This window comes from Paraburkholderia sp. GAS448 (assembly GCF_050435685.1).
Classification (GTDB): domain Bacteria; phylum Pseudomonadota; class Gammaproteobacteria; order Burkholderiales; family Burkholderiaceae; genus Paraburkholderia.
The window spans coordinates 173,015-222,243 of record NZ_JBNDKT010000014.1; the positions used below are offsets into that span (position 1 = coordinate 173,015).

The 49,229-nt window shown below is 59.3% G+C and carries 40 protein-coding genes and 4 pseudogenes (1 of these 44 cut by a window edge); 10 read left to right on the forward strand and 34 right to left on the reverse strand.

The genetic code is table 11. From position 1 onward, the window contains the following. The 5 genes and pseudogenes from P3T23_RS24910 to P3T23_RS24930 all read right to left on the reverse strand — a co-directional run. Positions 1–405 carry the 5' portion of a DUF421 domain-containing protein gene (locus P3T23_RS24910; protein WP_429318777.1) on the reverse strand. It extends 102 nt beyond the left edge of the window, so only the first 405 of its 507 coding nucleotides appear in the window; the start codon lies at positions 403–405; its stop codon lies beyond the left edge, outside the window. Between the two features lie 109 nt (positions 406–514). Next, a pseudogene (locus tag P3T23_RS24915) lies at positions 515–973 on the reverse strand (divalent metal cation transporter); the annotation flags it as partial. Beyond that, positions 933–1,160 carry a hypothetical protein gene (locus P3T23_RS24920; protein WP_429318778.1) on the reverse strand — a complete coding sequence of 76 codons (228 nt, stop codon included), beginning with the start codon at positions 1,158–1,160 and terminating at the stop codon, positions 933–935. The gene P3T23_RS24920 and the pseudogene P3T23_RS24915, both read right to left, overlap by 41 nt. Before the next feature lie 110 nt (positions 1,161–1,270). After that, positions 1,271–1,564 carry a hypothetical protein gene (locus tag P3T23_RS24925; RefSeq protein WP_429318779.1) on the reverse strand — a complete coding sequence of 98 codons (294 nt, stop codon included), beginning with the start codon at positions 1,562–1,564 and terminating at the stop codon, positions 1,271–1,273. Between the two features lie 66 nt (positions 1,565–1,630). Beyond that, positions 1,631–1,840: a hypothetical protein gene (locus tag P3T23_RS24930; RefSeq protein WP_429318780.1), complete on the reverse strand. Its 210-nt coding sequence runs from the start codon at positions 1,838–1,840 to the stop codon at positions 1,631–1,633. A gap of 62 nt (positions 1,841–1,902) precedes the next feature. Here P3T23_RS24930 and P3T23_RS24935 point away from each other — a divergent pair. Further along, positions 1,903–2,498: pseudogene (locus tag P3T23_RS24935) on the forward strand (IS6 family transposase). Positions 2,499–2,584: 86 nt separating this feature from the next. Here P3T23_RS24935 and P3T23_RS24940 read toward each other — a convergent pair. The 4 genes and pseudogenes from P3T23_RS24940 to P3T23_RS24955 all read right to left on the reverse strand — a co-directional run. Then, positions 2,585–2,758: pseudogene (locus P3T23_RS24940) on the reverse strand (CsbD family protein); the annotation flags it as partial. A 120-nt stretch (positions 2,759–2,878) separates the two neighbouring features. Next, positions 2,879–3,034 (reverse strand): DUF3309 family protein, encoded by a 156-nt coding sequence (locus P3T23_RS24945; protein WP_429318781.1) that lies wholly within the window; start codon positions 3,032–3,034, stop codon positions 2,879–2,881. An 805-nt stretch (positions 3,035–3,839) separates the two neighbouring features. Beyond that, a complete protein-coding gene (locus tag P3T23_RS24950; protein ID WP_429318782.1) occupies positions 3,840–4,178 on the reverse strand; it encodes a BON domain-containing protein in 339 nt (112 codons plus the stop codon). A 1,308-nt stretch (positions 4,179–5,486) separates the two neighbouring features. Then, the gene (locus tag P3T23_RS24955; RefSeq protein ID WP_429318783.1) at positions 5,487–6,926 is read right to left on the reverse strand and encodes a hypothetical protein; all 1,440 of its coding nucleotides are present in this window, start codon (positions 6,924–6,926) and stop codon (positions 5,487–5,489) included. A gap of 99 nt (positions 6,927–7,025) precedes the next feature. Here P3T23_RS24955 and P3T23_RS24960 point away from each other — a divergent pair, with 99 nt between their 5' ends. Further along, a complete protein-coding gene (locus P3T23_RS24960; RefSeq protein WP_429318784.1) occupies positions 7,026–7,181 on the forward strand; it encodes a hypothetical protein in 156 nt (51 codons plus the stop codon). Further along, a complete protein-coding gene (locus P3T23_RS24965) occupies positions 7,178–7,390 on the forward strand; it encodes a DNA-binding protein (RefSeq protein WP_429318785.1) in 213 nt (70 codons plus the stop codon). The genes P3T23_RS24960 and P3T23_RS24965 overlap by 4 nt, the downstream gene beginning before the upstream one ends. Positions 7,391–7,854: 464 nt before the next feature. On the opposite strand, the gene P3T23_RS24970 is transcribed toward P3T23_RS24965, so the two are convergent. Further along, positions 7,855–9,195: an aspartate aminotransferase family protein gene (locus P3T23_RS24970; protein WP_429318786.1), complete on the reverse strand. Its 1,341-nt coding sequence runs from the start codon at positions 9,193–9,195 to the stop codon at positions 7,855–7,857. 246 nt (positions 9,196–9,441) lie between these two features. On the opposite strand from P3T23_RS24970, the gene P3T23_RS24975 reads away from it, so the two are divergent. Then, on the forward strand, positions 9,442–11,007 hold the full coding sequence (locus tag P3T23_RS24975; protein ID WP_429318787.1) for a PLP-dependent aminotransferase family protein: 1,566 nt from the start codon (positions 9,442–9,444) through the stop codon (positions 11,005–11,007). Between the two features lie 513 nt (positions 11,008–11,520). Here the strand turns inward: P3T23_RS24975 and P3T23_RS24980 are convergent. From P3T23_RS24980 to P3T23_RS25010, 7 genes are all read right to left on the reverse strand, one after another. Beyond that, on the reverse strand, positions 11,521–12,552 hold the full coding sequence (locus P3T23_RS24980; protein WP_429318788.1) for a tyrosine-type recombinase/integrase: 1,032 nt from the start codon (positions 12,550–12,552) through the stop codon (positions 11,521–11,523). Between the two features lie 898 nt (positions 12,553–13,450). Further along, on the reverse strand, positions 13,451–14,173 hold the full coding sequence (locus tag P3T23_RS24985; RefSeq protein ID WP_429318789.1) for an SDR family oxidoreductase: 723 nt from the start codon (positions 14,171–14,173) through the stop codon (positions 13,451–13,453). 143 nt (positions 14,174–14,316) lie between these two features. Further along, entirely contained in the window at positions 14,317–14,790 is a 474-nt protein-coding gene (locus P3T23_RS24990; protein ID WP_429318790.1) for a DUF417 family protein, read from the reverse strand. Between the two features lie 183 nt (positions 14,791–14,973). Next, on the reverse strand, positions 14,974–15,354 hold the full coding sequence (gene gcvH / locus P3T23_RS24995; RefSeq protein WP_429318791.1) for a glycine cleavage system protein GcvH: 381 nt from the start codon (positions 15,352–15,354) through the stop codon (positions 14,974–14,976). Positions 15,355–15,396: 42 nt separating this feature from the next. Further along, on the reverse strand, positions 15,397–15,918 hold the full coding sequence (locus tag P3T23_RS25000) for a DUF3331 domain-containing protein (protein ID WP_429318792.1): 522 nt from the start codon (positions 15,916–15,918) through the stop codon (positions 15,397–15,399). Positions 15,919–15,973: 55 nt separating this feature from the next. Then, positions 15,974–17,374, reverse strand: coding sequence for a mercuric reductase (locus P3T23_RS25005; protein WP_429318793.1), 1,401 nt, complete (start codon positions 17,372–17,374; stop codon positions 15,974–15,976). Positions 17,375–17,465: 91 nt separating this feature from the next. After that, positions 17,466–18,005: a carboxymuconolactone decarboxylase family protein gene (locus tag P3T23_RS25010; RefSeq protein ID WP_429318794.1), complete on the reverse strand. Its 540-nt coding sequence runs from the start codon at positions 18,003–18,005 to the stop codon at positions 17,466–17,468. On the opposite strand from P3T23_RS25010, the gene P3T23_RS25015 reads away from it, so the two are divergent. Together P3T23_RS25015 and P3T23_RS25020 are read left to right on the forward strand one after the other, a co-directional pair. Then, positions 17,995–18,477: a hypothetical protein gene (locus tag P3T23_RS25015; protein WP_429318795.1), complete on the forward strand. Its 483-nt coding sequence runs from the start codon at positions 17,995–17,997 to the stop codon at positions 18,475–18,477. The two genes, P3T23_RS25010 and P3T23_RS25015, sit on opposite strands and share 11 nt — an antisense overlap. Positions 18,478–18,981: 504 nt before the next feature. Next, complete coding sequence (locus P3T23_RS25020; RefSeq protein ID WP_429318796.1) at positions 18,982–19,650, forward strand: response regulator transcription factor; 669 nt, start codon at positions 18,982–18,984, stop codon at positions 19,648–19,650. A gap of 108 nt (positions 19,651–19,758) precedes the next feature. Here P3T23_RS25020 and P3T23_RS25025 read toward each other — a convergent pair whose 3' ends face one another. From P3T23_RS25025 to P3T23_RS25050, 6 genes and pseudogenes are all read right to left on the reverse strand, one after another. Beyond that, the gene (locus P3T23_RS25025; protein WP_429318797.1) at positions 19,759–20,112 is read right to left on the reverse strand and encodes a response regulator transcription factor; all 354 of its coding nucleotides are present in this window, start codon (positions 20,110–20,112) and stop codon (positions 19,759–19,761) included. A gap of 343 nt (positions 20,113–20,455) precedes the next feature. Then, positions 20,456–26,008: a trifunctional serine/threonine-protein kinase/ATP-binding protein/sensor histidine kinase gene (locus P3T23_RS25030; RefSeq protein ID WP_429318798.1), complete on the reverse strand. Its 5,553-nt coding sequence runs from the start codon at positions 26,006–26,008 to the stop codon at positions 20,456–20,458. A 532-nt stretch (positions 26,009–26,540) separates the two neighbouring features. Continuing rightward, positions 26,541–27,200, reverse strand: a pseudogene (locus P3T23_RS25035) (IS110 family transposase); the annotation flags it as partial. Between the two features lie 1,628 nt (positions 27,201–28,828). Beyond that, positions 28,829–29,635 carry a sulfite exporter TauE/SafE family protein gene (locus P3T23_RS25040; RefSeq protein WP_429318799.1) on the reverse strand — a complete coding sequence of 269 codons (807 nt, stop codon included), beginning with the start codon at positions 29,633–29,635 and terminating at the stop codon, positions 28,829–28,831. A 33-nt stretch (positions 29,636–29,668) separates the two neighbouring features. Beyond that, positions 29,669–31,336, reverse strand: coding sequence for a TIGR01244 family sulfur transferase (locus P3T23_RS25045; protein ID WP_429318800.1), 1,668 nt, complete (start codon positions 31,334–31,336; stop codon positions 29,669–29,671). Positions 31,337–31,375: 39 nt separating this feature from the next. Beyond that, positions 31,376–32,263 (reverse strand): MBL fold metallo-hydrolase, encoded by an 888-nt coding sequence (locus P3T23_RS25050; RefSeq protein ID WP_429318801.1) that lies wholly within the window; start codon positions 32,261–32,263, stop codon positions 31,376–31,378. A gap of 291 nt (positions 32,264–32,554) precedes the next feature. Here P3T23_RS25050 and P3T23_RS25055 point away from each other — a divergent pair, with 291 nt between their 5' ends. After that, complete coding sequence (locus P3T23_RS25055; protein WP_429318824.1) at positions 32,555–33,895, forward strand: sigma-54 interaction domain-containing protein; 1,341 nt, start codon at positions 32,555–32,557, stop codon at positions 33,893–33,895. Positions 33,896–34,609: 714 nt separating this feature from the next. Here the strand turns inward: P3T23_RS25055 and P3T23_RS25060 are convergent. The 4 genes from P3T23_RS25060 to P3T23_RS25075 all read right to left on the reverse strand — a co-directional run bounded on the left by P3T23_RS25060 (position 34,610) and on the right by P3T23_RS25075 (position 37,657). Beyond that, positions 34,610–35,992 carry an MATE family efflux transporter gene (locus P3T23_RS25060; protein ID WP_429318802.1) on the reverse strand — a complete coding sequence of 461 codons (1,383 nt, stop codon included), beginning with the start codon at positions 35,990–35,992 and terminating at the stop codon, positions 34,610–34,612. A gap of 77 nt (positions 35,993–36,069) precedes the next feature. Further along, positions 36,070–36,426, reverse strand: a complete 357-nt coding sequence (locus tag P3T23_RS25065) for a YciI family protein (protein WP_429318803.1) — start codon at positions 36,424–36,426, stop codon at positions 36,070–36,072. A 25-nt stretch (positions 36,427–36,451) separates the two neighbouring features. Then, the gene (locus tag P3T23_RS25070; RefSeq protein ID WP_429318825.1) at positions 36,452–37,396 is read right to left on the reverse strand and encodes an NmrA family NAD(P)-binding protein; all 945 of its coding nucleotides are present in this window, start codon (positions 37,394–37,396) and stop codon (positions 36,452–36,454) included. A 12-nt stretch (positions 37,397–37,408) separates the two neighbouring features. Then, the gene (locus P3T23_RS25075) at positions 37,409–37,657 is read right to left on the reverse strand and encodes a hypothetical protein (RefSeq protein ID WP_429318804.1); all 249 of its coding nucleotides are present in this window, start codon (positions 37,655–37,657) and stop codon (positions 37,409–37,411) included. A gap of 106 nt (positions 37,658–37,763) precedes the next feature. Here P3T23_RS25075 and P3T23_RS25080 point away from each other — a divergent pair, with 106 nt between their 5' ends. Further along, complete coding sequence (locus P3T23_RS25080; protein WP_429318805.1) at positions 37,764–38,327, forward strand: PadR family transcriptional regulator; 564 nt, start codon at positions 37,764–37,766, stop codon at positions 38,325–38,327. A gap of 319 nt (positions 38,328–38,646) precedes the next feature. On the opposite strand, the gene P3T23_RS25085 is transcribed toward P3T23_RS25080, so the two are convergent. From P3T23_RS25085 to P3T23_RS25115, 7 genes are all read right to left on the reverse strand, one after another. Next, positions 38,647–39,123 carry a hypothetical protein gene (locus P3T23_RS25085; protein ID WP_429318806.1) on the reverse strand — a complete coding sequence of 159 codons (477 nt, stop codon included), beginning with the start codon at positions 39,121–39,123 and terminating at the stop codon, positions 38,647–38,649. A 283-nt stretch (positions 39,124–39,406) separates the two neighbouring features. Further along, positions 39,407–39,907, reverse strand: coding sequence for a nuclear transport factor 2 family protein (locus tag P3T23_RS25090; RefSeq protein ID WP_429318807.1), 501 nt, complete (start codon positions 39,905–39,907; stop codon positions 39,407–39,409). Between the two features lie 434 nt (positions 39,908–40,341). Continuing rightward, complete coding sequence (locus tag P3T23_RS25095) at positions 40,342–41,235, reverse strand: alpha/beta hydrolase (RefSeq protein ID WP_429318826.1); 894 nt, start codon at positions 41,233–41,235, stop codon at positions 40,342–40,344. 26 nt (positions 41,236–41,261) lie between these two features. Then, positions 41,262–42,443 (reverse strand): alpha/beta fold hydrolase, encoded by a 1,182-nt coding sequence (locus P3T23_RS25100; RefSeq protein ID WP_429318808.1) that lies wholly within the window; start codon positions 42,441–42,443, stop codon positions 41,262–41,264. A 180-nt stretch (positions 42,444–42,623) separates the two neighbouring features. Then, positions 42,624–43,730: an NADH:flavin oxidoreductase/NADH oxidase gene (locus P3T23_RS25105; RefSeq protein ID WP_429318809.1), complete on the reverse strand. Its 1,107-nt coding sequence runs from the start codon at positions 43,728–43,730 to the stop codon at positions 42,624–42,626. 201 nt (positions 43,731–43,931) lie between these two features. Beyond that, complete coding sequence (locus P3T23_RS25110; protein ID WP_429318810.1) at positions 43,932–44,930, reverse strand: quinone oxidoreductase family protein; 999 nt, start codon at positions 44,928–44,930, stop codon at positions 43,932–43,934. Between the two features lie 14 nt (positions 44,931–44,944). Beyond that, positions 44,945–45,808, reverse strand: a complete 864-nt coding sequence (locus P3T23_RS25115) for an MBL fold metallo-hydrolase (protein ID WP_429318811.1) — start codon at positions 45,806–45,808, stop codon at positions 44,945–44,947. A gap of 193 nt (positions 45,809–46,001) precedes the next feature. On the opposite strand from P3T23_RS25115, the gene P3T23_RS25120 reads away from it, so the two are divergent. Beyond that, positions 46,002–46,682: a TetR/AcrR family transcriptional regulator gene (locus tag P3T23_RS25120; RefSeq protein ID WP_429318812.1), complete on the forward strand. Its 681-nt coding sequence runs from the start codon at positions 46,002–46,004 to the stop codon at positions 46,680–46,682. Positions 46,683–47,419: 737 nt separating this feature from the next. Beyond that, positions 47,420–48,985, forward strand: a complete 1,566-nt coding sequence (locus tag P3T23_RS25125; RefSeq protein ID WP_429318813.1) for a hypothetical protein — start codon at positions 47,420–47,422, stop codon at positions 48,983–48,985. The last annotated feature ends 244 nt before the right edge of the window (positions 48,986–49,229 follow it).

The window sequence follows — 49,229 nt, forward strand, 5'->3', positions numbered from 1 at the left end:
GCGCCGAGCTGATTCGAGGACATCGGTGCGCGTGATCAGGGCGGCGGACATCTGCTGTTCGTCAAAACGACCATCACGATAGATCTCTCGTTCCGCGCCCACCACCAGGCGCTCGAGGGACTCGGAACGGACACACGCCCAGGCCAACGCACGGTGAAGCACGACGATCGTCAGCGACGCGATCGTCGTCGCAACGGCCGGTGATGCTCCGACAATGACGCGGCTGAGCGTTGCGCCGAGGAGAATGGTGACCACGTAGTCGAATGGCGAGCGCTGGCCGAAAGAGCGCCGTCCCGATATGCGGATGAACACCAGACAGCAAACAAAGACGACGATCGCCCGTAGGGTCATCTGTAACGCGGTCAGATCCTTCCCTTCTCCAAACACTGCCACGATGGTGTTCATGTTTCGCTCCGCGTCGGGTTGAAGCTGGCCGGTTGGCCGGATCGTAATGAAACCGGCCGTCTCAGGAATCCTCGTCAGGGAGCACGTCGGCCCTTTCGGGACAATCGCTTCAACCGGACAGGAGCATCGCCAGGGCAGCCAGCCCCATCACGGCTGTGGCGACCCATCCTGCCCAGCGCAGGAGGCCGACCACGGCAAATTCGCCCATGACCTTCCGGCTACCCGCCATCAGCATCACAAGCGCCATGATCGGAACAGAGGTCAGGCCGTTCACGACAGCGCTCCAGTACAACGCCTTGATGGGATCGAAATGCGCGAAAGTCAGCGCGACTCCGCCAAGCAGCGCGACGGCAATGACAGCGTAGAACGGTTTCGCCAGACCCACTCGCAGCGCCAGGCTGTTGCGCCACTTCATTGTGCCAGCGGTCGCGTAGGCGGCTGAACCGGCCAGAACAGGCAGCGCGAGTAGTCCGGTACCGATAATGCCCAGACTGAACAACGCAAAGGCTAGCTCGCCAGCGATAGGCTTAAGCGCGCTCGCTGCGTCCGCCGAGGTTTTCACGTCGACGGTAGGTGAGCAGCAGCGTCCATAGCAGACTGAAGCCAAACTGTGCGCCGGCCTGGGAGTATGTCCCGATGCCGCTGGGGTCATCATCAGCTGCGCCCGTGATAAGGCCGGGCCCCAGCCGCCTGATCCACGACGGCTCGCCCTCTTCCTCGACGGCAAGCTCGGATTCGATATGTTTTTCGGTCATCGCCGCTCCCAGTCACTGCCTCTTGCATCATTGCCCGGCACGAGCGGGCGCAGCAATCTGCGCACCCGACGTCGACCTCAGCGCTCACCACGGTCGGTTCGCCGATCCTGTCAGTGTCCGCCGCAGGGCACAGGACGCCGAATACGCCGCTGTCCGGTATGCAGGAAGCGGGCATCACTTGTCGCCTTCCTTGGAATCCCGGAGCCTAACTTGCGTGCCTCATGCAAAACGATCGCGACATCATGCATCGGCCTCGGTTCCCGAATGGCCCGCATTGTCACTTTCCGGCGCGTACGCAACCAGTGCACAGGTCCGCAATGCTCGCGCAGCAGGTCGAGCAACGTGGTCCAGGGTTCGATTTCGAACGCGTGCCTTGCACGGTTGATCTCGAAGATCACCGTCATCCGCTGCGCGTCCGGTTAAGCGACGTCCAACGGGACCGGGTGGTCTCGCGTGTTCAGCGTGCTCATTTAGCGTTCCTTGATTCGTCGCGGGTTCACCGAATCCCGAATTGCCGCGCGTCGCGCGCCTATCGCGGACGCGTCCGGGTCAGCCTGCCGGCTGCGGTACCTTGAACCGACAATCAGCGCTACGATCGCAAGCAGGGTGCTGACCACAGCGAACACCGTGTTCGCCCCGGCGTGGCCCAGATAACGGGACAGCGCGGCAATGCCGATCACCGGTAACGAGTTGCCAAAATAGCAGGCAGGGCTATCACGGTCACCGCTTCCCTCCCGTCGTCATCAGCTGCGCGGCTTGCTGGTATTTCCGGTTCAGCCTGAGCCTGCGCGACATCGAGGAGTTGTTGCTCGAGCGTAGTGTCGTGGTCACGTACGAAACGATCCGTTGCCGGTGCAACAAGTTCGGCGCTGGATTCGCCCATTGCGCGAAAGCAGCGCGGCGCAAGCCGGACAGCACACGGCATCTGGACGAAATTTCGTGATGCTGCGCAGAGAGCAGTATCTGTTGTGGCGAGCGGTCGACGAGCACGGTGCCAAACTCGCCAGACGGGCGATGACGTCGTGTTCGACATACGCCGTTTCTTGAATGCGCGGCGAGCGATACCCGAGACTACAAGGGCGGCGGTGTGGGCCGGACGACCCTTCGATAACGGAGGAGATCGTTCGGCCGGCCTGCTCGTGTGTGTCGAACCGGCTGCGGGAGAGCAACAACTTCCCGCTCAAAAACCTTGACGGACTGCCTCAGGGCGTGATCCGGCAGCACTTCACGTTACCCAGACATCAAATGAACGCGGCACGCCATCGTGTCGTACTCAAAGAACGCTTCGCCACATGGCATGGTTGGACAGTTACTGGCGTAGTCGACAAAACAATCTGATAAGGAAAACTACTCTTCTACTACACAGGTAACCTATACCCGATAACTTGACAGAGCCGTTTCTCAGTGCAAAGCCGAGCATTCCAGGGCCGCTTCCTGAATTGCTCTTTCGCATCGCCGTATAAGGCTTGTGTCTTACCAACGACCTGTTCGACTTTGCCCTTCACCCTGGTTGTTTCATTTCCCGTCACCTTGCCGGCAACTTCCTTCAGCTTTCCTTTTGCTTCCTCGATGCGGCCCTTCACTTGGTCTTTGTTCATCACATTATTCCTCGAAAAGATGGATGACTGAGATGCGGACGCTGGCCGGACGTTCTTTTCCAGATCAAACGCCCGGCCACGACTGTCTCGCGCAGGAGCCAACCCAATCGGGTTTCGCGCTTATATCTGCCCCAGAAGCAGCAACACAAGCACGACGACTAACAGCGTGCCTAGCACGCCGCTGGGCATATAGCCCCACGAACGGCTGTGCGGCCAGGCCGGTATCGCACCGATCAACACGAGCACCAGTACGACGATCAACAGGGTTCCCAACATAGAACTTCTCCTTTGCGACTCCGTGTGTTGACGAACTTCGTCGCTGTTTCGCTAAGTGCGACGCACTCAGGATTCGGATTTCCAAGCACGATAACCGCACCGCACAATCAATTGAATCATCGGTCTGGTAGCAGCAGCCGTTGCCCACCGAATCGCGGAAAGCAGCATAAGTATTGAGCCTTATACCCGAAACCGAAGGCTTTCCGGACTCTGACTTACATAAAATCCAATTTCTGAGCGCGCACCCTGCTGGCCAAAAACACGACGGTCCGATACGTCCGGTACGCGCGCCTACCCCGGATTTTCCGGATCCGCGGGTTGCTTTGCGGCGGGTGAACGGTATCGTCGATCTGACGCCCACCACGCATCGTTTCGCATGGTGCACGCGCAAGACCTTCGTGCAGGGCGCCGCATGACACCGATTGTTCGGCATGCGAAACTGCATCACGATGCCTGACGTGGCGACAGCACGAACAGCAACAATTTCGTGCTTCCGATCCTCAATAGTTGTGCTCCTTTGTCGATTTTTCATGCCCGTTCTTTATCAGATAATGGCGCGTTCAGTCGTACGTTCCATCCGGACAGCACCGTCGGCAACAGCACCGGCGCAAGCTCCATGCCACTGGTGCGAGGGGTCGTAAAGTGCCGCATGCGCGCGAGTGCCGGCACAACGATGCATCGATCGGGCACACGCCCGCTGCAACAATTGCTCGAATCGGCAAGATTGGCAGATCACCCCGGGCCCACCGTTCATCATTTCTGATACAGCCTTGCACGCAGGGGTTGATGCCGGCGCGACGCGGGTTTATTCCGCCGCCACCTTCAGAAGATTCTTGATGCTCCTGACGCCGGACACGTTCTGCACGACTTCTTCGGCAGCCGATTTGTCGTCGGCGGACGGCACCGAGCCGGTCAGCCACACGATGTCCTTGCGTGTCTTCACATGGATATGGGTCGACTTCACGTTCTGCGCGCCAAGCAGTTCGGTCTTCACCTTGGTAGTGATCGTGCCGTCATCGATGTGTTGTCCGGTAGTTTGGGAGCCGGCCGGCGGCGCCGATGCACTTGTCTGCGCGGTGGCGTTCAGCGCGAATGTGACACATGCGATGCTGCCGGCGGCCTTGAGGAACTGGATGAATTTCATGGATTCTCCTTGCGGTTATTTATGAGCATTGCGGTCCTGTTGCCTGTGCGGTCGATCACGATTCCCGCAGCTGATCACACGCGTAGGATCGTCACCACTACAGTTTCGTTGTGGGCATCGGCCGCACGTCTTCGCATTCCCTGAAAAAATTGGGTATCCGTTCATATGTCGTTATCAGGCAAGTGACATGCCGGATAGGCTGCTCCGGGGTATGCCGGGGTGGAAGATCGCTCAGCGCGTTGCATAGTGGGGATTGCATTCAGGCGAGGCGGTGCGATGCCGGTCGTGCCATGCGCAGCAAAGGCATCCGCAATTTGCAGGACCCGTGTAAAAATTGCGTGAGCTATCAGGGCGATATGCACAAGCGAAAAATCAAAGCGTAGAAAGATCAGTGTCTTGCAGGAAGTGGTACAGCCGTTGCTGTATCAACGCGACAACAATTTGTCCGGCTGTCCGCTGCACCGCTCTACCATGGACTGAGTGGTCGCCAATAGTGGAGACCAACGGGTTAAGCAGCGATTTGATTTTTGAAGAACTGCTGCGTGAAGGCGGCAGGAGACAGGTAGCCAACGGTCGGCCAGGCGCTCACATCGATCGCCTGCAACTCGGGCTTCCAGTGGTTCATGGTCCTTCCTCGGTCCCCACAAATGACGTCAACAGAGACAACGGTTGGGTGCGAAGCTCCGGTGCCCTGACCCGCCCGCTGTACAACAAGCCAAACAACATCCCCACTGTGGTCGTGCCGTCCAATGACCGAGGACCGCAACATCTGGGCTGGGCCAAATCATGGTCGGCACGTCGGCAGCTACATGGCGATCGCCTGGACGGGCGGTGCGGCGCCCTAGAGTCCAGACGAGTCCCGTTGCGCAAAATCTTACGACTAGCCGAGGCGGCCATTCCGTGTCTAACCTGGTGCGATCGAGATGAAAAACGGCACGGCACCTCGCCTGCGCGAGAAGAACACCGAAAGTGGTGGCACCATGAACTGGAGCAGGTCAGGTCTCCCTTTGGAGCCAGCCGCCGTCGACGACGCCGCGGCTGCGCTGCCCAGGGCCTCTCAGATTTTTGCCCTCGAAGTGTGCCTGCGAAGCGATAACAAATCCTTAACTCTAACTTCTCGGACAATTGGACTGTTGATGCCCATCGAATTCTGACCCACAGTGGGTCAATCTGTGTGGACATCAACACTGCGTATCGCTGCGGCGAGACTTATCCAACTCAGCGATGCCTTCGATCCCCGGCAGGAAAACGTTGCCCCATGTCCCTCTTTGATCCAACGATCGAGCGTACCCGCCAGGTGTCCTTCGTCTATTGCCCAGCTCCTATCGGAATGGCTGGATACCGCTTGCGGGTTGTGATCTGATCGTTACTCCCGCCGACTCGTGAAGGATAGCCATGTCCTACTCCTTGAAGAATCGCATTACCGCCAGGCGGATCTTTCTCGCCGTGCTGCTGGAACGCGAGGCGCAGATTGTCGAACAGCTTGTTCGTGGCAATGCTGCCCTGCTCTTGCCGGGCCTGCACTGCGACGCCCGACACGGCATTCGTTGCGCGGCCAAGCAATTCGTCCGTCACGCCGCCTACCTGCTGCATCATCTGGATCGAGCGCGAAGCCAGTTCGAGGTGAGCCGGCGCGAGGTCGCGGTCTACGTTCAACTCGATCTGTTTGCCCTGCACCTTCTCAATGACTGCATCCGGCCGCGCGATCTCCTGCCGGAACTTCTCGATGTCGCGTACCGCGCCCTCGTCCATGACGACCTTGTTGGTCGACAGGATATAGAGCGACTTCGACAGGCGCTTGTTCACGTCGTCCTGCATGCCGCGCATGTAGCGGATGACACCGTACGGCATTCCGTCGCGCGCACGGCGATAGCCCCAAATCGGGGTGAACGGGTAGCGTTGATGGCGGTACGGGCTCGGCGCGAAACACATCATGTCCTTGGTGGTCATGATCGCGCAGTACATGCGCATCGTCGGCGCGGTCGCGAGCACCGCGCGGCCAGTCTGCACTTCGAGCAAGTGGCGCTCGTCTTCCGGATCGAAGATTTCGCCGCGGAAGTCGGAGCGTGTGCCGCGCAGCTTCTTCACGCGCTCGGGCATGCGGAACCATGCTTCGATCAGGCGCACGCGCTTGCGGGCGTACGTCATGGCGTTGCGGATATTGCCGTTCATCGCGCGCTCGTACTCGTTCGAGTCCATAGCGTCGTCGCCGTCGATGTCGTCTGCGCCCCACGTTTCGTAGTTGTTGAGCGCGGCGGATTCGAGTTGCGCCTTGCGTTCGTGGAACAGGGCCACGGCAACGTCGAGGTCGACCCACTTCACGCGGAAAATGTAGCGGCAATCGGCCATGTCGAGCCGGCGGTAGGTCGAGTCCCAAATGATATTGCGCCAGCTTTCGCTGTTGGCCGTGATCGGCTCGCCGTCGTTCTCGTCCTGCACTTGAGTTTCGAGCCACGACAGGCCGGCCTTCACGGTCTCCTCGAACGCTTGCGAGCGCTCGAACGGCAACAGGTTCACGTCAGACAGGTACTTCAGCAGTGCCGTCTTGCGCTCGGCGGCCTTCCCGCCATCCTTGCGACGCGGCAACACCTTGAAGTCGGCGCGGCCGCGCTTCTCGCTACCAATGATCCAGTTGATCGATTGCGCAATGACGTTGTAGACCGTGGCGGCCTGGCCCCGCTCGCGAAGCTCCTCGATTTCCTCTTGCGTCCACTGGATGCTGTCGTAGTAGTCCTCGTCTACGGCCATTTCGGCGCGGTTGTGTTCCTGCCGCGCCAGCTCTTGCCGGTAGTAGGACAGAACCCTCTGCGCCGTTCCGCCGCTACCTCGGCACTCTTGGAGCCTGAAGTGAAGCCGCGCACTTGGTACGTCTATCGCGGCGACAGGCTTGTCGCCGTCGTCGAAGCAATCACCGAGTCCGGCGCACTCGCTTACGGCGCAGAGCGCGCCGGATGCCAGGCGCACGAGGTCACGGCACAAACTACGTTTAGGGAAAGAAAATGAGCGATATTGAACAGGTCTCGAGGCGCGCGGTACAGCTCTACGCAGAGAGTCGCCCGCGCCCGTCGCAAGTCACGATGACGCAGGCCGGCGAAATGCTCGGCCTGACGCGCCAGACGATAAGCAAGATGGTGAAGGCCGGGCAGATGAAGCTCAACCGCTGCGGCCTGATTTCGATTGAACAGGTTGATCGGATGCTTGGACCCGTCTAGAGGTGAATAAGTCGCGACCTGATCTGACAGTCTCAGTCAGACCAGGTGGCAAGCGGCTTAACCAATCTGGAGGCGAAGGGCGGCAATCGACCCGTTATAGGTAGTCCGTCCCGCCGTGACCTGAGCGACGGCTTCCAAGGTAGAACGGTCAATTTCCCCAACGAGTCGAACGGCAAGTTATCGGCCACGTTGCCGTTCACTGACCTGCCTTGAAGTGTGCTTCCGACCCTGTGCCCAGACGTTTGCCACCCGGTAGTCAAGGACATTCGTTTTCGATAGATTTTTGGATCTTTATTCGAGTTTCGATGCATGGCGATGCAGCCGCACTTTCCGCAATGGAGTCCCGTGAGGTCGCGTTGGCGACTGAAGCCCTCAGCCTCCGCCAGCGCGCCTCGGGCTCGACGACAAGATTGCGTTGGAGTCGGCCGTGGGTGACTCCAACAGCAGGTTTATCGCGCCCGGATCTAAATTCTTGCAAGGTCTTGAAAACTCCGATCCAACGCCTCATAAACGGGCTCGACGTCGTCCATGCTCAAGCACAGTGGGGGCACCATGCGAAGGACATTCCGATAGGTCCCAGATTTGGACATCACCAACCCATGCTCGCGCGTTCGCTCGAACACGTACGCCGTCTCTTGCGGTGCAGGCTCCCGGGTGTCGCGATTTTTCACCATTTCGATCGCAAGCATGAAACCGCGTCCACGAACGTCGCCGATGATTTGGTACTTCTCCTGCAGGGAGAGTAATCGCAACTTGAGTGCTTTACCGACACGATGAGCATTGGCCAACAAGTTTTCTTCTTCGATCACCCTCAGTACCGCTCGACCTGCCGCGCAGGCTATCGGGTTCGCTCCGTAGGTATGAAAGATGAATTTGTTACTCATGGCTTCAGCAATCTCTTTCTTCGCCACAACCGCGCCAAGGGGGATTCCGTTACCGATGCCTTTGCCCATAACGACGATGTCAGGCACGACGCCTTCGGCCTCAAAGCCCCACATCGCGTCCCCTGTTTTACAGAAACCACTTTGTACTTCATCCACAATCGCGACACCGCCGGCCGCGCGCGTACGCTCGAATGCGCCCTGCATGTAGCCAGGCGGCATTTCCACGATGCCGCCATATCCCTGAACCGTCTCGATCAACATTCCGGCCAGCGCACCGCTCGTCATGGTTGAAATCGTTCGATCGAGATCGTCGAGATAGGGCTGGGTTCCCACACCGAAAATACCTCTATATTGGTTCGGGTCCGCGGTGAATGCAACGTTGGGCAACTGCCCAACATTGTGGCGGAAGCTCTTGATGCCCGTCACGCCCTGTGCCCCATACGTGGCACCGTGATAGGAATTGCGCAGCGCGACGATGTCATGATGCCCCGTGTAGGAACGGGACATCATCAGTGCCAAGTCAATGGCTTCCGCTCCTGAATTGGTGAAATGCACCACCCACTCGTGCCCGGCAGGCATTGTCCCCACAAGCTCTTCAGCGAAATGCGCCGGAACAGGATGGTAGAACATCGTTGTGCAATGGGTGAGCATTTCCACCTGCTCGCGCACTGCGGCGAGCACTGCTGGATGAGCATGTCCAACACTGATGCACAAATTCATGCCCAACAAGTCGGTAAGCCGATTATTTTGCTCATCCCATACGTATTGCCCGGATCCGCGTTTGATGATGAGCGGATTTTCGTACGGAACGAAGGCTCGTTGCGACGCGGAATAAAACCGGTCGCGTCGACGAATAATGGCATCTCGATCCCATTCGACGTTCAAGCGTGGGACAGTTCGCGGCAATTTGGTGTCGGTCATGATTTTCTCCATCGAGAGTTGGTTTACCTTTTAGATGCAAGGTCAACTCTGAACCTGCAATAGTCAACCAGACAGTTCCACGCAGCGGGTTTCATGGTGCCAAGCGGAGCAAGCGATGGTATTTCGGCACCACGGGTGCATCGCGTGAAACACAAGCATGGTGCCAGATGGCTTTTGTGATGGAGCCACGGGATCCTAAGCCTTGAAAATGCGTTCTAATGGCGATAATACCGACCCGAGGCACCCATGACACGTCCCAGATTCGAAAGTGCGATGTGGAAGCGTTTGTTCGACATGCGCCGGAACTCCTCGGCGACACTCCAGGCGCAATTGCGTGAAGTCATCGTCCACGCGGTGCTCGGCCGAACCATTCCGGCGGGCGGATGGTTGCCTTCGTCTCGCGCGCTGGCGGAAATTTTGCATGTAAGCCGCAACACGGTCACGATTGCCTACGAGGCTCTTGTCGACAACGGCGTGCTCGTCAGCACTCCGCGCCTCGGCTATCGAGTTAGTCCAAAGTTGCTGCATGAGGCGCACGATGCGCCTGCGGCGCCGCCCAGACGCTTCGGGCGACCTCCGGATTGGGCTACCCGCCTTGTCGACGCGCCATCGTGTCTTCCGTCAGTCAGCAAGCCGCTCAATTGGCAAGACTACGCGTTCCCGTTCGTTTACGGTCAGTTCGATGCAAGCCTGTTTCCTGTCACGGCTTGGAGGGAGGTCAACCAGCTGGCGCAGCGCACAATGTCCGTGCGGGAATGGGCCGGAGATCGCGTGGACACGGACGATGCAATGCTCGTTGAACAGATCCAGCAGCGCCTCTTGCCGCGACGTGGAATTTGGGTATCGCCGGACCAGATCCTTGTGACAGTGGGTGCGCAGCATGCGGCTTACCTGATTGCGTCGTTACTCCTGGGGCCGTCGTGCGTGGTTGGCGCAGAGGAGCCGGGCTATCCGGATATTCGAAACATATGTTCCCGCTTCGGCGCACGCATCGAGATGCTCCCTTTAGACAAATTTGGATTGACGTCGATCGACAGCGCTGTAGGCTGCGACTACGTTTACGTCTCGCCGAGCCACCAGAACCCCACTGGCGCCACGATGCCACTGGCGCGGCGCGAGGCCTTGCTCGAGGCCGCTGCTGAACAGGATTTCGTGATCATCGAGGACGACTACGACAGCGAACTGGTCTATGAAGGCGCCGCCACGCCCGCCATCAAGGCGCTCGACCGGGACGACCGGGTGATCTACATCGGCAGCCTATCGAAAACCATCGCACCCGGACTGCGGATGGGTTACATGGTCGGGCCGACCGAGTTCATCAAGGAAGCTCGAGCCATGCGGCGACTGATGATGCGACACCCGCCTACCAACAACCAACGCGCGCTAGCGCTCTTCCTTTCGCTCGGTCATCACGAAGCGTTGATACGTAAGCTCATACTGGTCTACCGTGCACGCGCGCAGGTGCTCGTCGATTCATTGCGGGATCATCTTCCGAACATGTCGTTCGTACCACCGCGCGGCGGCTCGTCGCTGTGGTTGAATGCGCCTCCTGAAGTCGATATGTCACGGATCGCAATGCGCGCCCGTACGCGAGGCATTCTGTTCGATGCCGGCGAGACTTTCTTCAGCAGGACGCCGCCGCCAAAGAGTTATTTTCGTCTCGGGTATTCGTCGATGCCTACGGTTCGGATCGCCGAAGGCATACGGGTCCTGTCGCAGGTTATCGGCGCGGGGGACCGCGGCTTCGGTGAACCTTGCCGCGACCCTGCCGCGGTCAGCCCTGCATATCGTGAGGTCGGCTGGAAAAATTAGAATGACAACGTCCCACAGACTTCGGGAACGGAAGCATCGCAACTGGGATCCGCTAAAGCCCTCTGCAGGGAGGAATTCCCTGAACAACCGCAGCGAGAGTATCCGCTGCGCTTGACGGAGCGGCTGCTGGGCATTTCCATCAGCGGCTATGGCCAGTGACGAAGACGGGCGCCGTCCTCGAGAGCGAAGTAAGAGCGATTCATTGAAGTCGGCGTGTTCACCGCGCACCAACCCAGCGCGAAAGCGTCGGTCCCAAGTACTTGCGCGCTGTTGTTGGAAGCGTTAAAAACGCGGAAAATTGTGGGAGCGGAGTTTCGCGGACGCCTTTCGACATCGAACTTCAAAGTACGGTCATGACGCGACGAAAAGGATTCGTTCGGGGGGAAGGTCCGTTATCTCAGTGGAGCCGACGCTTGAATGTCCGCCTGAGCGCGCGGTCGAACGTCTGAAGCTGGCCCGAACTGAGACTCGCGACCTAGCACCGTCTGTCAGATCAAGTCCAAATTTCCACGTTTAAAGGCGCGCCGCGATGTCTTCGGCCGACTCGCGGTAATACGTGTTGCTTAGTAGTGAAACGTCCTTGTGCCCGCTGATCTTCGCCAGCGTGAGCACGTCAACCTTGTGGGCGAGGCGCGTCAACGCCTCGGCCCGCGAATCGTGAAAGTGCAAATCCTCAATCATCAGCCGGTCCCGCGTCTTGCGGAATAGCGCGTCGAGCGATGCCGACGAGACCGTAAAGCACAGCTCGCGATCAGCGACAGGCGCCAGCAGGCGCACGGCATGACGCGTCAGCGGGATACGGCGAGGGAGTTTCGTCTTGTATTGCATCTTGTGATTGACGGTCGCGACGCGCTTCTGCAAGTCGAGCGTGGCCGCGCCGAGCTGCAATATCTCGCCCGCGCGCATTGCCGAGCGGAGCGCGAACAGAAACGCGAGCGCAACCTCCTGTGATTTCGTCTCGGGCACCTGCCCACTCACATAGCCGAGTCCGCGAACGATCCGCCGAACGTCGCGCCACGGATGGACACGGCGCGTCCGCGGCGCATTGTTATCCGGCCGCCCTACGTCCGTGAGCGGGCTTTTCTCGACCCACTTCCATTCGCGCCGCGCGATGGAAAACATGTTGCTGTATAGACCCAGCTCGCGCAGCACAGACCCGCCCGTAATCTCGCGCACCTTCTTACCGTTCGGGGCAATGAAGCCCTTCATGCGCCGGTCGCGCCACTCTGCCCACATGGTCGTGTCGGCCGCCTCCAACGTGCGCGAGGCGTATTCAGGGAAGTTGCGTATGAATGCAGTGATCCGGTTTTCCTCCCACTTCGATCCGCCCTTCTTCCCGGAAAAGTCTTCAACGTATTTCAGGAGCGCTTCGCCCAGCGTGTGCTTTTCTGCCTCGGGCTTGCCGGCGGATTCGCGCAGCTCAGTCTCGCGCGCCGCTCCCCATGCCTTCGCCTCGCGCATGGTGCGCAGTACCTTCGAGTCGCGCGCGCCCGCGACGTACACCTGAACCCGGAAGCCGCCCTTGTGCGGAGTGATCGATGCCATCGTGGGGAACCCCGTGCGTAATGTTTGGGGAGTTAATTATACTTTTTATCCCTTTCAACAGTGAAAGGCGCACGGTGATATTGCTATGCAATGCACGTAAGATGTTCTTTTAACGCGTTTTTACTTTTTGCGAATTCTTACGTTTTGAAGGGTGGTGCTGAGGCCGGACTCGAATACCGCCACCCTATCCTTCACTAGCAAGCATCCGCACTTCTACGCGGAAAAACATACCACCAGAAATACCACCAAGCGCGACGTGCTACCTTCCGTCAGTCCCGGCGCCGACGGCATTTACCTGCGATCTCTTGCTCAGCGCAATCCCCACTCAATTGACAACCACCCGCCGCAAACCCAATGCTCGGCCTGACTCGGATCCCATAGCGCCCTCCGATACCGTCAACGATACCGGCATTCCCGCCCAGCACTCAACGGCCTTAGGTGGGCCGCATCGGAAAATCAGCGCCGCGTGCTTGAGAAAAATCGTCCAAGCGATGCATCTCGAGATGACTTCGGAAGTTGATACCGTCAGCGATACCGTCAGGTCACAACTGCGTAACTGAGACGGCCGGCGGCTGATCGGCCTTTCCTGCCGTTCGACAGTCAACCGTGATGCGTCCGCTGGACGCCTTTTAACGGTCGTTCACCACACGCCGGTGCGGATGTCAGCTTGCGTCTGAGGCGAACGCGCACTAGGGACCCTTTACAGACATACAGTTTCCGATTCCGTGGTGACTGTTTACCAGCAAACAGTCATTGAACTCAGGAAGATGAAGGTTGCTTCATCGGCGCATAGCCGCCGCGAATACGGCCATGCGTGGTGTCGGCAGTTTCGCTTCGTTCAAGTGCGAGAACGAAACGAAGAAGTTGCCTCTCGTCTCGATCGACCAAAGGGTTTGCGTCAAATCGCCGCCTTGCCGATCGAAGCGCCACCATCGACAAACAGTGTCTGACCAGTGATAAATCCTGCCGGCTCGGACAGAAAAAACTCGATGCTCGCGGCCAACTCGTCCGGCTTCCCGAAACGCTTCATCGGCACGAGCGATAGAAAGCGCTTTTCTGCGTCGCTACCGATCGGGGTGTTCTCCCGAAACATCTCCGTTTCGGTCGGACCGGGCGCCACCGAGTTGACGGTAATGCCCGAGTCGGCGAGCTCCAGCGCCCACGTCCGCGTAAAGCTGATCATGGCGCTCTTTGCTGCCGCATACGTGCTCCGCTGCGCGACGCCCAGTACGACAAGACTCGACAGATTGACAATCCGGCCCCAGCCTTTCTCCTTCATGCTCGGCAACAATGCCTGAGCGGTTTGCACCGCTGGAACGAGATTGGTGCTGAACGTGCGGTCGAGATCGTCCAGTTCAATTTCACCGAGTCGCGCAAGCTTGACGAACCCCAGGTTATTAACAACGCCGTCGAATGAGTAAAGCGAAGTCAGCTCGCGCAGACCTTTGTCGGTCGCGGCGCGGTCAGCAAGATCGATGCTGACCAGCGTGCCCGGGAAGGTGGGATCGTCGGTGCGCCGTGCAACGCCAATGACTTGATGGCCTGCGCGAGCAAGCCGTTCGGACAGCGCGCGGCCGATGCCTTTGCTCGCACCGGTAATCAGGAAAGTTCGTTGGGTCATGATGGTCCTTCGAAAGGACAGGTTAAAAAATGCAAGACTTGCTGCGGGCCTGAATCAGGACAGTTTCGCGGCGGATCCTTCGGCAAACCCGATGCGCGGGACCAGACCAGTTCCGCGTTCCGGGGCTGCGAATTGCGAGCCCCTCATGAAGCCGCGGAACGCGGCGACAGAGAGGCGAGCAGCAGCGTCAAGCATGCGGCCAACAGGGCGACGTCCTTCATCAGAAACTGCTCCAGCAACGTCGAGATGATCGGGAAACCGGTCGGGCTGATCATCGTGATACCCGGCGTACTGAAGACAAACGAGGTCGTCATCAGAAACGTGCCACTTGCCAGCGCCGCACCCAAGGCGGACAACGCCGGAACCATCGCCCCGATGATCAGCGCGGCCGCTGTGATCAATTCGATCGTTCCCACTATCCGCGCTTCGCCTCTCACGCCGAACACGCCTAGCCAGCTCATGAACGGGCTGTGAGAAATCAGCGGTTCGATTGCCTCAGCCGCGTAAGGCGTGAACTTCTGGATGCCAAACCAGATAAATATGGTTACCATCGACCACCGCAATAGCGCCAGATAGGCGCCGCCGTTTTTCTCTGCAACAAGGAATTGAAGTCTCATGATCTTTCACCCTCTGTCTGGAAATGTCGCAACCACGCTTCCTACCTCTGGGTAGGTGGAAAGCGACGTCGTGACGGCGTGGTCGACCGACGCGAACGGTCTCGTTTCAACTTGCATGTCGATCCGGCTACGGAGGCTATCTCACGCGATGCGCGGACGGTTGACGGCTGAGCGTCGGCAGACTTACTGATCGATCGCCTTCCCATATTCTGCTGGCGTGAGCAGGTGATCGCCGTTTGCTCCGCTTGCCGGCTTGACACGAAACAGCCAGTGCTCATATGGGGCACTGTTGATGGCGTCGGGCTCGCCGGTCACTCTCGTGTTTGCCTCGACGATCTCGCCCGCCAGCGGCGTGTGGATGTCGGAGGCGGCCTTGACGGATTCGATCACGGCGACGGCTTCGCCCGCGCTCACGATCCTCCCGACTTCCGGCAATTCGATTGAAACCACGTCGCCCAGCGCTTCCTGCGCGTGTTCCGTAATGCCGACGGTCCATATGCCGTCAGCCTCGGCGCGAGACCACTCGTGCGACGCGGTGTATTTCAACCCGTCAGGGATATTCATTTCACGCTCCTTTGATTGGATTACGGACGTCATGAACGTCGGTTATCGGGCAGCAAACTGTGGGAGGTCGATGTTCGCGGCAAGAATCATCGCGGCAGCGTTCGCCGGCAGGACGTACCGGACATAGGGCTGGAAGATCTCGTCACCACGGCGTATTTCCGCCCCGCTCAGCGCGCACACACCAGCGCGTCTGGAAGTCGCCTGACGCCAGACCTGATAGCCGTAGCAGCAGCTTGTCGAATCGCGCCACGAGATGACAGCGCAGGCCGGGGTCGAGTGTTCGATGACTTCTATGTGAACATTTGACGGATTGCCGCCTTTCTTCGCGTCATTTGCCGCCGGGCGACAGTTGCGACGTTCGCGTGTCGCCGTAGCCGGAGGTTCGGCCTCGCCATCGTGCGCCCCCAGCGACCTCGTGATATGTCGCCAGCGCAGTTCATGATTCGTAGTACCGGAGGTTTGGTCTGCAAGTGGAAACGGATGGGAGCTTGCACCCAATATGGAAGACGACGCCTCCGCAGCGCTCCCATCAGCCGGCGAAGACACGCGGGCGGAATTTCTCATCGAGCTCTCCAGGAATGGAACTTCGTTGCTTGACAGACGGTGCGCCCTGCTCCTTTCATTCAATCGAGCGCGGCGGCACGCCCGACAAGAGCGGGCCCAGGCCTTCCGCGACCGTCAGATGGGAGATCACGGCGTCACGAAGCTTCGGGTAAGGCAGTGCCGCCAGCATCGCCGTTTGCGCAACCGCCATGACCTCTCCCGCCTCGGAGCCGATCATCGTGAAGCCGACGATGCGATCATCGGCCGCGCTGACAACGACCTTCATGAACCCCATCGTTTCGTCGGTGGCTTCGGTTCGCAACACATTGTTCATCGGTAGCATTGCCGTGCGCACTGCGATGCCCTTTTCCCGCGCTTCGCGTTCGTTCAGTCCCACATGGGCAAGCGGGGGATCGGTAAACAACGTGTACGGAATCAGACGGTCAAGCGTGCTGCGCTGTCCTCCCATCAGGTTGTCGCGGACGATCCTGAAGTCGTCGACAGACACGTGCGTAAAGTGCGGACTGCCGGCCGCTTCGCCGATGGCCCAGATACCATCCGCCGTCGTCTGTAACCGATCGTTGACCCGAATGTAGCCACGGTCATCCACTTCCACCCCCGTCAATTCCAGTCCGATCTCAGCCGTATTTGGAACGCGACCGGCCGCCACGAGCACGTCGCTGCCTTCTATCCTGCGCTCGCCAGCTGCCGTCCGAACGGTGACGGCGACCGCCTCTCCGGATCGTCCCTCGACCTGGATCGTCTCGGCACCCAATGCGATCTCGATCCCTTCGCTAGCGAGGATCCGCTGCATTTCCTCCGCGACGTCCGGATCCTCCCGCCCGATGAGCTGCGACTTGTACTCGACAATCGTGACGCGGCTGCCGAAGCGCCGGAAAGCCTGTGCCATTTCGAGACCGATGTACCCGCCGCCCAGCACGATCAGATGTGCCGGCGCGTAGTCCAGCTCCAGCGCGCCGATGTGAGTCAGCGGACGGGCGTCCGCCAGCCCTGGAACAGCAGGAATCGCCGGATGCGAACCGACGTTGATGACGACCCGATCGCCGCTTAGCGTGCGCTTGCCGCCGTCGTTCAATTGCACTTCGATCGTCTTTGGCGAGACGAACCGCCCGCTCCCCATGATCAACTCGGCGCCGCTCGTCTTGTAAGCCTGATGATGAAAGACAGCCTCGCGTTCGATCATGTCGCGCTTGCGTTGACGAACCGCCGCCATATCGATTTTCACGGCGCCGGTCACTGCACCGAATCGCTCTGCATGCCGCGCCAGATGCGCAACTCTTGCGCTCCAGATCTCGTTCTTGCTCGGCAGGCAAGCGACCGCGGGACACGATCCGCCTACCCACTGGCGCTCGACGACGGCAACCTGCCTGCCCGACCGCGCAAGATGCCAGGCAAGCAGTTTGCCTCCCTGTCCGCTGCCGAGGATCAGCATTTCGTAGTGTTCTTCTCGTGACATCACAGACTCCATTTCACATGTCCATTGTGAAGCGATGTGGAGCAGGCCAGCCGGCGTCGCTGAACCCGCCCGTGCAATCCGGCCAGCGCGATCAGCCAGCCAGCTTCGGTGCTGCCGGGAAGTCCACCGGCACCCGCGTGGTGCCGTGCAGATAGTTGGTCACCGTCTTGTCGCCGATGACCACGATCGCATCGATCAGGTTCGCCTTCGTCCATCCTGCGGCGAAGAACGCTTCCACGAATTCCGGGTCCGCGTGCCCGCGGTTGGATGCGATGTTCTTTGCAAGCCTGGCCAGCGCGTCGAGTTTCGGGTCGAAACTCGCCTTGCCGCTGCGGATTTCGAGAACCTGTTCTTCGCTGAAGCCGCTCATCTTGCCGATGACGGTATGTGCGGCGAGACAGTATTCGCAACTGTTGACCTCGCTGACAACCAGGTTGACGACTTCGCGCGCCTTGCCGGTGATGCTGCTCTTGGCGTTCTGGAACGCGAGGTAGTTGCCCAGCGCGTTTTCCGAGTGCGCGAACGTCGCGTACAGGTTGGGTACGGAGCCGAGACTGCGCTTGAGGTTGTCGAAGATCGCCTGATTGGCAGGCGACACATCATCGCGAGTTGGTACATTGATGGTTGACATGCTGGTTCTCCATAATCGAAAAATTTGCGTGAAGCGCTGCATGGGCTGGCGCGACGTCACCCGGCTGGCGGGCCGCGAACGGCATCGTCAATGTGCGCCAGGGAATCTGACAGTCAGTTGGTTGTTCACTGACTTGACGCTCGGTGCTGCAGCCGCGACGGATCCGGCCAAGGCAATCTGCGAGGCGTCGGGCACGGATCCGCTGAGCGCCACCGCGCCGGCCTTCGCGCTGACTCCGATATCCGAAACTTGCAGACCCTTCGTGCGATCCAGCGCACGTCGCACGGAACGGACCGTCTGCCGGTTCTCCGCTCGCATTGCCGCCTTCGACGAAGTCGTTGCCGGAGCGGCTGCCGGAGCCTCGTTGACCTGCGCAAACGCATTGCACGTCAACAAGGCCGCGCACGACGCCAGGATCGTCAAACCCTTGGAAAGTCGCATCTTGATGCCTCATGTGAAAAATGAAGAATGAGCGCCGCTCTTTCGGGCGACTCGCGCGAGAAATCGCGCAACCCAATCTTAGTAATCCGCACTACGGCCAACAACATACATACGTATCGAAGCGATATACCGGAGCACAACCGGCTGCCGTCACTCGGTGCCCACTCATGTCGTGCTTCGTATCGGATGACCGGCGGTGCTAACCGCAGTCAGGCAGCCCCATCAACCTGAGAAGCACTATAATTTTGTCAACTGGTCGAGAGCGGACGCGTTGTGTTTCGGTCAAGTCGGCGAATTCATCCTCGATAGTGGAAATAGGGTCAAACGCTCGCAGCGCAATTCACGCGTGACTTGACGGCCGATTGCTCATGCCCCCGGTGGCACACAGATCCGTCTACGCAATCCCGAGGGCCGTAACTTATGATGAGAAGCGCAGTGGTAGCAAGGTGAAGGACTGATGCTGCGGACGCTCATTGCCTGATGCGCCAGCAAGCTTGATGCCGCTGCACGCTTAATAGATTCACGAGGAGTAGAGATGTTTGCTGGATCACATTCCTTTTTGCCGAAGAAGGAAAACGGAGCGTCGGTCGTATATGTCGTCGACGATGACGAAGCAATGCGGCGTTCGCTGAGCGGTCTACTCGAATCGGTCGGCCTGCGTGTCGAGACTTTCGCGTCGTCACAAGAATTTCTTGCTTTCCCGAAGCGTGACGTGCCCAGTTGCCTGATCCTCGATGTCAGGTTGCGCGGCGAGAGCGGCCTGACCTTCCAGCAAGACGCCGCGAAAATGGGGGTGCGCATGCCCATCCTGTTCATGACCGGATACGGCGACATGCGGATGTCGGTGAAAGCCATGAAAGCGGGAGCAGTCGATTTCTTCCCGAAGCCGTTTCATGATCAGGACATGCTGGATGCTGTCGCCGACGCGCTTGCGCGTGACGGCAAGCGCCTCGCAACCGAGCACACCGCCACGGAGTTGCGCGCGACCTACGAATTGCTGTCAGTGCGCGAGCAACAGGTCATGGGCTTCGTCGTGGCCGGCCTCATGAACAAGCAGATTGCAGCGGAGATGAACCTCAGCGAAATCACCATCAAGGTCTATCGCGGACAGGCGATGAAAAAAATGAACGCACGCACCTTAGCGGATCTCGTTCGAAAAGCGGAAGCGCTAGGGATCAAGCCGCAACGCAAAAGCCAACCCTAAATCGCACGGCGGCCACCGCCGCGTTCGGCCAAACCGCCGTGCATCGAACGCGGGTGGCGGACCCGGTGCATCCACGAGGTCTTTCGCATGTTCCGCGCCGCGCGCCTTCTACGGGTTGCCAAGCGCGACCGCAAGCCAGTGCGTCATCGTCGCGGCCTGATAGGGCTTCTCGAGCAATACCAGCGCGCCGTTGCCTTCGACCTTCGCCCTCAGGGTCGGGGTTGTGTAGGCGCTGATAAAAATCGTGGCAGGCGCAAGGCCTTGTGCCCGGAGGCGCTCGTGCATCTCCACGCCGGACATCCCCGTCATTCGCACGTCAGTGATGAGGCAGCACGTATCCGCCGCGTCCCCTGAGGCGAGAAATGCTTCGGCCGATTCGTACAAGCGCGCCTGCAAGCCCAAGGATTGGACCAGTCCGCCCAAGGCGAGGCGAACGGCTTCATCGTCGTCAACAATTGACACAATAGGTATCGCTTTCACAATAGTGCCCTCGACAAAGACGCGCGGTCGACGCGACTTGTCCTCATATGTTTAATAACCTAGTCGACAATGTCACGCGGCGCGATGATACAAACGTATAGAAATGCTGCATTCGCGCCGTTCTTGGACGCAGAAACGCAAGCGTCACGGGCAATTGCGCGAGCGGCAACGCGAGGCCCGAGGCGGCGCCCCCGATGTATCCAGCTTGTCGATCTGCTGCTCGATCATCGAGGCACATGGCGGCCAGCTGAGGGTGTCACCGCACGAACCATACGGCAGCAGCTTCGAATTCACCGTCGTGGCTACCGAAGCGCGGAGCCGCCAATCAGGCGAACTCGTCGGATAGCGGACCCGCGAGCGCGGGCAACGCGACGTGGAAGACGGCGCCCCGCGGGACATTCGCCGTTACCCACACCTTGCCTCCATGCGCTTCGATGATCGAGCGGCAAATCGACAGGCCCATTCCCATCCCGTCGGGCTTGGTCGTGTAGAACGCGTCGAATAGCGTGTCGAGATGTTCCGGGGCCACGCCCGGGCCCGAATCCCGCACTTCGATCAGCACGCCGTTCGACGCGTCGAGCCTCGTGCAGATCCACAAGTTGCGTGCGCCGTCGCTGATGCTGCTCACGGCCTGGATCGCATTCATGATCAGGTTGAGCGTCACTTGTTGCAGCTGGACTCGGTCCCCGGAAACGGGCGGCAAGTTACTCGCAAGTTGCGTCTGCAACTCGACGCAGTTGCTGTGCGCTTCGCCGCGCGTCAACGCGACGACATCCAGGATGACCTGATTGAGATTCAGCCGTTCTCTGGGCGGCGGCTCCTTGTTGACGAGGCCGCGAATCCGATCGATCACGTCGCTCGCTCGATGGCCGTCCTTGATGATGAGACCGAGCGCATCTCGCGCACGCCCCAGGTTGGGCGGCTCGTGGGCAAGCCAATTCAGACCGGAGGCGGCGTTGGTAATGGCCGCTGTCAGCGGCTGCCTGATCTCGTGGGCAATGGACGCCATCAGTTGCCCAATCGTCGTCACGCGATTGGCGTGCGCGAGCTCCATCCGAGCCTTGTGATACTGCCGCTCAGTTTCGCGCAGGTTCTCTTCTGTGCGCTTTCGCTCGGCAAGATCCAGCACGAACGCCACCCCCTCGTCCCGATTTCCCTCCAACAGCGCCGCGCCGACAAGGATTGGCACGCGCGAGCCGTCCTTGCGCAAACACTCTTTCTCGAAAGGTTCGCAGATCCCGGTTGCAGCAAGCTCTGCCCACGCCTTTTCGTCGGCCCCGCGCCATTCGCCTGGCGTCAGCTCGGTCCAGCGAACGCGACGCGCGTCGAACTCGTCCCTGCCGTATTCGATGATCCGCAGAAAGGCATCATTGGCCTCGATAATGTGACCATCGACATTCCACATGAAAATGCCGATGATGTTGGCATCCATCAGGCGCCGAATTCTCAGCTCACGGTCCCTGAGCTCGCCATATAGGCGACTGTTCTCCAGCGAAATGGCCGCCTCGGAGGCGAGCAATTTGAGGACCGCAATCCGACTCGGCGTGAAGACACGGAAAGCCAGATTGTTTTCGAGGTAAAGGACGCCGATGAGCTTCCCCTGCTTCAGCAACGGCAGGCAAAGTACGGAACGGGGACGATACTGGCGAAAGTATGAATCGTCGTGGAACGGGCTCTCGGACGACGCATCATCCAGAATCACGCTCGTCCGGGAGCGTGCGACATACTGGACGATCGATTGCGGCAACGCGGCCGCGACCTCTGCCTGCTCTTCGAGGACGACGGCGACGGTGTCGCCGCGCGTCGATGCTTGCGCCCCCACCCCCAATTCGTCGCCGCGCGGAAGCATCAGCACGCCTCGATCGGCACCCGCCTGCTCGATCGCCGTGCGCATGATCGTCTCGATTAGTCGCTCCAGGACGATTTCCCCCGATACGGCCAGCGATACCTTAATGACGGTAGTGAGATCCAGGTGTTCGACGGGCGCCACGATCGTGCTCGTCGCACCCAGCAGCGGCTTTGCCTCCCTGGTCTGCGGAAAGAGCTGATCGAGTTGTCGCACCTTGCCGTCGGCTCCCCAACGAAGGTAGTCGTAGCTGGCGTCCCGCAGATAGGTATTCGCGATCTTGTCGAAACCGCGCGCCGCGTAGAAGCGTCCGGCCAGCTCGTTGGCGAGCGCCTCGTTGTGAACAAAGTTGCTATCGCGCGCCGAGCGAATGGCCGCCTCGTACTGGTGCATCGCCTCGATCTCTCGCCCTTCGACGCGTGCGATCTCCGCCGCGACGAGCACTGCGCGGTTTTCGAAATTCTCAGGGCAATTCTCCGCCCAGACGCTCAACTGCTTGTGGTGGGCGAGCAGCGCTTCGAAATGCATCCGCTGCTGCTCCGGTGATGCGGCATCGCAAGACGCCGCACGCGCAAGCGCGCCGTACAGGTGATAGTCCGCCACTTCAAGGTTCGATGGCACGCTCCAGAGCAACCGTTGCGCGTGCAACGAGGCGTCGACTGCAGATTCATGGTCCCCCGCCAAGAAGCGGGCTTGCAGCTTTCGGATCCAGTAAAAGCACTCAGGCAACGCCAATGTCGAATTGCTCGCCAAGTGGCGCTCAAAGCGGCTTTCATCAAACTGTTCATCATTGAACGAGCCGAATGCCGGTGTCTGCCCGCGCAGGGTCCGGATCAGTCCGAGTTGCGACGCAATGATATCCATGACGAGACCAAACCGGGCCCGCCTCGCGAACTCGAAGCCCTCTTCGGCTTTGCACTGCACTTGTGCTAGCGGGTCTCCCGCGGCCAGCAGATTGGTGTTCATGTTGTTGCAGCTGTATGCCGCAAAACAGAGGTCGCCGATCCTGTTTGCGGCATCGAACGTTCGACGGAGCAGATCGCGGCAGGCCAGCACATGCTTCGTCCACGGCATCACGTGGGCGCCGAAGCACATATACGTTCTGGCCAGAAAGCGCTTTAATCCGCGCTTCTCGACGAGTTCATATCCGAGGCGGCCGAACTTGAATCCGGCTTTGTAGTTCCCGAAATAGGGGCCGGCGATCATTCCCAGATATACCCATGCAAAGGAGGAACCGTCGCTATTGCCGTACAGGAGGCTGAAATTGACCGCTCTGCAAATTACTAGGGAACCGAAGTTCGTGTCCCAGAACATGGCCGGCGGAACGACTTTGGTAAGGACATCCAGCGTTGCAAGGTTGGTGCGATCGCTCATCAACGGCAGAGCAATGAGATCCTCGATCGAACGGCCGCCGATATTCAACCAGATCTGCTCGTATTCGAGTCGAACCTCCTCTTCCGTCGGATGCGACGGCCATTCGACGTCAAGCTGTCGAAGGTAGTCGAGACAAACGGCGACTGCGCGGTCGCCTCGATCGAGCGTCGTGTACAGATCGATGCGCAAGCACGCCACAATTGCCAATTCGAGGGTGTCAGCCGCGCGGGACGAAAGCATGGCCAAGCGTTCTTCGGCAGCCTCCGACTGGCGAGTCATGAACTCACACTCTCCCTGACGCCACTCCAGCTGGAAGGCAAGATCATGCGTACGCTCCCAACGGTCATCTTTCAACAGCGCCGCACCCGCCGCGAAATAGTTGAGCGCCGACGAATACGCAGATGACGCGGCAGCCCGCTTGCCCGCAGTCAGGTTGAGCTCGGCCAACTGCTCACGTTCGTCTCGCGCGGTCATCAACGCCGCGCCGCGGTTGAGCTGGTTCACGATCTCGAAGATCGCTTCTTCGCGTTTCTCAGGAGGCGTGCGCAGCGCGAGCAGCCTGCCTATCCGAAGATGCGCCGCGGCGCGCATTTCCCGGGAGATCAAGGAATAGGCCGCTTCCTGGACACGGTCGTGGACAAACACGTAGGAATCGTCGATACGAGAGACGAGGCCGGTTCGAATGGCTTCCCAAAGCGCTTTGTGCGTCTTCTCCCTCACATCCTCGCAAACGATCTCCAGCAAGCCGATTTCTGCTCTGTTGCCGATACAGGCAAGCTGCTGCAGCGCTTCCTGCGTGTCAACGGGCAGGCGGCTAAGCTTTCCTACCATGAGGTCCACGACATTGTCCGTGTGTCGCGTCTCTCGAGTGCGATTCAGGTCCCATGACCATCGCGCACGCTCATGATCGAATACAAGCAATCCCTCCTCGGCAAGCGACGCAACAAACTGAATCGCAAAAAAGGGATTACCGGCGGTCTTTTCATACACCAGTTGTGCCAGCGACGCGACGCGCTCCCGCTCGCAATGCAGCGCATCCCCGATCAGCCGTGTTACGTCTTCAGAGACCAGCGGGCCGAGTTCGATCTCCTCCACCGTCACACCGGACTGGCGGATCGCTTTGAGCTTGCGCGTCAGCGGATGGGTCGAATCGACCTCGTTGTTCCGGTACGCGCCGATCAGCAACAGGTGCCGCATTTCCGGCCGGGTCAATACGTCCTCGAGCAAATCGAGGGTCGCGGCGTCGAGCCATTGCAAATCGTCCAGGAACAGGGCTAGTGGATGCTCGGCCCGAGCGAATACGCCGATAAATTTCCGGAACACCAGTTGGAAACGCGCTTGCGCGTCCCGTGGTGGAAGATCCGGGACCGGTGGCTGCTCGCCGATTATGAGCTTCAGTTCCGGGACCAGGTCCGCAATGAGCAACCCGTTGGGACTCAGCGCCTCGCAAAGGGCATTTTGCCAATCGCGCAACTCGTCTTCGTCTTTGCTCAGCAGCGGACGAAGCAGACTCTGGAATGCTTGCGCCAGCGTGGCATAGGGGATATCGCGCTTGTATTGGTCGAACTTTCCCGAAGCAAACAGGCCGCGCGGCGGCACGAGCACCTTGTGCAACTCGTTTACGACTGAGGACTTGCCGACGCCGGAATATCCGGAAACAAGCACCAGCTCCGGCGCGCCGCCGGCCACGACACGCTCGAAGGAGGCGAGCAGGTTTTCAATCTCTCGCTCTCGCCCGTAAAGCCTTTCCGGGATCAAGAACCGGTCTGGCGTATCGCGCGCGCCTAGAGGGAATTCGTCGATGCGGCTTTGTGCTTCCCATTGAACGAGGCAGTGCTGCAGATCACTCGCGGCGCCGAATGCCGTCTGGTATCGTTCGTCAGCGGTCTTTGCAAGCAGCTTCATGATGATCGCAGAGACCGGGCCGGGCACGTTTGCCAAGCGCTCGCCAGGCGGCACCGGTGCTCTCGCGACGTGGCAATGCACCCACTCCATCGGGTCCGATGCGGTGAAAGGCAGGGCGCCAACAAGCATCTGGTAAAGCGTGACGCCGAGCGCGTAGAGATCGCTGCGGGAATCGATCGAGCGATTCATCCGTCCCGTCTGTTCGGGCGCCATGTAAGGGAGCGTTCCGGCGATGAACTCCGGCGGTCCGGCGGATTGGCGTTCGCGCGGCAGACGCGAAACGAGGCCAAAGCCCATCAGCCAGGCGCGACCGGCTACGATGTCGACCAGGATATTGCTCGGCTTGATATCTTTGTGAACCAGGCCGCACTCGTGCATCCGGCCAAGCGCGCCCAAGATTGCGACCGCGCAGCGCAGGAATTTTCCAAGCTCCATCGGACGCCCGATAAGGCGGCCGAGCGGTTCTCCGCCAGGAAGCTCGAGCACAAGCATGGTCCGCCCGCGCTCAAGCACCAGCTCCACTGGTCGCGCTGCCCACGCCGCATCGAGAGAGTCTCTCAACTCGTACTCGCGAGCCAATCGATCGAGAATAGCAGGTGCCGGGTGCTCCGCTGCCGGGAATACAACAAGCACAGCGCGTGGGTCACTGCCAGCGACGGCGCTCCACTTTTTGCAGAAGATACGTTCCCCGTCTTCCCATAGCGCCTCGAGGCCACTATCTCCGCCAATGTCGAGCCAAGAGGATGGATTCATCTATCGAACTCCGCAGACATGCCGATGGCCGCCATAGATTGAGTGAGAGGTAAGGTTCTTCGGCCCTTCTCATTCCGGTATACGCGCCGAACCTCCAGTTGGACAGAGCATTACAACCGCGGCCGTCCTCATATGTTTCTCGGACCCGGTGTCTTGTCGCTGTCGCATCGACGCGGTGCGGCTTCACCCCGCGCTCTTGGTATAACGCGAGTTGCCGGCGCAGGAAAAAGTTTTCGGGCCACCGTGGTACCGCTCGGACGAAACAGCAGGACGGCGAATCCGCACACGTCCAATAGCAGTGAAATGGCAATCTTGATGAGCGCAGTCATGCGTTTATCATGCCATACGCAAGCCGCGTAGCGGCGCGTCAGGCCGAAGGCGAAGCTCGCGGGGAGCCGGGTGGGCAACGACGGAACCGCCGTCAGGCGGCTGTCCACAGCCTTGCGCTGTGGGGCAGCGTTCGTTGTCCACGGGCGGGCGCGGGATGTTCAACAGGCAGAATTGAATCCTTGCAAAAAACTTGACAGATGACTTCAGGGCGTGAGTTGCCCGTCAGCGCGCGCACGATCTCGTCTTCACTGCGCTTGACCCGGCCGTGCCGATGAGCGGCCAGCACCTTCGGGTCCCGTTCGCCGGCCACGATGGCGCGGATAATCACTTGGCCCGTCAGGCCCATCACGTCGGTGAGCACTTCGCTGAGTTGCAGGTTCATCTGCACCAGCGCCTTCTGCATGCGCAGCACCCAGCTGGCCTGCTCGGTGAGCAGCACCTCGCGCTGGCGCACCACCGCATGCACCACGCAGACCTCATCGCCGGGACGCCAGGCCGCCCGCAGCAGCCCCAGACTCATTAGCTTCTGCAGCCACTGGCAGTCGAGCACGTCGCTCTTGCGACCCGGCACGTACTTCATCTGCCGCGCGTCAACCAGCCACACGCTCAGCCCGCGCTGCTCAAGCACCTCGTACACCGGTATCCAGTACACACCGGTCGATTCGAGCGCCACCGTGTCAACCCCGCACGCGAGCAGCCAGTCGGCCAGCGCGTGCAGGTCATCGGTCATCGCGCCGAACTCGCGCACCGGCTCATCAGCCGCCGCTGCAGGCACCGCCACCCAGTGGCTCGAGGCACCCACATCAATGCCGGCGGCATTCGGAAACACTTTGGGACTGTCTTCGCGCTTGCGCATCGCCATCGCCTCCTCCACACTTGTTAGTGAACGGCAGCGCCATGGGATGCGTCGATATTGACTCGATCTCGTGAACGGGATGCAGCTTGCGCTGCTCACCATTGTCGCCGACGAATCCCGGACCATGCTTCCAGGCGGGCTCACTTCACGGCGTGCAGGCCGCGAGCGCGCACCATTGGTCCGTCGGTCATTGCGGCGCCGCCGTTCACCTGTATACCTCATCCCTGTTTTTCCGCGCACGCCGGCCCCGGCACGGGGTTGAACTGCTTCCAAGGTGCAATGGCCGTTCGCCTGTCCCGGTGTCCTCCGCAAGAACTCGATCAAGGCAGGAAGGTAACCACGCTCAGTCAGATGCCGCTTGAACGGTTCAAGCGGCCCCTTGGCGAGCCAGTCGAAACCGGTGAGTTGATGTGATCGGGTGTTTGCCATGGCAGTCTCCTCAAGTGGGACCACCACTTCAATCCGCAGCTGAAACTATGTCCAGATCCGCGCCGATTGACCTTGCCGGAAGCCGCGCCGTCCCCTGAGCAAACCACATATCCCCATATGAGCTGCGCATTGTTGCGATCTGCGCATGGGGGTCGAAAGTACGAATTCGGCTTCCGTGAGACCGGACATTCGCGACCGCCGACCTGCGAATGTCAGGAATGAGACCCATAGCCGCCTGACCAACGCCGATATTCGAATGACGGTTATGGCCGAGGACCCGACTGACATGTTCGTTGCACGAAGGTCCACTGTCCGGTACGGAGCCGCCGCACGAATGTCAGCATGAAAGTTCGTACCAGCGACCGTAGTTGGCCCACCTTTACCCGAAGTTTGTCTATTCAAGGTATTCGCAACCGGTGCACCTGAACCACGTTACCGATCCCACGCATTCCGGTTCAGGTGCCGCAATGTCACTGCCCGGCTTCGGCCGTATTCACCTTCGATGCACCGATGCACCAGCCCCGGCAGACACCATACGCGGCAGTCTCGATGTGTAAGGCAGTCTGTTTTGCGCACTGGCACAGTTGTGGCCAGCACAAATGGCAAGACTCCCCCGGACCTGTCAGCGGCTCCGCCGCCTAACCATCACAGCGTGATATATAAAGTCCGCTGCCGAGGTAACGCCGACAGGGCCGCCGGCCAGAATTGTTTCCGCAAAAAATCTGGATTGCGGAAATCGGTGTTCACTACATGAAAACCCGCAAACCCAAGCCAGGCTTGGTGGGCCGGGTGGGAGTCGAACCCACGGTGTCCTTTCGGAGGCGGATTATGAGTCCCAGCGAGAATACAATAAAATCAATGGGTTACGTCACTTTTATTTCCGCAATCAGGCTGGTTTTACGCCCCGGAAAGCCTTGCAATTCAAGGAACGCGTATCGATTTGCGGAAATGCCATAACCCCACGCTGCAGCGTGCCCGAATAGCGCCCCGTTGGCCAGAACTGAAGAATCCGGTACAGCCAGCCTGGCGTCATCCGTCCGTCACATCCCGTCTCGCTTACGCCGTTCGAGATGCCCATGCGGGCATAGGAAAGCCTCGGGCAGAAGACGACCCGATAGAGGCCTTGAGGTGAGTTTCCCAAGCGTCCGTTCCGAAGTTGACATGAGACGATCGACTACCGCACTTCTAATGTGTCGGCCCCAGGATCACCTACCTAGTGCGGCTTTTGCCATCAGGCCGAGCGCCACGCAGATCAACACCCCCGCGAAACCCACCTGCACATGCAGCGCGGAGAGACGGTGCGAGACCAGCCGCCCGATCACCATGCCGGCGGCCGTCGCCAGGCTGAACCAGAGCGTCAGCTCGAGCGGCAGCGGCGCGCCGTGCAGGACCGTCGCGACGACACCGCCGCTGCCGACCAGCGCGATCACCATCAGCGACGTGGCGACAATGCCGTGCATCGACACGTTGGTCACTTTGCGCAGCAAAGGCACGATGATGAAGCCGCCGCCCACGCCGAGCAGTCCCGTCATTAGCCCGGTCAACGCGCCGGTCGCCGCAAGTGCGGCCCCGGTCGTCCACGACCAGATCAGCCGCCCGGTGTCGGGATTGATGTGGCCGACGCAAAACCGCGCGTCCGCGCTGTCCGGGTGTGCGCGCCGCAAAGCCTGTGATAACAGCCTTCCGGCCACCACCAGCATGACGGTGGCAAACAGCGCCAATAGCACGCGTTGCGGCAACGCGTGGGCAAGGCGCACGCCGAGCGAGGTCAGCGGCACACCCGCTGCGGCCATGAACAGCGCGGCGCGGTAACGGACGAGCCGCTGCCGGAATGCTTCAAGCGCGCCGATCGCAGCGCTGCCCGCCACGGCAACCAGCGCAACCGGCGTCGCCTGCTGCATCGGCCAGCCCATGCCGGCCACCAGTGCCGGAACTGCGAGGATGCCGCCACCCGCGCCGGTCAGGCCGAGCACCGCGCCAACGATGGCGCCGAGGATAAGTGAAGTTAGCATGAGGAATCCGATAGGTTGTGAGTCACCGCTGCGTTAGCCCACGAGTTCAGGCTGCGCCAGCCACTCGCGCCCCTTGAGCATCCCCTGCCAGTAAAGCGGCGGCAGGATGCGCTCCTTCAGCAACCACGCGAGTCGCGACGGGCGCTTGCCGTCGATCAGCCAGGTCGGCAGCGTCGGCGCGACCTGCCCGCCATAGAGGAATTCCGCGAGCACGATCTTGCCGCGTTCGACGGTCAGCGGGCATGATCCATAACCGTCGTATGCTGCCTCGCCCCGGACCTTCCCGAGGGCGGCAAGCACGTTGTGGGCGACGACTGGTGCCTGCTTGCGCGCGGCGGCGGCGGTTTTCGCATTGGGCGTGTTCGCGGCATCGCCGAGCGCGAAAACGTTTGAGTAGGTCTTGTGGCGCAGCATCGCCTGGTCGACGTCGACCCAGCCCGCCTTATCGGCCAGCGGGCTGACGCGGATGAAGTCCGGGGCCTTCTGTGGCGGCACCACGTGGATCATGTCGAACTCACGGGTCACCGATTCCACGCTGCCGTTCTCGAGTGTGCGCCTGAATATCGCGCGCCTGGCCGGCCCGTCTATCGCACTCAGGTTGAAGCCGAAGTTCAACGCGATGTCGTAACGCCTGACGTACTCCATCAATGCCGGGACATAGTCGGCCACGCCGAACAACACCGCCCCGGCATTGAAGAACTGGACATCTATTTGGTCAAGCCGGCCTGAACGCCGCCAGTGATCCGAGGACAGATACATCGCCTTTTGCGGCGCCCCGGCGCATTTGATCGGCATCGGCGGCTGGGTGAACAGCGCGCGGCCACCCTTGAGCTCGCGCACGAGCTGCCAGGTATAGGGAGCAAGATCGTAGCGATAGTTGGACGTCACGCCATTCTGTCCGAGGGTTTCCGGCAACCCGTCGATAGCATGCCAGTCCAGCTTCAGTCCCGGACAGACGATGAGCTGCCTGTAGCTCACGACCCGGCATCCTTCGAGAACAACCGAATTCTTTTCCGGCTCGAACGCAGCCACCGCGGCCTTGATCCAGTGCACCTTGCGCGGGAGCACGGCGGCCATCTCGCGGGCGGTGGTCTCGGGATCGAACACACCGGCTCCGACCATGGTCCAACCTGGCTGGTAATAGTGGACCTCGGCGGGGTCGATGACGGCGATGTCGAGGTTGCGGTCGCGCGCGAGCAAGCTCGCGGCTGCCGCCACGCCGGCGGCGCCTGCGCCGATGATCACAATGTCGTGACTGGCCACGGCGACTTCGACGGGAACCTTGCCGCCGTTGGCGATACGCCGCGCCAGCGCAGACAGATCATAGCCTGCTGCCTTGGCAGCGGCGACGATGTCCGGCAACGCCCGGCGGGGCGCTTCGGACAGCGCCCACAGCGTCGCGGCACGCATCCCGGTGCGGCAATAGGCGAGCACCGGCTTCGGCAGTGCCTGCATCAGTTCGCCGAACTGTGCAGCCTCGCCATCGCCGACCTTGCCGGACTCGATTGGCAGGTAGTGGGTCTCGATACCCTGTTCACGGGCCGCCGCCTCGATCTCGCTAAAGTTGGGCTGGTCGGAACCTTCGCCGTCGGGGCGATTGCAGACGACGGCGCGAAAGCCGGCGTCCGCGATCGCACGCAGGTCGGATGCGGCAATCTGTTGTGATACCGCCAGTTCAGCCGTCAGTTTCTTGATGTCCATCGACTTCTCCTGTTGCTTCTACTAACTACGTGCACCGGCTCAGATTGCGTTGAGGGGAATCTTGAGATACGGCACTCCGTTATCTTCCGGATCGGGCATGTGTCCGGCGCGCATGTTGACCTGCACCGACGGCAGCATCAGCACCGGCATGTTGAGCGTCGCGTCGCGCGCGGTGCGCATCGCAACGAAGGATTCCTCGCTGATACCGTCGCGTATATGGACGTTGTGTTCGCGTTCCTCGGCTACCGTGCTGACAAACTGCAAAGGCCGCCCGCCGGGCTGGTAGTCGTGGCACATGTACAGCTTCGTGTCCGCCGGCAGGCTCAGCACCTTGTTGATTGACCGGTAGAGCGTACGGGCGTCGCCGCCGGGAAAGTCGCAGCGCGCGGTGCCGTAGTCGGGCATGAACAGGGTGTCCCCGACAAAGGCTGCGATCTGCACGCCGTCGCTGACCACAAAGGTCATGCAGGCCGGCGTATGGCCCGGGGTATGGATGGCGCGCGCCTGCAACGCTCCGACGGCGAATGTTTCGCCGTCGGAGAGCAGGTGATCGAACTGGCTGCCATCGTGCGCGAATCTCGAGTCGGCGTTGAAAAGCTTGCCGAACACGTCCTGCACGCGCGTCACCTGCGCGCCGATCGCAATCGTTCCGCCGAGTCTTTCCTTGAGGTAGGGCGCGGCGGACAGATGGTCGGCGTGCACGTGGGTTTCGAGAAGCCACTGGACCTTCACGCCAAGCTCCTGGACGCGAGAGACGAGTTTGTCGGCGGTCGTCGTGGAGGTACGGCCTGACTTCGGGTCATAGTCGAGGACGCTGTCGATCAGTGCACAGTCGCCGGTGCGGACATCCAGCAACAGGTAGCTGATCGTCCAGGTACCGGGGTCGAAGAAACCTTCGACCAGCATGGGGCTCGTGGTATTCAACATCCTCTCCTCAAAAAATGGGGCTTCCAATGCGGCAGGGTCGGTGCAATCAGTACAAGAACCGTGCCATCGTCATTCCCATCTGACTTAAGGCATATAAGTTGTTGATTTTCGTCAATATTTTTATCTACCTGGATTGGACGATGCCGTCCTCGGACGGCCAGCAGCGAGCGAAGACTGCCAGTTCTGGCAGTCAGGTGGCAGTTGTGGCAGTGTCGACGTATAGTGAGGTTTACCGGAGCCGCCGCCGTGAAATCCCTAAAGTCATTCATACCGATCACGCCCGTCGCGACGATGCCGGACGAACCGCCTCGAGCGCTGGAGGTCGATGCACTCGTGTCATATCTGGAGCACGACGCTCAACCGATGATCGTGCTCGATCCCGAGTACCGCATCCTTGCCGCCAACACCGCTTATCAACGTCAGTTCGGCGTCGCCAGCCAGCCTCACCTCGGCCGCAAGTGCTACCAGGTTTCGCATCACTACGACGTCCCTTGCGATCAGGCTGGCGAGCACTGTCCGATGAAACGGGCATTTGAACTGCGCGGCCCCGACCGCGTGCTGCATATTCATCACACGCCTCGCGGGCCGGAACATGTCGATGTCGAGTTGCGGCCGATTTTCAATGCACAGCGGGAGGTGGTGGCATACGTCGAGCGGCTCTCGACGGTGCGCGGCGCATCCGCCAAGCCGAGCGCGGAAGGCCTGGTCGGGCGCTCGACAGCGTTCAACGCAGCGATCTCGGCGCTGCATCGCGTCGCGCCTTCGATGCTGCCGGTCCTGCTCCTCGGAGAGTCCGGCACCGGCAAGGAACTGTTCGCGCGCGCCCTTCATGAGGCAAGCGAGCGAGCGCAACACCCATTTGTCGTTGTCGAGTGCTCCGGCATCACGGAGGCCTTGTTCGAGACCGAACTCTTCGGCTATGAAAAGGGGGCGTTCACTGGCGCAGCCGCGCGCAAACCGGGTCTCGTCGAGACCGCGCAAGGCGGAACGCTGTTTCTCGACGAAATCGGCGATGTGCCACTGTCAATGCAGGTCAAGCTGCTGCGGCTCATCGAGTCCGGCACGTTCCGCCGGGTCGGCGGCATCGAGACCTTGCGCGCGGATTTCCGGCTCGTGGCGGCGACGCACAAACCGGTGCGGGAAATGATCGACGACGGCCGGTTCCGCCAGGACCTCTACTACCGCATCAGTGCATTTCCGATTCACCTGCCGGCGGTGCGCGAGCGCCCCGACGATATCGCGCTGCTCGTCGAATCAATACTCCAGCGTATCGATAGCACACAAGGCACTGCGGGCCGCAAGTTCAGCATTGCATCGGACGCGCTCGCGAGGCTCCATGCCTATTCCTGGCCGGGTAATATCCGGGAACTGCGCAACGTGCTCGACCGCGCCTGCCTGTTGGCCGACGACTGGGTGATCCGGATCGAACATCTACCGGATGACATGGTGGCGGCGGAGTCGGCGCATCTGGGCAACAGCACGGGCTCACCCTCATTTTCGGCACGCGGCGAGCTTACGGATCGTGAGCTCGTACGGTTCGCAGAGGAGTTCTCCGGGACACGCAGCGCGCTCGCTCAACACCTCGGGATGAGCGAACGCACGCTGTATCGTCGACTAAAAACGCGAAGGTGACTGGGCGGGAGGCAAGTCGGGTTTCGATAGACGGTGACAGCGGGGCAGGAAATGCTGGCGCCAACAATGACGTAATGATCATTGCGCTACATCTCGACTATCCGAAAGAAAGTCGGCGATCGCGTGCGACCACATTTCCGATGCACGCTTGGCATCCCATCAACCAGGATCCTCGATTTGCGGGACACGGTAGCGCCGACGTGACAAGCCTCGAACGCACGGCATTACGGTGGGTGTCTCATGTCGCCGCCGAACCGGCCAGTCACCAATGCGACGTGACTGGCCGTAACTGGCCGACTGCCGCCTCATGCAACGGGCATATCCAACATGAAAGTCGGAAGACCCCGAGCGGCAGTGAACGACCCTTCTCGGTCATCCAGCCTCTGCAGAGTCGTAGGCCCGATGTCAGAGTACATCGGTCATTCACTGGCTACCCACTTGGAGGTTCGTGGCTGCATTGGAAGCAGGACTCTTTCTCGTCGAGATGCGAGATCGAACTCCTGTTTTCTCGCCGCGCAGGCCAGCGAGGTCTGGTAGGCCATTTCAAGGCAATCGGTCTGCGCCGACTGCTGCAGCCCGATGTGGTGCGTCGCGTGGTAGCAGTCGATGGGATCGGCGCCCGCTTTGGGTGGCCGCGCAACGGCCGTTCGACATGTTGGACGGGTAGCTATTCTCTGCCGCCATGCGGGGCCGGCCACCAATGCCCCCTGGTGTCTAACGCTCCCAGCGGGTGCGCAGGAATCCAAGCAGGCTGATGGTTGCTGCCACGACGATGCCGACTGCCACCAGTACGAAAGCAGTGTGGAGGCTCGCATAACCTCGCAGGACCAGCACCATCGCGGCCAGTGCAAATACGAAACGGACCACGCTTGCAGTCATCGGCCAGAGGATGCGTTGTGCTCCCTGACCTGCAAAGTAGAGTTCGAAAATCACACCAAGAACCACGTAGAAAGGCGCGACCACGTGCAGGTATTGCGCGCCGACAGCCACAGCGGCGCTATCGCTGGTAAAGATACCCAGCCAGAGCTGCGGAAAAAGCGAGACAACGAGTCCCACGAGGCCAACCACGCCGGCAACGAACAGTACGTTCACGACCGCCGCGCGTCGCGCACGCGCCACGTTGCCTGCGCCCAGGTTCGTGCCCACCAGCGTGATCGCGGCTGTGCCGAATCCAAACATCACCGGCACCAGCAGCATGTCAAGGCGCGAGGCAATGCCATAGCCAGCGATGGCGGTGACGCTTATGGCGCCGGCGGCTGCCGTCAGCGCTGTGACTGACAGGGCCGACATAACGGCGTTGATCGCGGACAGCAAACCAACACGGAGGATCGCGGTGAAATGCTTGCGCTGCAGCGGATAGCGGCGCAGGTGCAGCGTCGACGCAGGCGAACGCATGTAGAGGACCACGACGCCCAGCGCGGCGATATTGCACAGCACCTGGGCGACGCCGGCACCCGCCACACCCATGCGCGGCGCGCCCAGCCAGCCGTTAATCAGCGTCGGTGACAGTATCAGGCCGGCGACCGCGCCGCCCAGGATGATCATCGCTGGCACCTTGACGTTGCCGGCCCCACGCAGCGCCGCCTGCATCAGCAACAGTATCCAGAACGGGATCGCGCCTCCGAACAGGATGTTCGAGTAGCGCACCGCCTGGTCCAGCGACGGCCCGCTGCCGCCGAGACTGCGATACAGCGCGGGGCCGGCTAGTAGCACCACCAGCGAGAACAGTCCGCCTGCCACGACGGCGATGACGACCGCGTGCCAGGCCAGGCTTTCCGCCTCGTCCTGGCGGCGGGCGCCGGTGGCGCGGGCGATAGCCGACGACACGCCGCCGCCGATGCCAGCACTCGATACCGTGGTCATCAAGATCATGACGGGAACCACAAGCGATGCGGCGGCGACCGCTTTCAGACCCAGTGAGCTGACAAAATAGGTCTCGGCGACACCGAGCAAGGTCGTCATGAACAGCACTACGACCGTCGGCAAGGCGAGGCGGATCAATTGCGACAACAACGGACCGTGCAACAGCTTGTTGGGTGGCATGTTGCCAGGACGGGTAGAAATCTTCTCGGCCTGACTGGCAGGAGTAGCAGACATGATTTTTTGTAAGGAGAAGAAAGCGCCCGACCTATGGTCAGGCGATGACAGTGCCATATGCAAGCGCAGACGGGTGCCTACGCGGGGATGATCGGCAGGACCGGGATCACTTCCGTGTACCCGTCCGATGCGCTCGGGCTGAGTTCAGCCCAATTCAAGGCTTCTTCCAGCGTCCCGACACTGATCACTACAAAGCCGCCACACAGCGCGTGCCCTTCCCGGGATGAGCCATCCTGGACTTGGCGTTGGCCGTCGCGCACCCGCACGGTGCTGGCGTTACGTGGATCGAGTTGCGTGCCGGCCCGCATGACACCGGCGGCCGCCATGGCGCCCATATACTGTTTCCACGCGAGGAAGACTTGCTGCCCTTTTAGCGGATCGGCGTAGATGTCATAGACGTTGGGTGGCTGCTGAAAAGCGAGAACAAATTCCATCATTGTTTCCTGTTAATAGAAGCGATCAGGCAGGCGTGAACGCGGCCGCATGGCGGCGAGCGAATTCGGCGGCGGAAATTGGCGCACGGCCGACTAGCTGCTGGAAGGTGTCGGTCATGCGGTCGTAGCGGTTGTCGCGATGCAACTGGGCCATGACGGTCAGGTGAGCGGTCAGATGCGGCGGCTGCTGGAACTCCTGGAGCTTCGCTTCCCAGATTTTCGGCGGCACGTTGACGTACTGGATGGTGCGGCCCAAAGCGCCGCTGAACTCCTGGGCAAGTTCGGCCATCGTCAGCGACTGGGGTCCGGTCAATTCGTAGACATTCCCGATGTGCGGCTCAGGGTTGGCCAGGACAGCAGCCACGGCAGCCCCCACATCGACGGCGGCGATCGGCGAGGTCTTGCCGTCAGCGAACGGCAGCCGGATGGCGCTATCGTCGCGGATGCCCTTGGCCGTCGGCAGGAACAAGCCTTCAAAGAAAGCGGTTGGACGCAGGTAGATCACTGGCAGGCCGGACCAGCGCAGCATCTGCTCTGCGAGCCAGTGCTGCTTCTGTTGCGGACTACCGGTGGTCTCTGTCTCGCTCATCTGCGACAGCGTCATCTGCGACAGATTTACGAAGGCCTTCACACCCAGACTTTTGGCCGTAACCGCCACGTTGGTGGCCGCTTCCAGGTAGTCGGGGGAAACCGATGTCGTGAAATACACTGACGAACAGCCCTGCATTGCCGCGCGCACGGCGACGATGTCGAGCATATCGGCGACCACGACTTCCGCGCCCAGCTCACGCAGCGTGTCGGCACGCGCGTCCAGCTTGCGCACCATGGCACGCACGCGACGGCCCTGCTCCAGCAGGATCGCAATGGCCGCGCGCGCGGTCGAGCCGACGCTGCCGGCGGCGCCGGTGACGAGGATGGTTTCTTGGGACAAGATTTTCTTCCTTGTGTTAGTGAGAAAAATGAAGAACATGTGCAACGGACCTCAGGAATCGGTCTGGCAGGAATCGTCGAACCGCTCGACAACCTTGCCGGCGGCATGAAAGCCCAGGTTGCTTTCAGTGCGCGCACCCACGACGTTGGCGTAGATGATGTTGTCGGCACTGGCCGGCGCAGCCTCGACCCCGGCAAGCCGGGTGAAAACGATACCCGCGGACTGGCCGCACGCGGCCAAAGCTACGACGGCTCGCGCAATCGCAGCCCGGGGCATCGGGAAAACGGAGACCGCATTCATGATAGAATCATCTATGTCTGAAAATACATAGTTACACGGTTTATATGACTATGTCAAAAAAAACATAGTCATTCCGCGCGTGCGCATTGACGCGATCAAGGAGTGAATGCGAGTGAGTGATCTGAAGGAAGCCAAGGTAAGCAAGACAAAACCACTGAAGAATGTTCTCCTTGCCGGGCTATATAACCAGCCACGTTCGGGCTATGAGATGACCAAATGGCTGCAGATGGCGGGCCAGCATTGCTGGTCGGTTGAGCACAGCTCCGTGTACCCTGCATTGCGCGAGCTGGAGAAGGACGGACTCATCAAATCGGAGCGCTTGCCTGGAACGCGCGGACCGGAGCGCTCGATCTACACCGTGACCGATGCTGGACGTGAGGAGCTGACGGCTTGGGTAGCCAATGGATCACCGCGCCCGGCCATCAAGGACGAACAGATACTGCGGGTGTTATGTTTCGATTTGCTGCCGCGCGAGATTGCGTTGCAGCAAATTCGTGCGGTGCGCGCGGACCACGAGGCCCAGCTTGAATTCTTTCTCGAAAGGCAGGCCGTGCTGACCGAGCATCAGCTTGGACCGCTGTTGGTGACGCGCCGCGGCGTGTTGGCGGAACAGGCTTATATCGCGTGGTGTGACGAGGTGGCGGAAATGATCGTTCGCAGGCCGGCCTGATGGCCGGCCAAATTCAGGCCGGGCGCGCAGCTTGAATTTGCCCCCTGGAAGTGCCAGGCGGGGAAGCTGGAACACGCCAGGCAGTAACGAGCGTATGTGCGCGTGCCCGCGCGCTCCTGAGTCTCGATCATCGACTTGAGCAAGCATCTCCCGCAGCTTCTCGTGCCTCGCGCGCCACGGGGAAGTGCGGTCGACGAATCTGAAAAGCTGGTCGATATGAATGACCCGTGTGACTCTCGCTTCTGTCAAACGTCCTGCGCCCGATTTAGACAGCGGACGGTCCAGCGGGCACGCGTTCGTGCTCACCCGCCGTTTAGAGTCAATAGGCACAGGGCGTGCACTCCTCTCTCGCTGCGCTGTTCCGGGCTTCGACGACCTTGATGCTGTTTGCAAACGCCTTTTCTAGAACGTGCCTGCCAATGGTTCCGAGCACGAACGCGAGAATCCGTCCCTTGATATTCTTGCCTTCGCGCACCACGAGCGCATCTAGCGCGGTCCTCCCATCGGGCAGACGCGTGAGCGTGTACGTGTGGCCCGACCGACCTCCCCAGACGTTGGAGTCGGTGGTCGTCATGACGACACGATCTGGATCGGACCAGTCGTAGTACAGGCGCTCCCAGATGCCGCCTGAGCCCTCCGTAACATCGGCCTGAAAGGGACCACGATGATGGACCCTTAGGTACTCATCTGCGCTGTTGCCAAACAGCTTCGAGCGGCCTGGTCCGAAGTCGGTGAGTCCGGCGACAAACTGCTCGGGCGTCAAAGTGGTCATGTAGTGAAATCGGATTGTCGACATGATGAGTTTCTTGGTTGAGAAATCCAGGGCGCATACGGGTGAGCGCTAACGACGGGGATCGAGAAATCGTTTTGATCGAGACCGCCGCCAGGCACGAGTGATCCCAGCGCCTGTCCGGTCAGGTTTCCGCGTATGCCAGTCCGCAACGACATGGTCACCCTTGCCTGTTTCTGCAAATGAAATGATCGACCACTGTGACGCGCCAAGGCGCATTCGCGGTACCAACGATCAAGACTACGAAGTAAGAGAGCGATTACTGTTGCGCATCTGCTTCGCAGTTCATTTATTCGGCCGGAACGGGAATAACTGCCGAGATCTTCCAGCCGGATGGCGTTCGGATCGCAATTTCGTTGATCAGAAACATCGCAGTCTTGGCGGGTTGGCCGGCTGATCCGAGTGTGATGCGAGTAGGTGCATATATTTGTACTGTATCGCCGTTCAACGGCAGGATGCGTATGGCGCTCTGATCGGGTTCAAATTTCCAAGTGCCCGTGAAAGTCTTGCGGAAGTGCTCGATGACGGCATCTCGGCCCCAGAACCGATATGCGCGAGCCACGAACGATACGGGGTCGTGCTTGCCAGGGACGGCGTGCGCGAGCATGTCCTCCAAGGCGTCGATGTCATGAGCCGTTTCGACTTCGGCCTGCCGCACGAACAAGTCATGAATCTCCTGCGTATCGCTTGCAGTAACGTCGGCAGCGTGCGCGGAAGTCAAGGCAGTCAGCAGCGAAAAGAGTAGTGCAGCAGGGAGGTTGTGACGCAAACACAAAGATTGAATAATCATGACGTGTACTCTCAAGTGCCCGTATAAGCGAACTTTCGCGACGAGAGAAACGGGATACTCTTATCGCATGCCACACTTTGTCAGCGCCAGGTTGAGCGGCCGGCCTCTCGGCGCCCGCGATCACGGGCAGGGAAATCCGCTCTAAACGATTGAACACCGACGCACAGTGCTCGAAACGGGCGCGGAATTCGTGAGGGCTTGCTTCGGGCCAGAGCAGGATGACGCCTCCAAAGGAGAAGTCGTTACCTTCGCTGCATACGATCACGCCCCGGGCGTCGCTGCGCTCGATTGCATGAGCGCGGTCTCACACTCGTCGACCATTCGATCGTCAATGCGAATCTATGGAGGGTGATCCGGGATGATCGTCGCAAAGCGACCGTCGAAGCTGACTATCAAATGAGCCATGGAAGAATTCCTTGATCATCGAAGTGCAGTTAGCCGAGGTGCAACTTGAACCATTCGACTGCGGCCCCGCTGGACTGCTGGAACATAGACAAGTAAGGATCGAAATGTCCGCCCTCGATGGTCACGAGGCGCTTGGGCTGCAACGCGCGTTCGTAAGCGGCCAGTTCCAGGTCAGTCAGTGTGATGGTGTCATGGGTGGCCACAACCATTAGGAGCGGGGTCGGCGATACTCTGGGAATCCAGTGACCGGGCTCATACATCCGGGCGGCGCGCGTCGAACGGATAGTGACGCTGTTATCCCACGCGCCCTCCGGCACCGGCCGCAGATAGAAACCGATGGCATCTTTGGCTCGATAGGACGCAGCAACGCTCGGGTCGTCGCTCACGACCGCCTGTCGGCGAGGCGCGTCGCCACGCAACTGCCCGCGGTCGTCGTCGGCGAACGCTTCTTCGATCGTGGCTACGTTTTCGGGGGGAATGCGGCGCAGGCCCTGCTCGTAGCCGCTGATGGTCGGAACCTGCGCGACGACGCAGCGCAGCCGCCGGTCTGTCGCGCCGAGCACGATAGCGTGGCCGCCGGCGTAGCTGGTTCCCCACAAGCCGATGCGTTTGACGTCGACCACATCCAGTGTTTCGAGGTAGCTGATCGCGCGTCGCCAGTCGGCTATCTGGCGCCACGGGTCGATATCGTGGCGAGGCGTGCCTTCGCTCGCACCGAATCCACGATGGTCATGCAGCAGCACGACGAATCCGGCGTCGGCAAAGGCTTTCGCAAACGGCTCGAGGGCATGTTCTTTCACGCCGGCGTAACCATGCGCCATCGTGATGGCCGGCCGCCGCCCTTCGCCGGGCGGGACGTAGAGCCAGCCGCGAAGCTTGACGTTGCCATCAACTTCAAATTCCACGTCGGTGCGTTTAATCATTTTGAACTCCTGAGGCGGCTTGCCTATCAAGTTTGACTATAGAAAAGACTGTCATCGACCTTGCCGTACAGGCGACGGCCAAGTTCGGCAGAGAACTTCAGGACGCTGCCCAGCGAGCGATGATGAATGGCGGCGTGGACGATTTTTCCATCCTCATTCTTCGTGAGGATCGTGATTCCCAAGAGCCTTTCTCCACCAAATGCACGCGCTTCCCATTCGAGGTATTGACGCGGGCCGAGGGTGGCTTCGTGCGTGAAGGTCAACGCTTCATAGATCTTGCTGGCCGCTTCCAGCACGTTCTTGACCTGCTCCGCGCCGGCGACGGGCCTGGACATGATGCTCGCCTCTAGAATGACGTCCGATGCGAAAGCCTCACGAAATGTATTCGCCGACTTTTGCTCCCACGCGCGGACCCATCCTTGCCCCTGAACTTTCATGCTCGCGGTCAGTTCCAGGTTAGTCAGGAACGCATCGAGGATAGTGGCGACGGCTTGCGGTTGCTCGACATGTGGCCAATGGCCCGCGCCGTCGACAGAAACGACTGTAGGGTTGGTAAATCGTGGTATCACGGAGTGGTACACGATTTCTTCCGTGACGAAGGCATCGTCTCCACCCCTGACAATCAAAACGGGACCGTTGTATGCCGTGTGCTGAGAACCCGACTCGTGCCCGCGGTTCCAGATGTCGGCAAAGAGACCGACTGACGAGGGAACTACTCTGTCACCAAGACGGCCCAACTTCTCAAGACGCACGTCGTCGAGATTGACCGACAACTGACGGCGCAGGTCACGTTGTGCACCGGGATCACCACCCAGCGCATGGAACGTTTTCATAACGTCGTCCGGAAGACCAGTTCCTTGTAAAGGCACTGGCGTAATTAGTATCAAGCTAGAAACCCTTTCCTGCAATCTCGCCGCCACCAACTCGGCTATCTGTGCACCCATGCTCTGGCCTACAAGGATTATCGGACGCGTCAACGTGTCAACCTGGGTGGCGACGTCTTCGACAAAGCGATCAAGGCTGTACGGGCCCTCTACATCCACGCGCCCCCCCATACCGGGAAGGTCCACACACAGTGCGCCAGCGGCCCGGTAGCCTAACCACTTCACCACTTCGTCCCACGCCGCCGCTCCGTCGAGAAACCCATGAATGAAGACCAGCGCGGGTAGATCTGAACTCATTGAATCTAACTTGTCAATATTATCCATTTGGATTACTAACTACGCCTTATATTAAATTTGACTGCCGCTGTACCGCAGAACGCGGACTGGTTTTGACTGATCGCCCGCTATTTTGCGACGTCAAACTCAGCAACTTTAAGTCTTGCCATCGAGCGATCTCGCTCGTCAACGCAGTCAGCTAGCGTCACGAACCAGGGTGGCTTGATGTCAGGTCAGTTGTGCGACACCGTAGCGTTCCAGCCAATAACCATATGGCGCTGACAGCACCCATGGTTTTGTGTCTCGCTTCAATGCACGACTGGCAAGATCAGGCCAATGAGGATTCTGCAGGAGTGATCGACCGATCATGACCACATCGACGCAGTCATCACGCACGGCAGCGTCAGCCAATTCCGGTGTCGCGATGTTCCACGTCGTTGACGCAGGAATATCCGCCTCACGCCGGACCCTGTCGGCGAATGGCACAATAAACGCGGGTCCCCAAGGGATTTGGTGCTCGTAGGTCGAGAATCCGAAACTCACATCAATCATGTCGAGGCCCGCCGCCTTGAGGCGCTTGACCACTTCGATTGCCTCCGACAAAGTCTGCTCGTCGCGGCCATCAAACTCGACGACGCCCAAGCGGACCGTAAGTGGATACTCTTCGGGCCATACAGCCCGAACGGCAGTGAGGGTTTCAACCAGAAAGCGGCTGCGGTTCTCGAGCGTGCCGCCGTAAGCGTCACGTCGCTTGTTGGAATGCTCCGAAAGGAAATTTTGCCCCAGATAGCCATGCGCGAAATGCAGATTGAGCCATTTGAATCCGGCGCGAAGCGAGCGTTTCGCCCCTTCGACGAAGTCGTCCTGAACTCTCGCAATATCCTCAGGCGTCATCTCACGAGGAGCGCGACCAAGGTGACGACCGAAAGCGATGGCCGACGGCGCAATCGGTTCCCAGCCTCGCGGGTCTCCTGCGAGGATATGGTCATCGCCTTCCCACGGACGGTTAGCACTTGCCTTACGCCCAGCGTGGGCTAGTTGAATGCCCGGAACGGAACCAGCAGCTTCGATGGATCGAACGATCGGCTCAAGCTTCTCCGCGTGGGCGTCAGTCCAGATCCCCAGGCAACCTGGAGTGATACGGCCTTCAGGAGACACCCCCGTAGCCTCGACAATTGTGAGACCGGCGCCGCCACGGGCAATCCCGGCATAGTGTACCGAGTGCCAATCATTGACAAAACCATCCGTGGCCGAATATTGGCACATTGGCGACGCGGCGATCCGGTTGCGGAGAGTTACACCCTTTAGCGAAAAGGGGCTAAACAGATCAGACATTTATGCTTCTCCAGTCGTAAATCACACTCAGAATTCAGGACTATCTCGTTGCAGGATCGACGCGTAATCCCGCCGCCGTCGTCCAAACTGCCACCATCAAGTGGTGATGGATGGGGATTCTTTTGTTGTGCCGCTTTCACTTAGCTGAGGTCGCTGCCTATTGGAAGCGATCGCTTCATGTGCCTTATATAGTCAGGTAACTCAATTAGCGATACGCATTAGTACCCGACCGAACGGACGATCCTCGATCAGATAACGAACCGCCTCGGATGCATCGGCAAGCGGAAAGAGCTTGGAAATGGTTGGCTGAATGGTGCCGTCCGCAAGATAGCCGATCAAGGTCTTTTGCGCGTTCGCCAGGGTCTCGGCGTTGAACCCTCTCAATGTGAAACCACGAACCTGGGCGGATTTCCAGATGATGTCAGTCAGGTTGACGTTCACTTCCCGCCCGCCGGCGTAACCCACCACAGCGTACGTTCCACCTGCAACCAGGCAACCAAGTGCTTCACCGATGAGTCGTCCACCAATCCCGTCGACGATGACGTCCACACCCTTGCCGTCGGTCAATCGAGTTACCCCGTCGCGAAGACTTTCCTTCGAGAGATCAATGACATGCTCATAACCTGCCGCGCGTGCCTGCTCTGCTTTGGTCGTTGTACTGGCAGTCGAAATCGCAAGCGATGCGCCTAACTTCTGGGCGATCTGCACGCTTTCCATCCCCACAGCACCACCAATTCCAGGAGCAAGAATGCTTTGTCCTGGCTTAAAGTCCACAAATTGTGTAAGCACGAGATACCCCGTCAGATATCCGGCTCCCGCGAGAAAAGCCGCCGCACTATCGTCATCCACATGCTCAGGAATGGGGGCCAATCCCGCCGGAGAAGCTGCGACCAATTCTCTCCAAGTCCCGTCGACAATAATGCCGAATCCTGGGCCTGTTACGAATACGCGATCACCGACCTTATAAAGCGGACTTCTTGACTCCACGACTTGGCCCACTCCCGTCTGACCACCGACACGCGGCAGATTTTCCGGTGTTGCCGCCCAATGATGGCCTGAACGAAAAGTGTTATCGAGAGGGTTGATCCCTACCGTCCGCATGCTAATGAGCACCTGATCGTCCGCAGGCGTAGGCGACGGAATCTCAACGAGCGCATTCTCGACGTAACCACCGATCGCACGATACTGAATTGCTTTCATGGTTCGCACTCCTATCACGTTTCGCTTTTTGCTTTATTGGCACTGCCCCAGAGCGATCCCGGATTAATGCGGTCGGGATATAGCGTCAGCATGTGATCATAGAGTTCGCGAGGTGTGGAAGTATTTTGATTGAGCCGTTCGAAATCGCGAATGTATTCCTGGGTCGCCGCGATATGCTTTGGACTGTTGTCGGGTTCGAGCGGGCCATGCCCTACGACGACAAACCGGGGATTAAGCGCTGCGATTATTTCGAGCCCGTCAAGCCAAGCTTGTCGGCCAGCGCGATCACATTCCACCATGAACGGATGTGTCTCGTTGTAGACGGCATCCCCAGCGATCACAAGATCCATCGACGGAACATGGACCGCCGTCGTATCGTCTGTATCGGTATGTCCAGTGTCGACAATGCGAAATTCATGGCCCCCGAACATGAAGGACTTCGCATCGAGGACTTCGGTAACCGTCAGCACGTCAGGTACCTGCCCCGGCCAAACTTTATTCCAGTGCGCACGCATCTCCGGTGTGATCGTGTCATGCATGCCTTGCACAACATTTTCTGGTGCGATTGCCCGCGCGTGCGGGAAACGCTTCAACAACAGAGTCAACCCGAAGAAGTGATCTGGGTGAGCGTGTGTCACGTAGATAGTACGCAACGTGCTGCCTTTGGATTCGATCCAATCGGCGAGCTCAGTCGTATGTGCTTCGCTAAGAAAAGTGTCTACCAGAAGGGCATCGCGATCAGTCCAGAAGAGGGTCGCCGCATTTGAAACCCATTGGAGATGTTCCCTGCCTGGTGGAACCCCTTGTGTAGCGCTGCCACGCTTCCTTGTCATCACTTCCCAGTGAAGCTGCGACAAACGGGTATCAGTTGTGGTCATGGCTATCCTCGAAACGAAAGATGTTAGAGATGCATTTGAAACCAGTCGATTGCCGCGGTGATTGCCGCATCGCGCTGTGCAAGGTAGAGATCATGGTGGCCCGCCCAGAAGTATCACGAGTCCCTTCAGTTCGAGCGCCCGCTCATACGCAATGAAGAGTCCTTTGATGTATCATGGAACGAACGGTACAAGAATGTTGGAACGAACGTTCCTGTTTGTCAAGATTTTTAATGTGGGTTCCATGAGCGGAAAGCCACAATTCGACGACGCGACCGCAATCGATGCGGCCATAAAGGTCTTTTGGCGCCACGGCTATGCGGCGGCGTCAATCAATGACCTTACCGAGGCGACAGGCTTGTCCCGTTCCAGCCTCTACCAACGATTTGGTGACAAGGACGGTCTCTTCCGGGAGGCTCTTGCGGCATATACGGAGCGAGTGCTCAAGCGAATGAACGGGATCCAAGCAGATACCGCACGAGGGCGTCTCCTAGGGATCCTACGTGCCTACTTGCCGACGCGCCCTGACCCGGAGCGTCCAGCGGGTTGCTTGATATCGCGAAGCTGCGCAGAGATGATGGACCTTACAGCGCTGGGGACGGTAGCTGCGCGAGCAAGCGCGGGTCTTCAGTATGAGATGCTTGCAGGTCTCTTGACCGATGGGGTCGCGAATGGCGAATTGCCGAACGACACGCACGTTGACGCACTCGCGTGGCATTACCTCGGGGTGCTGCATGCAGTTTTGAATTTGCCGCAGGCCGGCGCTGATGCAGATGCGCTCGATCGCATGATTGACGTTGCCATGTCGGCGTGGCCGCCGCTCCCTCACTGCCAAGCCCGGACAACCCGAGAAAGGCCGACAACACGCAGGCGGTGAGCGAGGCTGAATATCGTTATCACCTGTGGATCCGCACGCCTTGAGACGCTGTATCTCCTGAGCACCGCAGGGATTGTTCTGGAGAAATACAGTGTTCCACGCGCGCCTGCTTCGCCTGCAGAGACATCAACTCGACGTAGAGTCTTTGCTCGCGACTTTCACGCTTAAAGGACAGCGCTTGGAGCGCTTCATGCCCAACACGACGCAATCGGCCCCTATGCCCATGATCCGTTACAGAAGATTGGTAGATATTAGCCGGAACGCCCGTTAACTGACTGAAGCCGCCGTTCGAATGTCCGTCGGCTCAGCGGCGCGAAAGTCCGAAAGTTGCCGATAGCACCAGCTCAATGAACGTGCCGTTGTGAGGATGCTGGAATTCTCAATGACAGCTTTCCGGCGTTGGTACGAACGCGTACTGCCGGCCATGAACGGTCGTTCCAACCCTTTCTTTGACGGACGTTCGAATGTCCGCTTATTGCGATCAAGAACAAATCGAAATCTGGTGCGTTGTGACAGCGCTGGCCTTTTTGCTTTCTGTTTCGACCTGATACGTTCGATCCGCGTAACTACCAATCGTTTCTTTCGATCTGCTTAGTCATACCATTTCGAAATTAATACGATGACGTATCGTTTAGCCCTTGGAAAGACATGTTTTCATGCAAATATTCCATGAAATAAATATTTCTGGCCGGGTGCCATAAGATCTCCTAAGGTTTAATTTATAAAAGAAGGGAGGAATGATGAGGCACTTGTGTTCTTTCGGTACGGTGCTTATTGCGACGGTTTGTAGTTCGATTTCTTGGTCAGCATCAGGCGCTGGCGATGACTTAAAATTACGAGTCGCGCCGGCCGTCGTTTCTCCGGAGGCTCCTGCTAGCGCTCAACCGGGGGGCAACCAAGTACCAGGGGAACAGCCGCTGGACTTCCTCATTGGCTGGGATTCTGTAAACGAGGAGCCGCGATATCAAAAGTGTGTTTCGTACTCAGCGTCCCTGCCGACTGCGGTCGAGAGTGTTTCGCAGGACGGGTTATTGGACGTTGACCATGGAAACTCTATTGAAGACTACTTTGAAAAGCAAACCCTTGCCGTGTCCGCGGCTGCTTCGATGGGTTTAGGAGCTTATAAGGGAAGTGCAACGTTTGAATTAGTTCATTCTCGTACTTTAAATCAATTCTCAGAGTATCTTAGGGTTACGGTGTTTGCTAAAAACAATAAAAAATTAATCCTTGACAGCTCCAAGGTGAACTGGTCAGACATAGGTAGAAAAGCTAAGGCCTCCATTGAAAGTTTTCAGAGAATTTGCGGTGATAGCTTCGTCGTTGGAAAAGTGACCGGTGGCTTATTTTCAGGTGTCTATGTCGGTGAAAGTAAATCTGAGTCCGAGCAAACTCAGATGCGTTTGACGTTGAGTGCAGCGGCAACGGCCTTTTCGGGCGACGGGAAGTTAGATGTCGATACTAGCAAGCAACTACAGCAATTTAATCAAAGCGGTAGAATAAAATTTCACCTCCTCCGGCTTGGGCAGAGCGAAGAGTATCCAACGGGCACCCCTGTAGATATACTCGATTACGCAAGAAAATACTCTACCAAGGTAACATCTTCTGAAAAGGCTAGTACGCTTTACTACATCGTCGCCCGTTATGATCAATTTTTTGCGGATAGCCCAAAGGGAGGTGTCTCGACTGCAAATCTCGATGCAGAGGCTCGGTACTATCAGGCTACTTATCAGCGGATTTCTGATCTGCAATATATGTTGAACAATACCGACCAATTTGGTGAGTTTTCGGTCGAACGTGCTCGAAAGGAAGTTGCGGATCTCCAGTCGGCACTGGATAAGCGAACAACAGATGTCGTCGCTTGTGTTACAGCTTCAAAATCAAAATGCACTCTCAACATCCCGCCAATGCCGAAGACCGTTCCAGGGCGTCTTATTGCTAGACCCTTCGATCCGAGGTCTGCGACCGAGGTAAGAATTGGAAGCTCTGTTGGTGAAGATGTCTGGGTTGTTGAGAACCGCGGCCAGTGGTGCTTTGATATTAACCGTGCGTGCGCAATGATATCAGCGGTGGACAAGCATAATCTGTGGAGGTTTCAAAGTCGACTAGATCCAGTGAAATCTCTGCAGGTCTCCTATGCGACACCAATGATTATCCCCGCGAACAGCGACGCTTATTTCCACGTCGATCCAGGCTATTTTGCAGGTGGCAATAGGAACGATAACGAAGATGCAAAAACGATCTTATTCCGGCCTCTCTATCCTGATGAATACGCCTACCCGCCCGGAGCGGATGGATTTAGATAGAGTGCGCTTCATTCTAACTGGGCTTGGCGCACCGCCTCCGGACGTGTTTCGGCCGCGCGGTGAAGAGGGATTGAAAGCGGTCATCAAGTCTGTTGTCCGTTGAATGACTCCAACGGGTCGATTTCGGGCGACCGCGTCGGGCAGTGACCGGCCCAGAGTGTGTCAAAACGCATTTTTGGAGCGCTAAAATTCTTCATCCGATAGCGGAGGATGAGCAAGATGAAGCGGTTCGTTCAAGGCGATA

Bases quoted from the DNA above. Each gene is read 5' to 3' on its own strand.
- P3T23_RS25010 (WP_429318794.1), bottom strand. From the start codon at position 18,005: ATGTCAACCATCAATGTACCAACTCGCGATGATGTGTCGCCTGCCAAT.
- P3T23_RS24925 (WP_429318779.1), bottom strand. From the start codon at position 1,564: ATGACGGTGATCTTCGAGATCAACCGTGCAAGGCACGCGTTCGAAATC.
- P3T23_RS24985 (WP_429318789.1), bottom strand. From the start codon at position 14,173: ATGACCCAACGAACTTTCCTGATTACCGGTGCGAGCAAAGGCATCGGC.
- P3T23_RS25015 (WP_429318795.1), top strand. From the start codon at position 17,995: ATGGTTGACATGCTGGTTCTCCATAATCGAAAAATTTGCGTGAAGCGC.
- P3T23_RS24990 (WP_429318790.1), bottom strand. From the start codon at position 14,790: ATGAGACTTCAATTCCTTGTTGCAGAGAAAAACGGCGGCGCCTATCTG.
- P3T23_RS25125 (WP_429318813.1), top strand. From the start codon at position 47,420: ATGATGAGGCACTTGTGTTCTTTCGGTACGGTGCTTATTGCGACGGTT.
- P3T23_RS25000 (WP_429318792.1), bottom strand. From the start codon at position 15,918: ATGAGAAATTCCGCCCGCGTGTCTTCGCCGGCTGATGGGAGCGCTGCG.
- P3T23_RS25020 (WP_429318796.1), top strand. From the start codon at position 18,982: ATGTTTGCTGGATCACATTCCTTTTTGCCGAAGAAGGAAAACGGAGCG.
- P3T23_RS25050 (WP_429318801.1), bottom strand. From the start codon at position 32,263: ATGTTGAATACCACGAGCCCCATGCTGGTCGAAGGTTTCTTCGACCCC.
- P3T23_RS25040 (WP_429318799.1), bottom strand. From the start codon at position 29,635: ATGCTAACTTCACTTATCCTCGGCGCCATCGTTGGCGCGGTGCTCGGC.
- P3T23_RS25110 (WP_429318810.1), bottom strand. From the start codon at position 44,930: ATGAAAGCAATTCAGTATCGTGCGATCGGTGGTTACGTCGAGAATGCG.
- P3T23_RS24965 (WP_429318785.1), top strand. From the start codon at position 7,178: ATGAGCGATATTGAACAGGTCTCGAGGCGCGCGGTACAGCTCTACGCA.
- P3T23_RS24945 (WP_429318781.1), bottom strand. From the start codon at position 3,034: ATGTTGGGAACCCTGTTGATCGTCGTACTGGTGCTCGTGTTGATCGGT.
- P3T23_RS25065 (WP_429318803.1), bottom strand. From the start codon at position 36,426: ATGGAATTTGTTCTCGCTTTTCAGCAGCCACCCAACGTCTATGACATC.
- P3T23_RS24975 (WP_429318787.1), top strand. From the start codon at position 9,442: ATGACACGTCCCAGATTCGAAAGTGCGATGTGGAAGCGTTTGTTCGAC.
- P3T23_RS25080 (WP_429318805.1), top strand. From the start codon at position 37,764: ATGCGAGTGAGTGATCTGAAGGAAGCCAAGGTAAGCAAGACAAAACCA.
- P3T23_RS25005 (WP_429318793.1), bottom strand. From the start codon at position 17,374: ATGTCACGAGAAGAACACTACGAAATGCTGATCCTCGGCAGCGGACAG.
- P3T23_RS24950 (WP_429318782.1), bottom strand. From the start codon at position 4,178: ATGAAATTCATCCAGTTCCTCAAGGCCGCCGGCAGCATCGCATGTGTC.
- P3T23_RS25070 (WP_429318825.1), bottom strand. From the start codon at position 37,396: ATGTTCTTCATTTTTCTCACTAACACAAGGAAGAAAATCTTGTCCCAA.
- P3T23_RS24980 (WP_429318788.1), bottom strand. From the start codon at position 12,552: ATGGCATCGATCACTCCGCACAAGGGCGGCTTCCGGGTTCAGGTGTAC.
- P3T23_RS25120 (WP_429318812.1), top strand. From the start codon at position 46,002: ATGTTGGAACGAACGTTCCTGTTTGTCAAGATTTTTAATGTGGGTTCC.
- P3T23_RS25045 (WP_429318800.1), bottom strand. From the start codon at position 31,336: ATGGACATCAAGAAACTGACGGCTGAACTGGCGGTATCACAACAGATT.
- gcvH (WP_429318791.1), bottom strand. From the start codon at position 15,354: ATGAATATCCCTGACGGGTTGAAATACACCGCGTCGCACGAGTGGTCT.
- P3T23_RS25100 (WP_429318808.1), bottom strand. From the start codon at position 42,443: ATGGATAATATTGACAAGTTAGATTCAATGAGTTCAGATCTACCCGCG.
- P3T23_RS25115 (WP_429318811.1), bottom strand. From the start codon at position 45,808: ATGACCACAACTGATACCCGTTTGTCGCAGCTTCACTGGGAAGTGATG.
- P3T23_RS24920 (WP_429318778.1), bottom strand. From the start codon at position 1,160: ATGACCGAAAAACATATCGAATCCGAGCTTGCCGTCGAGGAAGAGGGC.
- P3T23_RS25090 (WP_429318807.1), bottom strand. From the start codon at position 39,907: ATGATTATTCAATCTTTGTGTTTGCGTCACAACCTCCCTGCTGCACTA.
- P3T23_RS25060 (WP_429318802.1), bottom strand. From the start codon at position 35,992: ATGTCTGCTACTCCTGCCAGTCAGGCCGAGAAGATTTCTACCCGTCCT.
- P3T23_RS25095 (WP_429318826.1), bottom strand. From the start codon at position 41,235: ATGATTAAACGCACCGACGTGGAATTTGAAGTTGATGGCAACGTCAAG.
- P3T23_RS25105 (WP_429318809.1), bottom strand. From the start codon at position 43,730: ATGTCTGATCTGTTTAGCCCCTTTTCGCTAAAGGGTGTAACTCTCCGC.
- P3T23_RS25030 (WP_429318798.1), bottom strand. From the start codon at position 26,008: ATGAATCCATCCTCTTGGCTCGACATTGGCGGAGATAGTGGCCTCGAG.
- P3T23_RS25085 (WP_429318806.1), bottom strand. From the start codon at position 39,123: ATGTCGACAATCCGATTTCACTACATGACCACTTTGACGCCCGAGCAG.
- P3T23_RS24955 (WP_429318783.1), bottom strand. From the start codon at position 6,926: ATGGCCGTAGACGAGGACTACTACGACAGCATCCAGTGGACGCAAGAG.
- P3T23_RS24970 (WP_429318786.1), bottom strand. From the start codon at position 9,195: ATGACCGACACCAAATTGCCGCGAACTGTCCCACGCTTGAACGTCGAA.
- P3T23_RS25055 (WP_429318824.1), top strand. From the start codon at position 32,555: ATGCCGGACGAACCGCCTCGAGCGCTGGAGGTCGATGCACTCGTGTCA.
- P3T23_RS25075 (WP_429318804.1), bottom strand. From the start codon at position 37,657: ATGAATGCGGTCTCCGTTTTCCCGATGCCCCGGGCTGCGATTGCGCGA.